The following is a 54,766-nucleotide window of genomic DNA, read 5'->3' as shown; positions in this document are numbered from 1 at the left end:
CGTGAGCTGCGTCTCGCCGTAATCTAGAGCCGTTATGGACAAGCGCACAGGTCTCCCGGTCGTCGGGATGGTGGGCGGCGGCCAGCTCGCCCGGATGACACATCAGGCCGCGATTTCGCTGGGACAGTCGCTCCGGGTCCTCGCGATCGACGAGAACGACGCCGCCGGCCTGGTCGCCGGGCAGGTCCAGATCGGTCACCACACCGACCTCGACGCGCTGCGCGAGTTCGCCAAGACCGTCGACGTGGTCACCTTCGACCACGAGCACGTCCCGTGGGAGCACCTGTTCGCGCTGGTCAACGAGGGCTTCACGGTGCGGCCGGGGCCGGACGCGCTGGCGTTCGCGCAGAACAAGCTGGTGATGCGCGACCACCTGTCGGCCACCGGCTTCCCGTGCCCGCCGTACGCCGAGGTGTCCGAAGTGGAGGACCTCCTCAAGTTCGGCGCCGAGCACGGCTGGCCGGTCGTGCTGAAGGCGGCCACCGGCGGCTACGACGGCCGTGGCGTGTGGATGGTCGAGTCCGACGCCGAGGCGCGCACGCTGGTGCCCGAGCTGCTCGCCGCGGGCACCGAGCTGCTGGTCGAGCAGCGCGTCGCCATGAAGCGGGAGTTGTCCGCGCTGGTCGCCCGCTCGCCGTTCGGGCAGGGCGCGGCCTGGCCGGTCGTGGAGACGGTGCAGGACAACGGCATCAACACCGAGGTGCTGGCGCCCGCGCCGGGCCTGACCTCGCGGCAGGTGCACGAGGCGCAGGAGCTGGCGCTGCGGCTGGCGAACGAGCTGAACGTGGTCGGCATCCTGGCGGTCGAGCTGTTCGAGACCGACGGCGGCCTGTTGATCAACGAGCTGGCGATGCGGCCGCACAACTCCGGCCACTGGACGATGGACGGCTCGGCCACCTCGCAGTTCGAGCAGCACGTGCGCGCGGTCCTGGACTACCCACTGGGCGTGACCGACCTGATCGCGCCGACGGTGATGGCCAACGTCCTCGGCGCGCCGGAAACGCCGCGGATGGCGCCCGACGAGCGGCTGCACCACCTGTTCGCGCGCTTCCCGGACGCGCGCGTGCACCTCTACGGCAAGGGCGAGCGGCCCGGCCGCAAGCTCGGGCACGTCAACTTCGTCGGCGGCGACCTGGACAACCTGCGGACCCGCGCCAAGCTGGCCGCGCACTGGCTGTCGCACGCCGAATGGCCCGACGGCTACGACATCCACTGAGAGGAAGACGCGTGACCGACGTCGGCGTGATCATGGGCAGCGACTCCGACTGGCCCGTGCTCGAAGCGGCCGGGACGGCGCTGGACGAGTTCGGCGTGTCCTACGAGGTCGGCGTGTACTCCGCGCACCGGACCCCGCAGCGGATGCTCGACTACGCGCGCAGCGCGGCGGACCGCGGCATCAAGGTGATCATCGCCGGCGCCGGGGGAGCCGCGCACCTGCCCGGCATGGTCGCCTCGGCGACAGTGCTGCCGGTGATCGGCGTGCCGGTCCCGCTGAAGTACCTGGACGGCATGGACTCGCTGCTGTCGATCGTGCAGATGCCGGCCGGCGTGCCGGTGGCGACGGTCTCGATCGGCGGCGCCCGCAACGCCGGGCTGCTGGCCGTGCGGATCCTGGCCGCGCAGGACCCGGCGCTGCGGGAGAAGATGGCCGCCTTCCAGGCCGACCTCGAACAGCTGGTCCTCGACAAGGACGCCAAGCTCCAGGAGAAGCTCCCCTCGCAGAAATGAAATTTGCGGGACGCTGCGGGTGGCGGAACCTCAGAAGCCCCCTCGCTGTGGGATCGCCTCCTCATGAACGCCGGTTCACCACGTCGGCGCTGTCCTCGCGAGGGGGCTCCTGAGAACCCGCGGCGGTGCCGGCTGCGTGGGTGGTGAAAGCGGTGCTGCCGTGGAGTAGTTGGTCCTAGCTCGCGTTGTACTGCTTCGCGATGAAGGCCGCCGCCTGGTCGACGCTGCCGTCCCGGGCGTAGCTCAGGTGGCCGTAGCCCGGTCCGGTGCCCGTGCCGCCGCAGACGTTGTCGCCGCGGTTGCAGAACTCCAGTGACTTCGGGCCGTAGGTCGGGCTGGCCGTCTTGATCGTCTGCCCGTACAGGCCGAGCGGGTTGCCGAACGCGATCACCGCGACCACTCGCGGCGCCAGCTCGGTGGGGATGGTCTGCCCGGTGCCGAGGTAGGTCCGGATGCCGATCGCGATGTCGGTGACGCTCGCGCCCTGCGAGTAGCCGCCGATCGCGAACTTGGTGTCCGGGCACGCGGCCGCGGTGGACTTGATGTGGTTGCTCATGTCGGTGGCGCCGGGGCCGGCGCTGGTCTGGTCGTAGCTCGCGGCGTAGTCGACCGCGTAGGACGACACTGACGCCGAGGACAGCGCCGACTTCACGTCGGACACCAGCGGCGTGCCGGTGATGCCGAGGCCGGGCGCCTCGCCGCTGCCGCGGGCGAAGACGATCTCCAGGTCGGAGCACGCGGCCGCGCTGGTGGCGGCGGACGCGGTGCCGACCGTCGCGGTGCCGGCCAGCCCGACGACGGCGCAGGCGAGCAGGGTCAGTTTGCGAAGTCTGTTGTGGACCATTCACCGAGTGTCCCGCCATCGTGTTGGCAGGGCATCGGTGAAATCACCAGTGTCGGTGAACTCCCGGTCGGTCCGGTTTCCGGCGGGTACCCGGCGATCATGGAGTTCTCGCGCCGCACGCTGGGCATGTTCGCCGCATCCGCCGGGTTCGTCCGGGTCGAGCCGCCCGCGGCGCGAGCACCCGTCGGGCTGGTGCTGTCGCACGAGCAGTTTCCGACAGCCCGGCTGCTGGACTTCGCGCGGCAGGCGGAGGCGGCGGGCTTCGCGTTCGTCTGGGCCAGCGACCACCTGCAGCCGTGGCAGGACAACCAGGGGCACTCGATGTTCCCGTGGCTCACGCTCGCCCTGGTCGGCGAGCGCACGCGGCGGGTCACGTTCGGCTCCGGCGTGACCTGCCCGAGCTACCGGCACCACCCCACCGAGGTCGCGCAAGCGTTTGCCTCCCTCGAACTGCTGGCGCCGGGACGGACGTTCCTCGGGCTCGGCACCGGCGAGGCGGTCAACGAGCAGGCGGGCACCGGCCAGTACGGCCGCTACGCCGAGCGGCACGACCGGCTGGTCGAGGCGATCACGCTGATCCGGCGGTTGTGGACGGGGGAGCGGGTCACCTTCCGCGGCCGGTTCTTCTCGACCGACCAGCTCAAGCTGTACGACCTGCCGTCGAAACCGCCGCCGGTGTACGTGGCCGCGCAGGGCCCGAAGAGCGCGCGGCTGGCCGGCCAGTACGGCGACGGCTGGATCACCCAGGCCGGGGCCTCCCTCGACCCGGCGCTGCGGGACGCGTTCGCGGCCGGCGCGCGGGCGGCGGGGAAGAACCCGGACACGATGCCGAAGTGGGCGGAGCTGTTCGCGGTGGTCGGCGACCAGCGTGAGATCGACCTGGCCGCGCAGCGGTGGCGGTTCACGGTCAACCCGGCCGACCTGCCCAATCCGGAGGCGATCCAGGAGGCCGCCCAGGCGACGCCGCTGGCGGAGGTGGCAGGCCGCTGGGCGGTGGGCACCGATCCGGCGGTGCACGTCGCCGCGGTGCGGAAGCTGCTCGACGCGGGCGTGACGCCGTTCCTGCACTTCCCGCAGGAGGACCCGGGCGTGGCGATCGAGTTCTACCGCGCCCGGGTCCTGCCGGTGCTCTAGAGCTGCTGCCGCAGCTCGCGCTTGAGGATCTTGCCCGCCGCCGACACCGGGATCTCGTCGACGAACCGCAGCTCCCGGATCCGCTTGTAGGGCAGGACGTTGTCGTTGACCGCGGACAGGATCTCCGCCTCGGTCACGTTCTCCGCCGCCCGCACGACGAAGGCCACCGGCAGCTCGCCGACGTCGTCCTGCTTGCGCCCGACGACGGCCGCCGCCGCGACGCCGGGGTGCGCGATGAGCAGCTCCTCCAGCTCGCGCGGGTACACGTTGTACCCCTTGTACAGCAGCATGTCCTTCTTGCGGTCCACAATGGACAGGTAGCCGTCCTTGTCCAGCACGCCGATGTCGCCGGTGTGCAGCCAGCCGTCCACCAGCACGGCGGCGGTCTCGTCGGGCCGGTTGTGGTAGCCCGCCATCACCTGCGGCCCGCGGATGCACACCTCGCCCTGCTCGCCCTCGGGCACCGGGTCCTCGCCGCCCTCCAGCGGCACGATCTTGACCTCGGTGTCGAACACCGGCACGCCCACCGATCCCTGCTTGCGCAGGCCGGACCGGAACGCCGGGTTGATCGTGGCGCCCATGGTGACCTCGGTGAGGCCGTAGCCCTCGCTGATCACCGCGTCCGGGAACCGCGCGGCCAGCGCCTTCAGCATCTCGTGCGGCAGCGGCGCGGCGCCGGAGCTGATGCCCCGCACGCTCGACAGGTCGCGCGTGGCCAGGTCCGGGCTGGCCAGCAGGGCCGCGAACAGGGCGGGCGCGCCGCCGATCGAGGTGACCCGCAGGCGTTCGGCGTCGGCGAGGTAGGCGACCGGGTCGAAGCGGTCGTGCAGCGTGGTGGACCCGCCGCTCATCACCGGGACGTTGAGCCCGCCGATCGTGCCCATCGCGTGGAACCACGGCGTGAGGTTGATGCCCGAGCCGGTGCCCAGCCGGGTCGGCCACTCGTCCGGGCTGCCGATCTGGTCGAGGGTGAGGTCGCCGTCGTCGTCCAGCGCCGGCAGCGAGCCGGTGCCCCAGCAGGCGTACTGCAGTGTGTTGACCACGACGTTGCGGTGCGGCAGCCGCACGCCCTTCGACCGGCCGGTCGTGCCGCCGGTGTAGGAGAGGTGCGCGAGGTGGGTCCGGGTGTCGATGTCCAGCTCGGGGCGGGTGTCCGGCTGGTCGGCGAGGAACGCCTGGAACTCCACCTGGTCGTCGGCGAGGTCGTCCGGCGCGACGACCACGACCAGCTCGACGGCGGTCTGCGCGCGCACCGCGGTGAGGACCGGAGCGACCTTGCCGAGCGTGACCACGGCGACGGCGCCGGAGTCGGCGAGCTGGTGGGCGAGGTCCGCGGGCGGCAGCAGCGGGTTCGCCGGGGTGAAGGTCGCGCCGGCGAGCAGGATCCCGTAGTAGGCGATCGGGTAGGGGAGGCAGTTGGGCAGGTGGATGGCGACGGTCGCGCCCGGCCCGATGCCCCGGGACCGGAGCGCGTTGGCGAACCGGCACGCGGCGCCGTAGGTCTGGGCGTAGGTGAGGGAGCGGTCGTGGTGGGTGAACGCGGTTCGGTCGCCGTAGCGCTTCGCGGCGCCGGCCAGGATGGACCCGGCGGGGACGTCGGGGTACTCCAGCGATCTCGGGAAGTGGGGCGGCCATGACCCAGCAGCAGTGATCGGCATCACCCCACCATAGGGCGAAGGTGCGGCCCAGAACACAATTCCGGCTGGTGAACGACTACTAACATGGACGGCGGACTTCTTACCCGTGCGAGGAAAGGTGACGAAGGTGTCGGAGACCCCGGGCCTCTACCAGCTGGCCGAGGAGCACGAGGAGCTGCGTGCTGCCGTGCGTGCGCTGGCGGAGAAGGAGATCGCACCTTACGCCGCCGAGGTGGACGAACAGGAGCGGTACCCGGTCGAGGCTCTGCGGGCGCTGAACGCCTCGGGCTTCAACGCGGTGCACATCCCCGACGAGTACGAGGGGCAGGGTGCGGACGCGATCGCGGCGTGCATCGTGATCGAGGAGGTCGCGCGGGTCGATGCGTCGGCGTCGCTGATCCCGGCGGTGAACAAGCTGGGGACGCAGCCGATCATCCTGTCGGCGTCGGATGAGCTGAAGAAGCTGGTGCTGCCGGAGATCGCGGCCGGCGCGACGGCGTCGTACGGGTTGTCGGAGCGGGAGGCCGGTTCGGACACCGCGTCGATGCGCACGCGGGCACGGCTGGACGGTGACCACTGGGTGCTGAACGGGACGAAGGCGTGGATCACCAACGCCGGCGAGTCGACGTGGTACACGGTGATGGCGGTGACCGACCCGGACGCGCCGAAGAAGTCGAACGGGATTTCGGCGTTCGTGGTGCACAAGGACGACCCGGGCTTCTCGGTCGGCCCCAAGGAGAAGAAGCTTGGCATCAAGGGTTCGCCGACGCGGGAGATCTACTTCGAGAACTGCACGATCCCGGCGGACCGGATTATCGGCGAGCCGGGCACCGGGCTGAAGACGGCGCTGCGCACGCTGGACCACACGCGCCCGACGATCGGGGCGCAGGCGCTGGGCATCGCGCAGGGCGCTCTGGACGCGGCGGTTGCGTACGTGAAGGAGCGCAAGCAGTTCGGTAAGGCGATCGGTGAGTTCCAGGGCGTGCAGTTCATGCTGGCGGACATGGGCACGAAGATCGAGGCCGCCCGGCACCTCGTGTACGCCTCCGCGGCAGCCACCGAACGCGGCGACGCGCGTGCTGGATTCATGGCCTCGGCGGCGAAGTCCTACGCCTCGGACGTGGCGATGTCGGTGACGACGGACGCGGTGCAGCTCTTCGGCGGCGCCGGCTACACCCGCGACTTCCCGGTGGAACGCATGATGCGCGACGCGAAGATCACGCAGATCTACGAGGGCACGAACCAGATCCAGCGCATGGTGATGGCGCGGGCTCTGTTGAAGGGCTGATTCCCGGGGTTTTTGGCGCGGCGTCCGGGCGTTGGCTCGGGCGCCGCGTTTTTTTTGTGGCCTTTTCGTGGTGCTAGGAGCGCCTCGGCCGGCTTGTCCGCCATGTGCGCCTGCTCACGCGTTCATGTCCAGAATGTGGGTTTTTCACAAGTTGCTCACCTGCTTCCGGTACCGTCGACCCCACTAGTTGAAACTTCAACCAGAATGGGGAGCTGCGATGTACGACCGGGTCAAGGACGTGGCGTTGTTGATCGGCCGGGTGGCGGTGGGTGTGGTCTTCCTCGCGCACGGCCTGCAGAAGTGGGACACCGGCCTGGACGGGGTCACGAACATGATGAGCGGCATCGGCGTGCCGCTGCCCACCCTGTCCGCGCTCTTCCTCATCGTCGTCGAGACCGTCGGCGCGGTCGCGTTCATCCTCGGCGCCGCGCTGCCCGTGCTGGGGGTGCTGTTCGCCGTGGACATGGTCGGCGCGATCTTCTGGGTGCACCTCGACGCGGGCCTGACCGGCCAGGGCGGCTACGAACTCGTGCTCGTCCTCGGCGCGGCCGCCCTCGCGCTCGGGTTCAACGGCGGGCGCCTCTCGCTCGACCACCTGCTCGTCGGGCGGCGCCGGGCCCGCAAGGCCGAACTGCAGACCGCCTAAGCGAGCAGGTCGACCGTCGTCCGCTCGGCGGCCCTGCGGTCGTCCAGCTTCGACGCGTCCGAATTGGAGATCTGCACTAGGTGGGCGCCCGCTGACAACGGGGTCAGCAGGCCGCCCAGCACACCCTCCGGCACGCTCCACTCCACAGTGGACAGCACGCGCGCGCCGGAACCCAGTGCGCCTGCCCGGGAACGCGCCTCCGCCAGCACCTCGTCCACAGTGGACCCGGCGAGCGCCGGGGTGTCACCGGCGATCGGGATCATCGGGCTGAAGTCGTCGCCGTACGCGCGCGCCTCGTTGAGGTAGTCCAGCGCGCCCGGCACCGGCGCGGTCAGCCCGCGGCCCATCGGGTCCAGCGCCACCACCGCCGTCGACTCGGCCCCCGCGCCCGAACCGCCCGGCGCCACGAACGCCACCCGCGCCCCGGCCGGCGACGCGACCACCTCCGCGCCGCACCACCACGCGCCCAGCAGCACGCCCGCCGTCTGCCAGTGCGCGGGCAGCACCACGGCCACCGGGTCGCCCGGCTCCACGTCGAACTCCTCGACCAGCCAGTTCGCCGTCTTCGCCGCCCAGTTCGCGGTGGTCGCCACCGACAGTTCGACCCGGGTGCCCGCCGCGTCGTCGTAGTGGGTGATCAGCGGCTTCCCCGGCTGCGCGAGCAGGGGGCGGAACAACGCGTCGGTCAGGCTCACGCCGCCGATTCTGCCTCCCGGACCGCCCCCGATCACGGCCGGGTGGTCGCGCGAGGTGAAGCGTCCGGTGACGGCGTGGTCGGGTGCGTGACGGCCGGGGGCGGCACTGTGCTCGGCGTGACGGCCCGCACCACCGGGTCCGCGGGCCGGACCGGTTCGCCGGGTCCGGTGCCGTAGGCCGCGACCACCACGCCCACCACGATCGCGGCGCTGCCCACGGCGCTCGCCACGATCGCCGCCGCGCGTCTGCGGGCGCGGATCCGCGACCCCCGGCTGATCACGTCGCCGGCGTCGAAGATCACCGGCGGTCCGTCACCGACCTCGCGGAACAGGGCCCGGATGTCGTCGTCGCGCATGTTCACCTCCCCTCCATGGGAAACGCCGGCAGGTGCTGCCGGAGGGTGGCCAGCCCACGGGCGGCCTGGCTCTTCACCGTGCCCGCGGAGCAGCGCAGCGTCCGGGCGGTCTCGTCGACCGAGAGGTCGTTGAAGTAGCGCAGGACCAGCACCGCGCGCTGCCTCGGCGGGACCGCCGCAAGCGCGTCGGCCAGGACGACGCTCTGCTCCACGTCGGGCTCGGGCGACAGCGGTTCCGGCGGGGCGTCCGTCAGGTGCTCACGCCGGAACCGGACGCGCCGGTTCTCCGCGAGGAAGGTGCGCACCACGACGCGCCGGGCGTAGGCGTCCAGCGCGTCGTGGTGGGACAGCCGCGGCCAGGCGAGGTACAGCTTGAGCAGCGCGGCCTGCGCCAGGTCCTCCGCCCGGTGCCAGTCGTGGCACAGCAGGTAGGCGGTGGTGCGCAGGGCGCGGGCGCTGCGGGCGAAGTACGCGCTGAACTCGCCGTCCCACGGTGCGGACGAGCGGCTCACCTACGGCGCGGCCGTCGGGACCACCGTGGGGGCCGGCTTGGTCGTGTGCCGCGGCGGGCCGCCCGGGTTCGTGGGCTGCTTGGCCACCGGCGCCGGCTGGGTGGTGGGCTGCTCGGCCACCGGCGCCGGCTGGGCGGTGGGCTGCTCGGTCACCGGGGCCGGCCTCGTCGTGGGCGGGACGGGCGCGGCGGTGGGCCGCTCGGTCCCCGGAGCGGCCGTCGGCAGGTCCCCTGGCGTGGTCAGCGCCGGCGGCGCCGGTTCCGGCGTGCCCGGCTTGGTCGTGAGCTGCGTGGTCCCGGCGGCAGGCGACGGACTGGCCGGAACGGGCTGCGGCGTGTCGGCGGTGGCCGCGGCCACCGCCAGTGAACCACCCAGCAGTGCCGCGCCTGCGGCGATGGCGCCGGCCACCACGGTTCGGATGCGCATGAGTCTCCTCGGCAGGCGACGCCACCCCGGTGGCGGCGTCTCTGCCCTCACTCATGCGGTCTGCGGTCCGTTCGGTTGCACCGATCCGGTGATCAGTTCACACACGTCACGCCGGCGGGCACCGCCTGCACCGCGGCCGCGCCCGATGACGCCCCGCCGCCCGATCCGGCGCTCCGCCCGGCCAGGCCCGCGAAGAACTGCCGCACCGCGACCGGGTCGACCTCCACGATGCTCTGCTCGCCGTCGGGGCTGCGGCCGTCGATCCTGACCACCGGGATGGTCGTGAACGTGACGTCCCCGGAGGCCAGGCCCTTGGCCTTGTCCGCGAACTGCAGCAGGTCGAAATCCGGGTCGAGCACCAGCGACCGGTGCAGCGCGTCGGTCAGCTCGCCGAGCGTGCCGGGGTTCGCCAGCACCCCGGCCGACAGCACCTTGTGCAGCGCCGAGGACAGGAACGCCTGCTGCCGCACGATCCGGTCCAGGTCCCCGCGCGGCAGGTTCTTCCGCTGCCGCACGAACGACAACGCCTCGCCGCCGGACACGGTCTGCACCCCGGCCCGGAAGTCGGCGCCGGAGTCCTTGTCCTCGGTGGCGTGGTTCAGGCACACCTCGACGCCGCCGAGGGCCTCGGTGATCAGGTAGAACCCGAGCAGGTTGACCTCCGCGTAGTGGTCGACCCGCACCTGGGTGAAGTCCTGCACGGCCTGCACCAGCGCCTGCCGCCCGGCCTGGTCGGAGTCGCGCTCGACCCCGGCCGCGTCGCGCCTGCCCGAGCGCCGCAGTTCGTCGGCCTTCGCCTGCTTCGCGACGCCGTACACCGAGTTGATCTTGCCCTGGCCGCCGCGCGGCACGTCTATCCAGGTGTCCCGCGGGATCGACACCGCGTACGGCTTCGCGCCGTTCTTCGGGAGCCGCACGATGATGACCGTGTCGGTGTTGACGCCGCTGGTCTGCTCGGTGCGCAGCGTCTTGAGCACCTGCAGCGGCAGCGCGTTGCCCTGCATGTCCGTCCGGGCGTCCGCGCCGACCAGCAGGATGTCGTCCGCGCCGTCGTCCGCGGGCGGCGCCGGCTTGTCGTCCGGCAGGTCGAGGGCGTCCGTGGTGTGCACGTTGCCCTGCACCTCGTGGTAGGTCGCCCACGCGTACCCGGTCGCTGCCAGCGCGAACACCGACACGAGCGCGATCAGCGTCTTCCCGGTGGCCCGGAACGGGTGGCGACGGCGGCGCGGGGCCTGCTCGGCTCGCGGCTCGTCGGCCGGGGCCGTCGACCGCGGGAACGGCGTCGGTTTCGGCTCGTCGTCGTCCATCCCCGTGGTCTCCCCCCTCATCAGCCCCTGGGGACCAGGTTAAGGCACCGGGACGTCAGTTCACACAGGGCACGTCGCCCGCCGTGATGGGCGGCGGCGCGGGGGAGGACGAGGTCAGGGCCGGTGAGCTGGGCGGCGGCGCCGCGGACGAGCTCGCCCGGCGGCTCGAGGTGGGCGGCTTGCTGGACGCCGACGACGTGGGCGCGACCGAGGAGGACGTCCGCTCGCTGCCGTCGGACGTGAGCTGGTCGACGAACGCGTGCACGGCCTGCGGGTCGACCCGCACGACGTCCGCGCCGCCGATGACCGCGTTGCCGACCACCGGGATGGTGCGGAACTCGATGTTGCCGCCGTTGAGCCCGCGCATCTGGGCCGCGAACTCCGGCAGGTCCCAGTTGTCCGACAGCACGACGGACTTCTTCACGGCCGTGATCACGTCGGAGAGCTTGCCGGGGTTGGCCAGCACGTCGCGGGAGAGCATCTTGCGGGCCAGCCCGGACAGGAAAGCCTGCTGCCGCCCGATGCGGTCCAGGTCGCCGCCCGGCAGGTCGTAGCGCTGCCGCACGAACGCCAGCGCCTGCACGCCTTCCACGGTCTGCCGCCCGGCGGGCAGGTCGACGCCGGACTTGCGCTCCCGCACGGGCGCCTTCAGGCACACCTCGACGCCGCCGAGGGCCTTCGTCACCTCGTAGAAGCTCGCGAGGTTCACCTCGGCGTAGCGGTCGATCATGCCCGGCTTGCCGATGAACGTCTCCAGCGTGGCGATCAGGTTCTTGCGGCCGGCGACCTTGGCCTGCTCGTCGGCTGACTTCAGGTCGGCGCCCTGCTGCTGGAGCTCCTTGAACCGATCGTTGTAGGCGTAGACGAACGCGCCGTTGAGCTTGTGCTTGCCGAACCCGCCCGCCAGCTCGACCCACGAGTCGCGCGGGAACGAGATCGCCACCGCGCGGCGCCCGTCCTGCGGGATGTGCACGAGGATCATGGTGTCGGTCTGCTTCTCGCCGTCGGACTCGCCGGCGTGCAGCATGTCCAGCACCTCGCGCGGCAGCGGGTTGCCCTGCGCGTCGGTGCGGCTGTCCATGCCGACCAGCAGGATGTCCACCGCGCCGTCGAGCGGGACCGCGTGCAGCTCCTCGTCGTCGAAGACCTGGGTGGTGGACAGGCCCGAGTTCGGGTCGCCGATGAACTGCCAGCCGTACCAGGTGACGGTGAGCACCGCGACCGACACGAGCGCGACCACGAGTTTGCCGCCCCGGCGCGCGACGATCGCGATACGGTTGCGCCGCCGTCTGGGAGACGGGATGGGCCGCGCGGGCCACGTGACCTCGTCCGCGGCGTCCAGGCGGGTGGTAAGCCCGTCGGTCACACTCGCTCCCTCCCAGCCCCCGACCCGAGTGAATGCGTCCAGATTACTGTTCGGGTGAGTGAAGCGGTCGTGGGCTGGTCCGTGACGATCTTGAGGAGGAGAAGGCGATGCGGGTCCTGGTGACCGGGGGCGCGGGTTTCATCGGCTCGCACTACGTCCGGCAGGTGCTCTCCGGCGCGTACCCGGCGCTGGCCGACGCCGAGGTGGTGGTGCTCGACAAGCTCACCTACGCGGGCAACGAAGCGAACCTCGCGCCGGTGGCGGACTCGCCGCGGCTGCGGTTCGTGCGCGGCGACATCACCGACGCGCAGGTGGTCGCCGACGTCATGCAAGACGTCGGGCTGGTCGTCCACTTCGCCGCCGAGTCGCATGTGGACCGCTCCATCCTCGGCTCCGCCGACTTCGTGCTGACCAACGTGCTGGGCACGCAGACCCTGTTGCAGGCCGCGCTGGACGCCGGGGTGGACAAGTTCGTGCACGTCTCGACGGACGAGGTGTACGGCTCGATCGAGAGCGGATCGTGGTCGGAAGACCACGTGCTGGAGCCGAATTCGCCGTACTCGGCGTCGAAGGCGTCCTCCGATCTGATCGCGCGGTCCTACTTCCGGACGCACGGGCTTCCCGTGTGCGTGACCCGGTGTTCGAACAACTACGGGCCGTACCAGTTCCCGGAGAAGGTCATCCCGCTTTTCGTTACCAACTTGTTGGACGGCCACACGGTCCCGCTGTACGGCGACGGGCTGAACGTCCGTGACTGGTTGCACGTGGACGATCACTGCGCGGGCATCCAGCTGGTGGCCGATGGCGGCCGTCCGGGGGAGATCTACAACATCGGCGGTGGCACCGAGTTGACCAACCGTGAGCTGACCGAGCGACTGCTGGCCGCGGTCGGGGTCGGCTGGGAGCGGGTCGAGCAGGTCGCCGACCGCAAGGGCCACGACCGGCGGTACTCCGTGGACATCACCAAGATCAGCAGCGAGCTCGGATACGCGCCGAAGGTTTCCTTCGACGCGGGTCTGGCGGATACGGTGCGCTGGTACGCCGACAATCGGGCGTGGTGGGAGCCGTTGAAGCGGCGCGCCGCGCTGGTGGGGAAGTGACGATGCTCAGTGTGCTGGTGCCCGGCGGAACGGGGCAGCTCGGCAGCGCCCTGTCCGCGCTCGCCTCGTCCGACGTGCGCGTGGTCGCGCCGTCCTCGGCCGACCTGGACGTGACGAGCGCCGGTTCGGTGATCGCCGCGGTGAACGCGCTCGCCGCCGAGGCGGCGGAAGCCGGGCGCAGCCCGCTGGTGATCAACGCGGCGGCCTACACGGCGGTCGACGCCGCGGAGACCGACGAGTCGCGGGCGTTCCGGATCAACGCGGACGGCGCCCGGGTGCTCGCCGCGGCCTGCTCGTCCCGGCGGGTACCGCTGATCCACGTGTCCACCGATTACGTCTTCCCCGGCGACTCGTCCCGGCCCTACGAGCCGGAGGACCCGCTGGGCCCGCGCAGCGCGTACGGCCGGACCAAGGCGGCCGGTGAGGACGCCGTGCTCGGTTCGGGGGCGCGGGCCTGGGTGGTGCGCACCGCGTGGGTGTACGGCGCGGGCGGGGCGAACTTCGTGGAAACCATGCGCCGCCTGGAAGGTGAGCGCGACACCGTGTCCGTTGTGGACGATCAGCGTGGGTCGCCGACCTCGTCCGCCGATCTGGCCGCGGGCTTGCTGGACCTGGGCCGGGCGGTGGTGAGCGGGCGTGCGCCCCAGCGGCGGGTGCTGCACTGCACGAACTCCGGGGAGACCACCTGGTACGGCTTCGCGCGGGCGGTCTTCGAGGAACTCGGCGCCGATCCGGAGCGGGTGAAGCCCTGCACGACGGCGGAATTCCCCCGGCCCGCGCCGCGGCCGCCGTACTCCGTGCTGTCCAACGAGGCGTGGCGGCAGGCGGGGCTCACGCCGCTGCGCCCGTGGCGCGAGGCGCTGCACGACTACCTCGCCGGGAAGTAGCCGGCCTCAGCGCGGACGCAGACCGTCGACGATCACCGCGACGATCTTGTGCGCCCGCGCGTCCCACTCCGCCTCCGGCACCCGCGACAGGGCGCCCAGCAGGAGGATGACGTCCGCGGCGTCGACCTCCGCACGCACCTCGCCTGCGGCCTTGCCGCGGTCGAGCACCGTGCCGAGCGCGTCGTCGAGCCGGTGGTGCTGGTCCGCGTAGAGGTCCTGCCACGCCGACGCCTCGATCGCCGCCATGACGCCGCGCTTGACCCGCGCGTACTCGATCAGCCGCTGCATCCAGAGCGTCAGCGCTTCGAGCGGGGCGTGCTCGGCCAGCAGCGGCGCCACGGCGTCCACGAGCTGGGTGAGTTCGTGCCGGTACACCTCGGCCAGCAGGTGCTCGCGGGTCGGGAAGTGCCGGTAGAGGGTGCCCTGGCCGACGCCGGCGGCCTTGGCGACCGCGTGCAGTTTCAGCTCGCCGCTCTCGGAACCGCTCAGTTCGGCCCGCGCGGCCTGGACGATGCGGTCGCGGTTGGCGACCGCGTCCGACCTGCGCTCACGGCTTCCCACGGGACTACCTCCTCAAGCGGACAACTGTCCGGTACAGTTAAACGGACAGTTGTCAGCTTAGTGGGAGTTGTGCGATGAGCGGAGTGGACGGCAAGGTCGTCGCCATCACCGGTGCCAGCAGCGGTATCGGAGCGGCGACGGCCATCGAATTGGCGGACCGCGGGGCGGCGGTCGTGCTGGGAGCGCGGCGGGGCGAGCGGCTCGCATCGCTGGTGGAGCGGATCCGGGACGCCGGCGGTCGGGCGGAGATGCTGGAGGTCGACGTCACCAGGCGGGGCGACCTCGCGGAGCTGGTGGGGCTGGCGGTGGACCGGTTCGGGCGGCTCGACGTGCTGGTGAGCAACGCCGGGATCGCCAGCTTGGCCCCGGTGGCCGACCTGGAGGTGGACGCCTGGGACGCGATGATCGACGTCAACGTGCGGGGCGTCCTGTACGGGATCGCCGCCGCGATGCCGGTCTTCCGAAGCCAGGGGCGGGGGCACTTCGTCACCACGGTGTCCACGTCGGGGCTGAAGATCGTGCCGACACAGGCGGTGTACGCGGGCACCAAGAACGCGGTGCGCACGGTGCTGGAGGCGTTGCGGCAGGAGTCGACCGACGGAGTGGTGCGGACGACCGCGATTTCACCGGGGTACGTGCGGACGGAGCTCGTCGACAACGTCGCCGATCCGGACCAGCGGGAGGCTGCGCGGCAGGCCATGGCCGAGCTGGGGATCGACCCGGAGGCCGTGGCGCGGGCGGTCGCGTTCGCGATCGAGCAGCCGGAGGACGTGGAGATCGGGGAGTTGGTGATTCGGCCTTCACGGCAGGGGTGATGGTTGGGCCGGATGGCGCCTTTAAAGATCAAGGGATGTCCTCGCCGGACGGGCAGGCTCCGGGATGACCAGGGGTTGGGTGCCTCGTCTTGCCTTGGCGAGGTGGTCGCTGGGTGGTCATCCCGTCGCCTTCCGGTTTGTGCATATCACCTTGAGCCAGGGCCGCAAGGTTGGCATGGTCGGCCTGCGGGTGGCGGCCTGGGTTGCGGCCCTGGCTCAAGGTGATCGTTGCGTGTCAGGCGACGGGATGACCACCCAGCTCGGGGTGTGTTCGGCGCTCTGCGCTAGCGCTGGGTGGCTTGGCGGTAGGCCGCCAGCGTGGTCTCCGCCGTGCGGCGCCAGGTGAAGCTCGCCGCGTGGGCGCGTCGCTCCACGGACCTCGACGCCAGCGGGGCCTCCGCCACGGCCTCGCGCAGCGCGGTGATCAGGGCGTCCACCTCGCCGTACGGTGCGAACCGCGCGAAGCCGCCCGAGATCTCCCTCAGCGCGGGAATGTCCGAGCACACCACGGGCACGTCCGAGGCCAGCGCCTCCAGCACGGGCAGGCCGAACCCCTCGTCCCGGGACGGGAGCACCAGCGCGGCCGCCCCGGCCATCACGTTGTGCAGGTCCCGTTCGGACAGGTAGCCGAGGCGGCGGCTGCGGGGCGTGCCGGGCGCGGGACCCGGGCCGGAAAACACCAGCGGCGGCAGGTCTTCGGCCGCGGCGTGGGCCTTCAACAACCAGTCCATGCCCTTGCGCGGGCCGGCCGCGCCGACGAACAACAGGTACCGCTCCGGCAGCCCGAGGCGTTCGCGCATCGGCTCGTCCGGCGGGCGGCCGGTGAACCACGCCGCGTCCACCCCGAGCGGCGTCACCACGACCTTGTCGCGGTCCACGTCGAGCCGGGTCGCCACCGCGTCCGCCACCGCGGCCGTCGGCGTGCAGATCACGTCGGCGCGGGCGGCGCCACGGCGCACCAGCTCCGGCAGTTCGCGGTCGCTGGGCGGCAACTCGCCGGGCGCGTCCAGGAACGCCAGATCATGAATGGTCAGGACGCCCGCGGCCCGCACCGCGCCGGGCAGCACGAAGTTCGTCCCGTGCACCACGTCCGCGCGGCCGGCGAACAGCTCGATCGGCGGGAACGTCGACCGCAGCCACGCCTTGCGCAGCATCCGCGCGGCGACCGGCATGCCCCGCGCCCGCGCGCCGTGCGGCAGCACGTAACGCAACCGCCGCCAGCCACGCAAGGTGAACGCCACCGCACGCATGTCCACATCGGACATCGAAGCGAGCTCTTCGGCCAGTGACGCCGTGTAGCGCCCGATGCCGGTCCGGTCACCCAGCAACGGGGTGCCGTCCAGCAGGACCCGGAGCGCTCGCTCAGCCACGACGGCGGGCTACCTTCCGCACCCGGCCCGCGACCCGCCGCGCCAGCTCCTTCGGGCCGCCGTCGGCGAGGTACTCCTTCACCAGAGCCAGATCCCGCCGCACCGCCTCCGCACCACGCGGCGGTACCTCCGCGGTCAGCGGAGCCGAGCCGATCAGCCGGTCCGCCGCCGGGCGCGGGTCGCGGCAGAACTCCACCAGCGGAGCCAGCGCCGTCGGCCACGCGAACCGCTGCGCCACGACCTCGATCCGCGCGCGGCACTCGGCGGCGAAGTCCTCGTCGTACAGCACCCGCTCCAGCGCGTCGGCCAGCGCGTCCACGTCCTCGGCGGGCACCACGACACCGAGCTTCTCGTCGCGGACCAGGTCGGCGAACGCGTCGCCGTCCGTGGTCACGATCGGCAGCCCCGCCCACAGGTAGTCCAGCACGCGGGTGCGGAACGCGAACGTGGTCTCCACGTGCTCGTAGTGCGTCGTCACGCCGCAGTTCGCGTCGAGCAGCCAGTTCTGCCGCTCGCCGAAGGGCACCCACTGCTCGTTGAAGTAGACGTGCTTGTCGGTCAGCCCGAGCCGGTCGGCCAGGTGGATCGTGCGCGCGCCGATGTCCATCTCGGCGACCTCGGGGTTCGGGTGCTTCATCCCGAGGAACACCAGCTTCACGTCCGGCCGCCGTTGCCGCAGCCGGTCGATGGCGTGCACCAGCGTCAGCGGGTCGAACCAGCTGTAGACGCCACCCGCCCACAGGACGACCCGGTCGGCGCCGTCGATGTCCAGCGTCGCCCGCAGGCCGGGACCGGTGCGCACCGGCGGCTCCGGCGACAGGCCGAACGGGACGACCGACAGCAGCGACTGCGTGGTCGGGTCCGCGTCGTACAGCCGCGGCGACAGGCGGCCCAGCGCGGCCAGGTGCCCCAGCCAGAACAGCCGCTGCCGCTCCGACGCGCACAGGAAGAAGTCACCGCGCAGCAGCTGCGCGTCCAGCACCCGCGTCACCCCGGCCAGATCGGCGGCACGACGGTCGTCCGGCGCGCTCTTGCCCTGCTCCAGCAGCTCCAGGTGCATCGGGTCGTACAGGTCGCAGACCACGATCTTGCTGGAGTCCTGCGCCTTCAGCGCGGGCGCCATTTCCAGCACGTGACCCTGGAGGATCACGATGTCCGCCCACTCGACCGGCTCGGTCAGGTCCCGCTTCTTCGCCGCGCTCACCGGGAACGGCGCGGGCGGCGGCGCGGCCAGCGGGTTGACCGTGACCAGGCGCACGTCGTGCTCGGCGGAGAGCACGGTGGCGATGTTCCACGCGCGGATCGCCGGGCCCGCCATGCGGTCGGTGATCGCGTCGCCGGTGATCACCAGGACCTTGCGGCGCTGCCCGAACACGGCCTCGATGCCGAAGACGTCGGCCAGGATGTCGTGCGCGTCCAGGTAACGCGGCAGGGGATAGGCCGGCTCCATCGCCTTGCGCATGAGCGGGATCAGGTCCGCGTCGGTGCGCACGCGCGCGGCCTGCTCGGCGGCGCGCGACTCGGCCAGCGACGGCAGCAGCTCGACGAACTGGTCGATGGCCAGCACCCCGGCGAGCGTGGTGCGCGGGATCGCCACCGGCGCGGTCTCGACCGGGCCGGCCTTGGCGAGGTCCAGCTGCGTGGGGTCCAGCTCGCCCCGGGCGGTGGCGCGGCGCACGGCCAGCGCCAGCGCGGCGGGCAGCACCTTCGCGAGCGTCTCGTCGGAGAGGTTCTTGTAGAGGGCCGCGAGAGCGTTGCGCTCCAACAAGAACGTCTCCCGGCCGGTGTCCGGGGCGTCCACTTCGGACATTGTGCCGTGGTGGCGGTGGTAGGCCACCGACTCCGGCACGTACCGCACGCGCCAGCCGCGCAGGTTGAGCCGCCAGCCCAGGTCGACGTCCTCGTAGAACATGAAGAAGCGCTCGTCGAACCCGCCGAGCGCATGGAACACCTCGGCGCGCACGAACATCGCCGAGCCGGTGGCGAACAACACGTCCTTGGCGACGTCGTGCTCGCCGGGCGCGACGTCGGCCAGCGGACCGCCGGCGTGCCGCTTGTAGCCCATGCCGAACCAGGTCAGGCCGGCGTCCACGAAGTCCACGCCGGTGCCGTCCCAGTCCAGGACCTTGCTGGCCACGGCGGCGACCGTCGGCTCGGCGCGCAGCACGTCGACCGCCGCCTTCGCCCACGCGGCGTCCGGGCGGGCGTCGTTGTTGAGGAACGCGAGCACGCTGCCGCGGGCGTGCCGGGCGCCGAGGTTGCAGCCGCCCGCGAAGCCGGCGTTGGCGCCGGACTCGATCACCCGCGCGTCGCCGGCCGCGGCCTTGATGCGCGCGACGTCGTCACCGCCCGAGGCGTTGTCGACGACCAGCACCTCGAGCTCCGGGTAGTCGAGGTCCTCGCGCAGGGCGCGCAGGCAGGCGATCGTGTGCTCCGCGCCCCGGTAGTTCACCAAGATCACCGAGACCAGCGGCAGTGGTGTGTCCCCCTGGACCAACGCCCGACCTCCGTACTCGCCGTATGTCCGGAGAGACTATCGGGAGGTCCAGGCCGCCCAGACCGCGCCTCGGGAGACGGTCGAGCGGCGCGTGATCGACTTCCGCGCGGCCAGCGCGCCGGGCAGCCGGAGGACCACTTCGCCGAGCACGCGGCACCGCAGGCCCAGGCGGAAATTGGGCGCTTCGGGCACGTTCCGCTTGATCGGCAGCAGGGCGGTGATCGCGGCGAACCGGGCCAGTTCGCGCGCGGCGATTCCGGCGGGGGCGCACCGCAGGAGGGTGAGCAGGCGGTTGCGTTCGTTCCACCGGTGGAAGCTCTCGGAGCCCGGGTTCGTGCTGGCGCCGTGCCGGTGCGTGACACGGGCCGTGGTGACCGTCACGATGTCGTGCCCGGCGAGCCGCAGCCGCCACGCGGTGTCGGTGTCCTCGTAGTAGCAGAAGAAGCTCGCCGGCACCCCGCCCACTTCGCGGAGCGTGCGGGTGCGGATCAGCGCGGCGCCGCCGCAGAAGCCGAAGGGCGGGGTCTCCGTGGTGTCGTAGCCGTGGCCGTCCGGGGTGAGGTTCACGCCGAGGGACTGGACCTGTCCGTCGGCGTGTTCCAGGCGCGACCCGGCGGCCGCGGCGTCGCCGACGTGGTCCTCCAGCTCGGCGAGCCACTCGGGAGCGGGGGCGGCGTCGTCGTTGAGCCACACGGTGAACTCGGTGTCCACTTCGGACAGGGTGTGTGCCGTGGCGCCCGCGTAGCCGACGTTGCGGGGCAGGCGGACGACCTCCGGCGCGGACGGGTGCGTGGCCAGCAGGCGGGCGGTGCCGTCGTCGGAGGCGTTGTCGATCACCAGCAGCCGGTGCGGGCGCGTCTGGGCGGCGAGGGCGTCCAGGCAGGCGGTGACGTGCGCGGCGCCGCGCCAGGTGACCACCACGACGGTGCTGCGGATCGGCACACCGGGAGAATACGGGCCGTGCCGGAACTCGTGGTCATCGCCGAGCAGTTGCTCGCGCCCGTGCCGGGCGGGACGGGCCGCTACACCGCGGAGCTGCTGCGCGCGCTGGCCGAGACCGCGCCGCCCGGGTGGACGGTGTCGGCCGTCACCGCGCGGCACGCGGAAGGGTTGCCGGGCGTGCGGATGCTGCCGTTGCCGCCGCGGGGGCTGGTCGCGGCGTGGCAGGCCGGGCTGCCGTACTGGCCGGGTGGGGACGCGGTGCACGCGCCGACGCCGCTGGCCCCGGCGCGGGTGCCGCGCGGCCGGACGTTGTCGGTGACCGTGCACGACACCGTCCCGTGGACGCACTCGGAAACGCTGACGCCGCGCGGGGTGCGCTGGCACCGCGTCGTGATCGCGCGGGCCGCCCGGCGTGCTTCGGGGCTCGTCGTGCCGACGCGGGCGGTGGCGGACGACCTGCGCGCGCGGGTGCCGGTCGAGGTGCCGGTGACCGTGGCCGGGCACGGCGCGGCGGACGTGTTCACCCGCGACGACCTGCCCGAAGTGGACGTGCCGGATCGGTACGTGCTGGCGATCGGGACCATCGAGCCGCGCAAGGGGATCGACGTCCTGGTCGAGGCGGTGGCGCGGCTCGGCGTGCCGCTGCTGCTCGCGGGGCAGCCGGGCTGGGGTGGTCTGGACCCGGTCGCGATGGCCGGGAACCGGGCGGACGTGCGGGTTCTGGGGCGGTTGAACGACGTTTCGCTCGCCGCGGTGCTGCGGCGCGCGTCCGTGCTGGCGGCGCCGAGCGTCGCGGAGGGGTTCGGGTTGCCGGTGCTGGAGGCGATGGCCGCCGGGGTGCCGGTGGTGCACTCGGACGCTCCGGCGCTGGTCGAGGTCGCCGGGGGAGCGGGAGTGGAGTTCCCGCGCGGGGACGCGGCGGCGCTGGCAGCGGCGTTGCAGGAGGTGTTGTCCAGTCCGGAACTCGCGGCTGACCTGGTCGCTCGCGGACGGGCGCGGGCGGAGTCGTTCTCCTGGGCGGGCGCGGCGCGAGCTGTGTGGGCGGTTCACGACCGCACCACTTCGTGAGTTCCTGACCACCGCGATCCCGATCAGCCGTACCCTGCACGAGTGGGAAGAGGCGAACCCAGCGTCCTGATCGATGCCACGGCCGTGCCGGCGGACCGGGGCGGGGTCGGGCGCTACGTGGACTCGCTGGTCGCGGCGCTGGACGAGGGCGGCGCGCCGATCACCGTGGTCTGCCAGCCGCGTGACTTCCGGCTCTTCGACCGGCTCGCGCCGCGCTCGCGGGTCGTCCCGGCGGTCCAGTCCACCGCGACGCGCACCGCGCGGCTGATCTGGGAGCAGACGACGTTGCCGTCGCTGGCGCGGCGGCTCGGGGTGGACGTGGTGCACTCGCCGCACTACACGATGCCCCTGGCGGGGCCGTCGGCGTCGGTGGTGACGTTGCACGACGCGACGTTCTTCACCGACGCGGTGCTGCACTCGTCGGTGAAGGCGCGGTTCTTCCGCGGGTGGACGCGGACGGCGTTGCAGCGGGCGACGTTGTGCGTGGTGCCGTCGAAGGCGACCGCGTCGGAGCTGGCGCGGGTGGCCCGTCCGCGGCGGCAGCCGGAGATCATCGAGCACGGGGTCGATGTGGAGCGCTTCCACCCGCCGACGCCGGACGAGGTGCGGGCCGCGCGGGCGGCGATCGGCCTGGAGCGGATGCCGTACGTGGCGTTCCTGGGGGCGCTGGAGCCGCGGAAGAACGTGCCCGCGTTGATCCGGGGTTTCGTGAAGGCGGTGGAGAACCGGCCCGACCCGCCCGCGCTCGTGCTGGCCGGCCAGCCGGGCTGGGACACGCAGGTGGAGAAGGCGCTGGCGGCGGCGCCGTTGCGGCTGCGGGTGATCCGGGCCGGGTACCTGCCGTTCGACTCGCTGGCGGGTTTCCTCGGCGGGGCGGAGCTGGTGGCCTACCCGAGCCTCGGTGAGGGCTTCGGACTGCCGGTCCTGGAGGCGATGGCCTGTGGGGCCTGCGTGCTCACCACCCGGCGCCTGTCGCTACCCGAGGTAGGCGGCGACGCGGTCGCGTACTGCGGCGTCGGCCCCGGCGACGTGGCGGTGGCGCTGGGCGAACTGCTGGACGACCCCGCCCGCCGGGCGTCCCTCGCATCGGCTGCCCAGAGGCGCGCGAAGGAGTTCTCGTGGGCCACGAGCGCGGACAAGCACCGCGAGGCGTACGCGAAGGCGTGGCACCTGCACAAGCGGGAGCAGTAGCCGTTGGACGGTGTTCGGCCGGATGGGGTATAGTCATTGACGCGAGGCCCCCGTAGGGCCGAGAAGTGAGCCCGTGGTGCGTCCGGACGGTCGTGTCACGGGCTTTGCGCTGTTCAGAGCTCGATGACCTGGTGCACGACGGGCATCACCCGGCGGCGCCAGTCGCTGCCCGCGCCGTAGCACCAGGCGACCGCGTCCGGGATCCACAGCAGGGGCGCGGCAGCCGAGTCGAGGTGCTCGTAGCTGACTCCCGTGTCCGAGGGTCTGCCGCCCAGCGCCCGGTAGATCGTCGTCTGGTCGTGGCGGTCCTGCTCCTCGCGGCTGTCGATCACCACCCGGTGCGCCCGCATCGAAACCAGGTCCCGCACGGCCTCGAAGAGGCAGCGCTGCCGGTCCTGTTCCTCGGTCTTGCGCGTCCTTGCCGTCACGTACACCGAAGTGGCAGCGCTCAGCCCGCCGATCCGGTCGGCGAGCAGGCGGCGGCGCGGCGGCTTCTCCTTCTTGAAGTGCAGCTCCCGTTGACCTGGCAGCAGGAGCGCGGTCAGCTGCTTGCGCGTCTCCGCGAGGCGGGCTGGGTCCAGGACCGCGACGCACAGGTAGTAGCGGCTGTCGCGGACGGACTCGTCGATGAAGGCGTGGACCGGCATCCGGCAATTCTCGCGACCGGTAGCCGCACGACTGCGCGCGGTAGCGGACTGCCGCGGCAGCCAACCGAGGGGTGCCTGCCTCGTCGCGCTCCGTAGTGGGGGCACAATGGCCCGCGTGACCGAGCCGAGCCGTTACGGCGACGGGGTCGCCGTGGTTGTCGTGACGTACTTCCCCGGTGAGGACCTCGACCGCTTCCTCGACAGCCTCGAAAAGGCGACCAGCCGCGACGTCCACGTGGTCGTCGCCGACAACGACTCGACCGACGACGCCCTCGACCGGGCCGAGAAGCGCAAGAACACCCACGTCCTGCGCATCGGTGAGAACCTCGGCTACGGCGGCGGCGCCAACCGCGGCGTGGCGACCCTCGACGACAGCTACGGCTGGATTGTCATCGCCAACCCGGACCTCGAGTGGGAGCCCGGCTCGCTGGACACGCTCGTCGAGGCCGGGCAGCGCTGGCCCCGCGGCGGCGCCTTCGGCCCGCTCATCCGCGACCCCGACGGCACCGTCTACCCCTCCGCCCGCCTGCTGCCCTCGCTCGGCCGCGGCGTCGGCCACGCCGTCTTCGGCAAGATCTGGCCGGCCAACCCGTGGACCCGCGCCTACCGCCAGGAACACGCCGCCCCTGCCGAACGCACTTCCGGCTGGCTGTCCGGCTCGTGCCAGCTGATCCGCCGCGAGGCCTGGGACTCGGTCGGCGGCTTCGACACCCGTTACTTCATGTACTTCGAGGACGTCGACCTCGGCGACCGCATCGGCCGCGCCGGCTGGCACAACGTGTACGTGCCCTCCGCGGCGGTCACGCACATCGGTGGCAAGGCCACGTCCCGCGCGCCGAAGAAGATGCTGGCCGCCCACCACGACAGCGCTTACCGCTACCTCGCCGACCGCCACCGCGGCCTGGCCTGGAAGCCGGTGCTCGCCGCGGTGAAGCTCGGTCTCAAGCTGCGCCTGAAGTTCGAGACGCGCGGCAAGTAGTCACAGGCCTTCCAGCCGCCGCGCGAAATCGGAGTTCCCGGTCTGCGTCTTGGTCGTCGGCACCAGGCCGTCAACCTCTTCCTCGGGCTGCACCGGCGTCATGTTCACGTGGGTGTCCGGTTTCGACGCGGCGAGGCTGCCCTGCACCGACTCGATCACCGACGACGGCACCACGGCCGTCGTGTCCGGGTCGTCGTTGTCGATCTCGTTGACCACGTTCCGCGGGATCTGCTGGGTGGTCGAAGCGTCCATCGGCGAGGTCGCGGCGTCCGGCGTCACGACGAACGCGCCACGGGACTGTGCCCTGGCCAGCAGAGCATCCGCTCGATCGCGGGGGTCCATCCCCTAGGCCTCCCGACTCGACGTGGGCCCTCTCCGAACGGGGCCCTCCGTGTGCTGTCTAGGGTAGGCCCTCCGGGCCGTCGCCGTCATTGTTTCCCGCGGCTTGTCGCCCACCGGAGCGTGATAACGGGAAGGATTTTCGAGGTGACATCGGAGCTTGATGTCGATGCCGTGGTGCTCGTCGGCGGTAAGGGAACCCGCCTGCGGCCGTTGACCCTGTCCGCCCCGAAACCGATGCTGCCCACGGCGGGCGTGCCGTTCCTGACCCACCTGCTGTCCCGCATCCGCGCCGCGGGGATCCGGCACGTGGTGCTCGGCACGTCCTATCGCGCCGAGGTGTTCGAGGAGCACTTCGGCGACGGCGCGTCGCTGGGGCTGGAACTGGAGTACGTCGTCGAGGACGAGCCGCTGGACACCGGCGGCGCCATCCGCAACGTGGCGGACCACCTGCGCGCCGACCACGCCGTGATCTTCAACGGCGACATCCTGTCCGGCGCGGACCTGCGCGCGCTGGTCCAGACCCATCTGGACACCAGCGCCGACGTGACGCTCCACCTGCAGCGCGTCGAGGACCCGAGCCGCTTCGGCTCGGTGCCCACCGACGCCGACGGCCGCGTCACCGCCTTCCTGGAGAAGACCCCGAACCCGCCGACCGACCAGATCAACGCGGGCTGCTACGTGTTCCGTCGCCCGGTGCTGGAGTCGATCCCGGCGGGCCGCCGCGTGTCGGTCGAGCGCGAGACCTTCCCCGGTCTGCTGGAGGGCGGCGCGCACCTGCACGGGTTCGTCGACGCCTCCTACTGGCTCGACGTCGGCACGCCCGAGGCGTTCGTGCGCGGCAGCGCGGACCTGGTGCGCGGGCTCGCCCCCACCTCGGCGCTGCCCGGCCCGGCCGGCGAGGCCCTGGTCCTGGACGGCGCGGAGGTCGCCGCGGACGCGACCGTCACCGGCGGCTCGACGGTCGGCGCGGGGGCGCACGTCGCGTCCGGCGCGCGGATCAGCGGGTCGGTGCTGTTCGACCGGGTGTCCGTGGCGGAGAATGCGGTCGTGGAGAACTCCGTGCTGGGTGTGGGCGCGCGTGTCGGCAAGGGCGCGGTGCTCAAGGGCGTCGTCCTCGGTGACGGCGCGGTCGTCGGCGCCGGCTGCGAGCTGCTCGACGGTGCCCGCGTGTGGCCGGACGTGACCCTGCCCGACGGTTCGATCCGGTTCTCCAGCGACGCGTGATGCGTTACCGCCCGCCCTTCACCCTCGACCTCGACGCGGTCCTCCGGCCGTTGCGCCGGGGCAAGGGCGATCCCTGCCTGCGGGCGGACGACTACGGCCGGACGTGGCTGACCGGCAACACCGCCGACGGCCCGGGAACGCTGGCGCTGCGGCGGTTGCCGGACGGCGAGATCGAGGCCGCCGCGTGGGGCCCGGGGGCGGACCGGCTGCTCGACGGCGTGCCCGCGCTGGTCGGCGCCGAGGACGACGACAGCGGGTTCGTCTCGCACCACGACCGCATCGCCGAGGTGCGGCGCCGCATGCCCGGGCTGCGCCTCGGCTCGACCGGCCGGGTGTGGGACGTGCTGGTGCCCGCCGTGCTGGAGCAGAAGGTCACCGGGTTCGAGGCGCGCCGGTCGTGGCGGGAGCTGTGCCGGTGGTTCGGCGAACCGGCGCCCGGCCCGGCCCCGGCGGGGATGCGGGTGCCGCCGACGCCGGCGGCCGTGCTGTCCATTCCGGACTGGACGTGGCACCGCGCCGGGGTGGACCACAGCAGGCGGAAGGCGCTGATCTTCGCGGCGCAGGTGGCGCACCGGCTGGAGAAGGCGGTGGAGCTGCGGGGCGCCGAGGGGCGGGCGTGGCTGCGGAAGGTGCCGGGCATCGGGGTGTGGACCGCGTCGGAGATCGCGCAGCGCGCCTGGGGCGACCCGGACGCGGTCAGCTTCGGCGACTTCCACATCCCGGCCGTGGTCGGGTACGCGCTGCTGGGCGAGCCCCTGGACGACGAGGGCATGGCGGAGGTGCTGGCGCCCTACGCGCCGCAGCGGCAGCGCGCGGTGCGGTACCTGGAGGCGGGTGGGTTCTCGCGGCCGCGTTTTGGGCCGAGGTTTTCGCCGCGGGATTATCGCGCGATGTGAGGCGCGGGGTGGGCGCTGTTTGGTGCTTTGCCGCGCGGCGATCGCGGCGGTCGGTGCGTTAGCTGGGGGCGGGTGGTTTTTCGCGGCCGCGTTTTGGGCCGGGCTTCTCGCCGAGGGATTACCGCGCGACGTGACCGGCGCCCCCAGCGCGGAACTCGCGCACTCCAGCGTCGGACTCCCGGGTTTGGGCGAGTTCCACATTGCCGCGCGCGAGCCGCGGCGTGAGGCTGCGTCAGCGGGCGAGCGCGGCGCGGACGATCTTCAGCGCCTCTTCCCCCGACAACCCCAAAGCCCGCGTCACCGCCGCATACGTCTCGGCCGCCTCGCGAGCGCGCGAAAGCGACTCGTCGCCTGAGGAGGCCACGAACGAACCCGCCCGGCCGCGCGTTTCGATCAGGCCGGCCTCCTCCAGCTCGCGGTAGGCGCGGGCGATCGTGTTCGGCGCGATGCCCAGCTCCTCCGCCAGCCCGCGCACCGTCGGCAGCTTCGTGCCCACCGCGAGCGCGCCGGAGTTGATCTGCCGCGCGAGCCCGGACCGCACCTGCTCGTACGGCGGCACCGCGGACGCCGGGTCGACCGAGACGATCATTCGCACGCCGCCGCGATCAGCTCGGTCAGGTCCTCCGAACCGGGCGGCAACGCGGTCAGCGGCCACCACCGCAGGTCGTCCGACTCCTCACTGCGCACCGGGGACGCACCCTCCGGCGCCACGACCACGAACCGCACGTCGAAGTGCCGCGTCGGCACCCCCAGCGAGCACGTGATCGGGTGCACGTCCAGGTGCACCGGCTCCGCCGAGATCGTCAGCCCGCTCATCCCGGACTCCTCCGACGCCTCCCGCAACGCGGCCGCCGCCAGCGAGGTGTCCGAATCCTCGCAGTGCCCGCCCAGCTGCAACCACCGCCCGACCCGCGGGTGCAGCGTCAGCAGCACGTGCGACCGCGAAGCGTCCAGCACCACGGCCGACGCGGTGATGTGCCCGGCCGCGCACGACCGGCGGCACGCGTCCTCGCGCGCGGCGAGGAAACCCAGGAACGCGTGCCGCAGCGCCTCCTGCCCGGCCGTCCCCGGCTGCCACTTCTCCAGCGTCTCGACCACGTCGGTGTGCAGGTTCACAGCTCGACCAGCCCGTCCAGCGCAGGCGAGCGCGGCGCCGCGGGTCCACTCGCGGGGTGCCCGATCGCCACCGCGCCCAGCGGCTGCCACGACGGCTCCAGCCCGAGCACCTCACGCACCACGTCGGCCGCGAAGATCGTCGACCCGATCCAGCACGAGCCGAGGTCCTCCGCAGCCAGCGCCACCAGCAGCCCCTGCACCGCGGCCCCGCCGGCGACGGTGAACATCGTGCGCTCGCAGGCGTTGCGCCGCTCGTCCGGATACGTGTGCGCGCCGTCCGGCACCAGGAACGGGATCACCACCTCCGGCGCCTCGAACAGGATGTCGCCGCGGGACACCCGCTTCGCGATCTGCTCCTCGGTGAACGCGTCGCGGGACAGGTCCGCCCGCCACGCCTCGCGCATCGCCTCCAGCAGCTTCGTCCGCAACCCGCGGTCGCGCAGCCACACGAACCGCACCGGCCGCGTGTGGTGCGGCGCGGGCGCGGTCAGCCCGGCCCCGATCGCGCGGCGCAGCGCGTCCGGGTCGACCGGCTCGTCGGTGAACGACCGCACCGACCGGCGCACCAGCACCGCCTCGCGGCGACCCTGCGCGATCGCCTCACGCGTGCCGAGGGAGAACATGTCCTCCTCCGACGGCCGCACCAGCTTCCGCGCGTCCGACCCGTCGTCGGCGATCTCCAGCCCGCGCACGACCGCGACCGGCGTCGCGGTCAGCTTGCCCTTCACCAGGTCCGCGGCCGCGGCGATCTCGTCGGCCACCGCGATCTCGGTGACCTGCAGCTCGTTGCCCTGCCCGTCGACCTCGCCCTCGTAGGAGTGCAGCACGCGCAACCCGCTGGCGCCGATGGCGTTGTCGGTCTGGCCGACCCGCCACGCCCGGCCCATCGTGTCGGTGATGACCACCGCGACCTCGACACCCAGCCGCTCGCGCAATCCGTTGCGCAGGGCCAACGCCGCCGCGTCCGGGTCGGCGGGCAGCAGCGCGATCTCGTCACCGTTCACATTGGACGCGTCCACGCCCGAGGCGGCCTGCACGATCCCGATCCGGTTCTGCGTGATGAGGGTCCGGTTGAACCGGGCCAGCACCCGCACCGACTCCTGCTCGACCAGCTCGCGCCGGGCCGCGTCCCGTGCCTCCGGGTCGCTGGGGACGCGCACCAGCCGTCCCTCGATCTTCGACACGACCTTGCTGGTGACCACGACGACGTCGCCGGAGCGCAGCCACGGCGCGGCGGTCGCGATCGCGCCGGTCAGGTCGTCGCCCGGCCGGAACTCCGGCAGGCCCTGGACCGGCAGGATCTCCAGTCGTGCGGCGGAGTGGTCACTCAACTTCGGCTCCCGCGAGTTCGAGCGCGGCGCGCGCCATGGCCGCGGTCGCGTCCACATCGGACATCAGCAGCGGCACCGCCCGCACCGCGACGCCCGGCACGTGCACGGTTTCGCCCTCGGCCACCAGCCACCCGTCGAGCAGCCCGTCCTCCGACGTCTGCCGCGACCCGTAGTGGATGCCGACCGCCTCGGCCGACGTCTCCACCCCGATCGCGCTCAGGCACGCGTCGGCCATGCCGCGCACGGGTTTGCCGCTGATGATCGGCGACACGCCGACCACCCCGGCCTCGGTCTTGCGCAGCGCCTCCGTCACGCCCGGCACGGCGAGCACGGTGCCCACCGAGACGACCGGGTTGGACGGTGCGAACAGGACCGCGTCGGCCTCCCCGATCGCGTCCAGCACGCCCGGCGCCGGCTTGGCCTCCTCGACACCGACCGGCACGATCGAATGCGCCTGCGGCTCCGCCCGGTAGCGCACCCACCACTCCTGGAAGTGGATCGCCTTGCGGCTGCCCGGCTCGTCCGGGTCGTCGATGACGACGTGCGTCTCGACCCGGTCGTCGGTCATCGGCAGCAGCCGCACGCCGGGCTGCCACCGGTCGCACAGCGCCTCGGTGACCGCCGACAGCGGGTAGCCCGCGCGCAGCATGCGGGTGCGGATCAGGTGGGTGGCGATGTCCTTGTCGCCGAGGCCGAACCAGGTCGGCTCGGCGCCGTAGGCCGCCAGCTCCTCCTTGACCACCCAGGTCTCGCCCTGGTGCCCCCACCCGCGTTCGGTGTCGATGCCACCGCCGAGCGTGTACATGCAAGTGTCCAGGTCCGGCGCGATCCGCAGGCCGTGCATCCACACGTCGTCGCCGGTGTTCACCACCGCGGTGATCTCGTGCGTCGAGTCCCCAGGGCCGATCGGGGGCAGACCCAGCGCGGCTTTCACTCCGAGCAGGAAGCGGGCGCCGCCCACCCCGCCGACAACTACGACAACCTTCACAGCGAGCGATCCTCGCACGCCCGGGGTCCCGGAACCCAGTACCGGTACCTGTGGTGCTCGGTGAACCCGAGCCGGTCGTAGAACGCCAGCGCCCCGGCGTTGTCCACGGCGACCTGGAGCACGGCGCGCGCCGCCCCGCGTTCGGCCGCCCATGGCCCGCAGGCGGCCATCAACGCCGAGGCCAGGCCGCGACGGCGGTACTCGGGGCGGACGGCGAGCCGGGCGATGTGGAGCACGTCGTCGACCACCGCCGCACGCACTGCACCGGCTGTGACTCCCATCACTTCGGCGACCGCGTAGCCGATTTCGCCGGTGGTCAGCACGTGCCGCTCGGCGTCCGTCGGCTCTTCTCGTCCGACGGTCAGCTCCCACCAGCCCGCGGTCGGCGCGGCGAGGACGAGCACCTCGTCGGCGCCCGTGCCGAGCGGGCCGGTGAGGACGGACACCAGGTGCCCGGCCGCGTGACGGGTGTTCGGCACCCAGCCCGCGGCCGCGATCGCGCGCTCGTTCGCGCTGCCGACGACCGTGTGGGCGACCGGCGGAATGCCGTGGGCGTGGGCGAAGTCACAAACGGCCGTCAGCGCGCTCTCGACCGGCACTCCCGGGTCGCCGACGGCCAGTGCGCTGTTGGCGCGTCCGGTGAACCCGCCCGCGGCGCGAAGCCGCCAGTCACCGATCTTGTCCACGGTCACCGCGGGCCAGGCGTCGGCGCAGCGGAGCTCGAGCGTCTCGGAGGAGTCCACGTCCCCATTGTGCTCGCGGATCCCCGGATTAAGGGTGGCCTTACTTTGGAAGGTCCGCGCATCGGCGCGTAATGTCCAGGATCGGTAGTGGATCCTTGGACCTAGCTGGAGATCGCAGTGACGTACGTGATTGCCGAGCCCTGCGTCGACGTGCTCGACAAGGCGTGCATCGACGAATGCCCCGTCGACTGCATTTACGAAGGCGACCGCATGCTCTACATCCACCCGGACGAGTGCGTGGACTGCGGTGCCTGCGAGCCGGTGTGCCCGGTCGAGGCCATCTACTACGAGGACGACGTCCCGGACGAGTGGGCCGAGTACACCAAGGCCAACGTCGACTTCTTCGACAGCCTCGGCTCGCCCGGCGGCGCCTCGAAGGTCGGCAAGACCAGCAACGATCCGCAGTGGATCAAGGACCTGCCCCCGCAGGGCGAATGAACCGCGGCGGTACCGGCCTGCCCGACTTCCCGTGGGACTCGCTCGCCGAGCCCACGGCGCGGGCGAAGTCCCACCCCGGCGGCCTCGTCGACCTCTCGGTCGGCACCCCGGTCGACCCGGTGCCCGAGTCGATCCGCGCCGCGCTGGCGTCGGTGTCGGAGATCCCCGGGTACCCGACCACCCACGGCACGCCTGAGCTGCGCGCGGCGGCGGTCGAGGCGCTGAGCCGGCGGCACGGGGTCACCGGCGTCGATCCGGCGGCGGTGCTGCCCACGATCGGGTCCAAGGAGCTGGTCGCCTGGCTGCCGCGGCTGCTGGGCGCCGAGCCCGGCGACACCGTGGTGATCCCCGAGCTGGCCTACCCGACCTACGAGGTCGGCGCGCTGCTGGCCGGCGGCGGGATCGTGCGTGCCGACGACCCCCGTGGCCTGGCCGAGCCGCCCGCGATGGTGTGGCTGAACTCGCCGTCCAACCCGACCGGACGCGTGCTGGGCGCCGAGGCGCTGCGCGAGATCGTCGAGTGGGCGCGCGAGCGGGACGTGATCGTGGTCTCCGACGAGTGCTACCTCGCGCTGGGCTGGGACGCCGATCCGGTGTCGATCCTGCACCCGTCGGTGTGCGGCGGCCGCCACGACAACCTGCTGGCCGTGCACTCGCTGTCGAAGTCCGCGAACCTGGCCAGCTACCGCGCCGGGTTCGTCGCCGGTGACCCGGAGCTGGTCGCCGGGCTGCTGGCGGTGCGCAAGCACGCCGGCATGATCGTGCCGCGCCCGGTCCAGGAGGCGATGACGGTCGCCCTGGCCGACGACAGCGCCCTGTCGCTGCAGCGCGATCGCTACGCCCGCCGTCGGGTGGTGCTGCAGAAGGCGTTGCAGGACAACGGTTTCCGCATCGATCACTCGGAGGCCGGGCTATACCTGTGGGCCACTCGCGGTGAGGACTCCTGGGAGACCCTGCGGTGGCTGTCCGAGCGCGGGATCCTCGTCGCGCCGGGCACGTTCTACGGCCCCGCGGGCGGCGAGCACGTGCGGGTGGCGCTCACCGCGACCGACGAGCGCGTCGAAGCCGCCGCCGAGCGCCTCGGTCAGTAGCCGAGCAACGCCTGCCGTTCCTGCTCGATGACGTCCGGGAAATCGGGCAGGTCGTAGTTCGACAGGATGACGGCCACCCAGTCGGTGTCGAGGTAGATCGACCAGTTCGTGTTGCCCCCGGCGATACCGCCGCCGTGGTTGACGATCCGTTGTCCCTCGACCAAGCCGACCAGCGGGCCGTACGCCTGGAAAGTCTCGCCGCGTGGCGCGCCACCCCGCATCGGCGGACTGCTGATCTTGCCACCCGTGTACAGGTCCCGGTAGGCGTGGCCGAGCAGTCTTCCGTCTCGCAGCGCGAGCGCGAAGCGCACCAGGTCGGGAGCGGTCGAGAAGGCCCCGCCACCGCCGGATCCGACGAAGGCGCGTGCGGCGTTGCTACCGAACCCGCCGTTGACGGTGGAGCCGGCGGAGAGGTCGCGCACGCCATCCACCCGCGAGCCGTCCTGCAGGTAGACGTACGGGTGGGCGATGCGCACGTTCGCCAGCCAGTCCGCCCGTGTGCAGTAGGCGGAGTCGCGCATCCCGGCCGGCTCGAAGATGTGCTGCCGGACGTAGTCCTGGAACGGCTGCCCGGACACGGTCGCGACGATCTCGCCGAGGATTTCGTAGCCCTCGCTGCTGTACGCCTTGTCGCTGCCGGGGACGAACCGCAGCGACAGCTCACGGGTGCTCCGGGCCAGGTACTCGGTGCGTTCCTCGACGCTGGTGAAGATCCTGCCTTCGCTGGTCGCGGAGGTCAGCCCGCCGGTGTGGGTGAGCAGGTGGTGCACGGACACCCTGGTCGCCACCTCGGCGGGGAAACCGTCCAAGTGGTCGCCGATCTTGTTGTGGAACCGCAGCTTGCCCTGCTCGGCGAGCTGGACGACGGCCAGCCCGGTGAACGGCTTGGCGCCCGATGCCAGGTTGAAGATCGTGTCGTCCCGGTTGGGGACGCCGTGCTCCTGGTCCGCCATCCCGTACGAGCGGACCAGCACCGGCCGGCCCCCGCGGGCCACGAGCACGGTGCCGGAGAACCGGTCCTCGGCTGCGCGCTGTGCCAGGTAGCGGTCGTAGGCGCCGCCCGGCCGCAGTGCCGCGGGCACGGCCGTGGAGCTGCCGGCGGCCGCGGCCGGAGGCGCGGCCAGCAGGCCGGTGGCCAGCGGGACGGCGCTGAGCGCGGCCCGCCGGGAAAACGTCGTCATCTGCGTCTCCCGTCGTGATCGTTCGGGAGAGAGTGAACCGGGGCGCCCGTTTTCCCAGTGTTTCCGCTCAGTAGTCGCGGCCGGTGAGGCCCCGGTAGACGAACCGGGTGAGGGCTTCGAGCGCCTCTTCTTCAGGCAGGTCCAGCAGGCCGTCGTGCCACTGCCGCGCGAAGGTCTCGGCCGCCGTGGTCATCATCGTGACGCTCGCGAGCGGAGTGCCGGGCAGGCGGTGGCCCGCCTTGGTCACGTAGTCCACGTGGTCGGTCAGTTCCTCGTTCTGCGCGCGGGTGAACTCCGCGAGCTTGCGGGCGAAGTCCGCGTTGACCATCGCCGCCTGCTGCAGCGCGCGCATTGTCGGCGCGTGCTCGCGGTAGAAGCGCCAGTACGCCTCGACGTGGAAGCGGACCGCCGCGGGGTCGGCGAAGTCCGGGCTGTGACCGGCCTGGTCGGCGCTCTCGTCGCCGGCCACCTCCAGGTCCGCCAGCAGTGATTCGAGCAGCTCTTCCTTGCTGGCGAAGTGGTTGTAGAACGATCCGGCCGCCCGGCCGGCCTCCGCCGTGATGTCGGTGATCTTCGTGTTCAGGTAGCCGCGCGTGGCGAACAGCCGCTGCGCCGCGGCCTTCAGCGCGGCCTCGGTCTCCGCCGCCTTCTCCTTGCGCTTCACGGCACCTCCTTGACGGGAGCACGCTAGCAAGTCCATTATGAATCTAGGTTCAGTGAATGGAGATTCAGAAAATGGACATTGTGATCGCGGGCGCGGGCCCGGCGGGGCTCACCCTGGCCATCGACCTCGCCCGGCGCGGCGTCGGCGTGCGGATCGTCGACAAAGCGACCGAGTTCTTCCGCGGCTCCCGTGGCGACGGGCTGCAGCCGCGCACCCTGGAGGTGTTCGACGATCTCGGGGTCATCGACGCCGTGCTGACCGCGGGCCGGGAGATGCCGGCCTTCCGGGTGCACCTGGACGGCGAGTACGTCATGGAGCGCCGGATGGGCGAGCGGCGCGAGCCGACGCCCGACGTGCCCTACCCGAACGGCTGGGTGCTTGGGCAGTCGCAGACGGAGGGCATCCTGCGCGACCGGCTGGCGGAGTTCGGGGTGCGGGTCGAGCTGGGTGCGGAGTTGACCGGCTTCACGCAGGACGGCGCCGGGGTCACGGCGGAGCTGTCGACCGGTGAGACGGTGCGCGCGGACTACCTGGTCGGCGCGGACGGCGGGCGCAGTTTCGTGCGGAAGGCGCTGGGGATCGAGTTCGAGGGCGTCACCGACGAGTCGGTGAAGATGCTGCTCGGCGACGTCGAGGCCGATCTGGACCCGGAGTTCGGCTACTGGTTCGCGCGTGCGGCGGACCCGGGCAGCGGGGTCATGATGAGCCCGCTGCCCGGGATCGGCCTGTTCCAGTTCGGCGCGCCGCTGGGGGAGGCCGACGCGGAACCGACCGCGGAGACCCTCCAGTCCATGTTGGATGGTCTGAACGCGGGGGTGCGCCTGGGGGAGCTGGCGTGGTCGACGGTGTGGCGGCCGAACGTGCGCCTGGCGAAGCGGTTCCGGGAGGGCCGGGTGTTCCTGATCGGCGACGCGGCGCACGTCCACCCGCCGACCGGTGGGCAGGGGCTGAACACGGGCGTGCAGGACGCCTACAACCTGGGCTGGAAGCTGGCCGACGGCTCACCGGAGCTGCTGGACAGCTACGAGACCGAGCGGCGGGCGGTGGCCGAGCGGGTGCTGGGGGTCTCCTCGGAGCTGCTGCGCAGGCACCTGGAAGGCGATGAGCGGGCCCACGAACGCGGTGCGGAGACCCAGCAGCTCGACATCAGCTACCGGGTGACGGACGAGCCGGGCCTCGCGGTGGGGGACCGCGCGCCGGACGCGCCGGTCCTGGACGCCGGCGGCGCGAAGGTCCGCCTGTTCGACCTGTTCCGCGGCCCGCACGCCACGAGGCTGATTTTCGACGCCGACGCACCGGAGGAGCCACACACCTACGTGGTGCTGCGCCCGGGGGTGAAGGCGGCGGGGCGGTACGTCGTGGATGCGGAGGGCTTCGCGTTCTCGGCCTACGACGCGAAGGAGGTGGTCGTGCGGCCGGACGGCTATGTGGGCGCGCTGACCCGCTAGCCGCGGGCGCGCGGTGGGCAGGGCGCGCTGGCCTCGGGCCGGTGGGGGAGCGGTGACTGTCGCGCTGGGCAGGGCGCGATGGTCTCGGGCCGGTGGGGGCGCGGGCGTTGCGGCGGGTGGTGATGGCCGCCGGTCGGCGGGGGCGGGCGTTGCGGCGGGTGGCGAGAGTGCGCTCTTTTCGGGCTGTGCCCGCCCGGGCAGTGCGCGATCCGCGGCGGCCCGCTGACCTCGCGGCTGCCCCGGTCCGGCAGGTCCGCCGGGCGGCGGGTGGCGAGAGGGCGCTCGTCTCCGCGGGCGGCGCTGCGGGCCTCGCGCGAGGGTCTCGCCTTGGCGGCGGACCGCGGGCCTTGCGGCTGCCCGTCCGGGCAGTGCACGAGCCGCGGGGCCCTCCCGTTGCGAGCGGCGCGGCTGGGCATCGTGCGAGCGATCTGGTTCCGCGGCAATGCCCGTCCGGAGTGAGCTAGCCGCAGACCTTCGCCGCCGCGGTGTGCACGTCCGCCAGCACCGCCCCCCAAGCGGCCCGCGCCGCCGCGCGGCGCCTCAGTTCGCGCTCCGCGATGCGGCCCGCGACGAAACCGACGGCCGGCTCGTCCGTCGCGGCGACCAGCGCCCGCATCCGCTCGGCGGCCACCACCGCGTCCTGGTGGTCGCCCAGCACGTCCTGCAGCCGCTTCGTCGCCTTGATCAGCTCGCGCACCCGCGTGACCTGCTTCTTCCGCGCCGCCGACTTCGCCGTCTCCGCCGCGTACCGCAGGCGCTTCCCGTGGATCCGCAGCTCGTGCAGCTCGTCGTCCGGCGGGTCGGCCGGTAGCGCGGCCACCGCCTTCGTCAGCTTCCGGTACGGCTTCCGCACCACGGCGGCGACGTCGACCGGTCCAGGCTGAGCACCGGGGGTGAGCTGCAGCTCCGTCAGCACCAGCCGCGCCGTCGACCGCAACAGCGCGGCATACCGGGCGCTGCCGAGGCACCGGTTCAGGCGGCGCTTCGCCTTCGACCGCTCCGCCACGAAGATCCGCACCAGCCGCGTGCCCGCCTGCTGGTCGGACTCGTCGAACGACGCGACCGTGGCCCGCAGGTGGTCGATCAGCACGTCGTGGTCACGCACCTCGCCGAGCCCGGCGCCCAGCCACTTCAGCTCGGCCCGCACGTCGTCGCCCGCCGGCCCCAGCAGCTTCAACGCGCTGCGGAGCCGGCGAACGGCGACCCGCATCTGGTGCAGGTCCTCGGGATCGGCCCCGGACCGCGTGCCCGGCTCGTACTTGAGCATCGCGCGCAGCTGACCGTCGATCCGCGCCCGCAGCAGGGCCTCGGGGGTGTCCCGCGGCCCCGCGACCAGCGGTTCGCCGGGCAGACCCAGGTCACCGGCGGTCACGACACGGGATGGCAACGTAGCGGTGCTCACCGGATGAATGATAGGTGAACGAAAATCGCACCCAGGTCAGTTCGCGTGCAGCATCTCGTTCAGCTCGATACCCGCACCGGTCCGCGGAACGGCCTCGACCGCGCCGGTCTCGGAGTTGCGGCGGAACAACGCGCCGGAGATGCCGGACAGCTCACGCGCCTTGACGGTCTTGCCCTCGACCACGACCTTCGTCCCGGCCGTGACGTAGAGCCCGGCCTCGACCACCGAGTCGTCGCCGAGGGAGATGCCGACCCCGCCGTTGGCGCCGATCAGGCAGCGCTCACCCAGCGAGATGACCTCCTTGCCGCCGCCGGACAGTGTGCCCATGATCGACGCGCCGCCGCCGACGTCGGTGCCGTCGCCGACGACCACACCGGCCGAGATGCGGCCCTCGACCATCGACGCGCCGAGCGTGCCCGCGTTGAAGTTGACGAAGCCCTCGTGCATGACGGTGGTGCCGTTGGCCAGGTGCGCGCCGAGGCGCACGCGGTCGGCGTCGCCGATCCGCACCCCGGTGGGCATCACGTAGTCGACCATGCGCGGGAACTTGTCGACGCTGTAGACGGTGACCGGGCCGCGCGCCCGCAGCCGCAGCCGGGTCTGCTCGAAGCCCTCGACCGGGCACGGGCCGTGGTTGGTCCACACGACGTTGGCCAGCAGGCCGAAGATGCCGTCCAGGTTCTGCCCGTGCGGCTGCACCAGGCGGTGCGACAGCAGGTGCAGGCGCAGGTAGATGTCGTGCGCGTCGGCCGGGGCCTGCGCGAGCGTGCCGATGGTGGTGCGGACGGCGACCACCTCGACGCCACGGGCCTCGTCCGGGCCGAGCAGCGCGGCGGCGGCCTCGCCGAGGACCTCGGCGGCCTGCTCGCGGGTCAGCCGCTCGGTTCCGCTGGTGCCGGGCTCACCCAGCTTGGGCTGCGGGAACCAGGTGTCCAGCACGGTCCCGTCGGTGGTGACGGTGGCCAGGCCGACGCCGTGCGCACCGGTGGTCTCGGGGTTGGGGCTCTGCTCGCTCACGGCCCCAACCGTAACTCAGCCGGTCATGAGCTGGGTGTCCACCAGTTGCTTGACCGACCGGAGGCTGTCGGCGATCGCGGTGAGCGCCGTGGTGCACGCGCCGCCCGGCTCGGCGACGGCGTCGCAGTGGCCGCCGCGGTAGTCGCCGATGGCCTTTTCCAGGCCGTTCGCCGCCGCGACCACGTCCGGGTGCTTGGGACCGGCCTGCTCCCGCACCAGGCCGGGGGTGCTGCCCAGCTCGGTGACGTACTTGCCGCAGCCGCGCGGGGTCTGCCCGGCCGGGTCGCGGAAGCAGGTGTCCGCGGTGAGGGCGTTGAGCTTGACCGACAGGGCGTACGGCGTTTCCGCCTGGCCCCCGCCGCCCTTCGGGGTCGGGCCCGCCTCGTTCGAACAGCCGGCCAGCACGAGTGCCAGCGCACCGAGCGTGATCAGGGCCTTCCACGTGCGCATCCGCCCACCGTACGACACCCCCTAGAGTCGGGACATGACGACTCTCGACCTGCACGCCGACCCCGTCGACCTGACCGCCGCGCTGGTGGACGTCCAGAGCGTGTCCGGGCAGGAGGCGGCGCTGGCCGACGCGGTGCAGGCCGCGTTGCTCGCGCAGGCCGGGCACCTGGAGGTGGTGCGCAACGGCGACGCCGTGCTGGCCAGGACGAACCTCGGCAGGCCCGCCCGCGTGGTGCTGGCCGGGCACCTGGACACGGTGCCGGTCAACGAGAACCTGCCGGTGCGCCGCGAGGGTTCCGGCGACGACGAGGTGCTGCACGGGCTCGGCACGGTCGACATGAAGGGCGGCGACGCGGTGTTCCTGCACCTCGCCGCCACCGTCACCGAACCGCGCCACGACGTGACGTTCGTCTTCTACGACAACGAGGAGGTCGAGGCCGTGCGCAACGGTCTCGGCCGGATCGAGCGGGAGATGCCGGAGTGGCTCGCGGGTGACCTGGCGATCGTCGGGGAGCCGTCGAACGCGGTCATCGAGGCAGGCTGCCAGGGCACGATGCGGGTCGAACTGCGCCAGACCGGCAAGCGCGCGCACACCGCGCGGGCCTGGATGGGCGTCAACGCGATCCACGCGCTCGGCGAGCCGCTGCGGCGGCTGGAGGCCTACGAGGCGCGGGTGGTCGACATCGACGGCCTGACCTACCGCGAGGGTCTGCAGGCCGTGCGGATCTCCGGCGGCGTCGCGGGCAACGTCGTGCCGGACGAGGCCGTGCTCGCCGTGAACTTCCGGTTCGCCCCGGACCGCAGCCCGGAACAGGCCGAAAAGCACCTGCGCGAGGTGTTCGACGGCTACGAACTGTCCGTTGTGGACCTCTCGCCGGGCGCGCTGCCCGGGCTGACCGCCCCGGCGACGGCCGAGCTGGTCCAGGCCGCCGGCGGCGCGGTGGCGGCGAAGCTGGGGTGGACGGACGTCGCCCGGTTCGCCGCGCTCGGCATGGCCGCGGTGAACTTCGGTCCCGGGAACCCGACCCTCGCGCACACCCGCGAGGAGCACGTCGCGGCGCGGGAGATCCGGCAGGTCACGCGCGTGCTGCGGGACTTCCTGGGCCAGTAAGCTCGGCGGCGTGACAGGGCCAGAAGTGGACGGAACGTCCGAGTATCCCGAGCACCCGCGGGAGAAGCAGCGGGGGCCGGTCGTGCTGCGCCGCGAGCGCCGCATCGAGCCGACCACCACCGACCAGCGCCTGCTCGACTCGCGCGGGCCCAGCGACTGGGTGCACACCGACCCGTGGCGGGTCATGCGCATCCAGGCCGAGTTCGTCGAGGGCTTCGGCGCGCTGGCCGAGGTGCCGCGCGCGGTCACCGTGTTCGGTTCGGCCCGCACGCCGCGCGACCACCCCGAGTACGAGCTGGGCCGCAAGATCGGCGCGGGCCTGGCGAACGCCGGGTTCGCGGTCATCACCGGTGGCGGGCCGGGCGCGATGGAGGCGGTCAACCGCGGCGCCTCCGAGGCGGGCGGGCTGTCCATCGGGCTGGGCATCGAGCTGCCGTTCGAGCAGGGCCTGAACCCGTGGGTCGATCTCGGGGTGAACTTCCGGTATTTCTTCACCCGCAAGACGATGTTCATCAAGTACGCGCAGGCGTTCATCTGCCTGCCCGGTGGGTTCGGCACACTGGACGAGCTGTTCGAGGCGCTCACCCTGGTCCAGACCAAGAAGGTGACGAAGTTCCCGGTGGTCCTGTTCGGACGGTCCTACTGGGGCGGGCTCTACGACTGGGTCCGGGACTCGGTGCACGCCCAGGGCAAGATCAGTGACAAGGACTTGGCGCTGCTGCACCTCACCGACGACGTCGACGAGGCGGTGGCGATGGTCGAGGAGGCCTACAAGGCCTGGGAGGACACCCACTAAGTGAAGCGAATCTGTGTGTTCTGCGGTTCTTCCGGCGGCGGCGACCCGGTGTACGTGGACGCCGCCACGGCGCTCGGCAAGCTGCTCGCCGAACGCGGCATCGGCCTGGTCTACGGCGGCGCGAGCGTCGGCCTGATGGGCGCGGTGGCTGACGGCGCCCTCGCGGCGGGCGGCGAGGTGATCGGCGTGATCCCGGAGCACCTCAAGCGGGTGGAGATCGCCCACGCGGGCCTGTCGGAGCTCGTGGTGACCGCCGACATGCACGAACGCAAGGCGAAGATGGCCGAGTACGCCGACGCGTTCCTGGCCCTGCCCGGCGGCGCCGGGACGTTGGAGGAGCTGGCCGAGGTCTGGACCTGGGCGCAGCTGGGCCTGCACGAAAAGCCGATCGGCCTGGTCGACGTGCGCGGGTACTACCGCCCGTTCCAGGAGTTCATCGACCACATGGTCACCGAGAAGTTCCTGCGCCCGGAACACCGGGACCTGGTCTTCGTCGACGAGGACCCCGCCGCGCTGCTGGACGCCTTCGCGAAGTACGAGGCTCCCGACATCGCCAAGTGGCAGTGACGCACCCCGGTCGCACATCGTCGAGAATGTGCGACCGGGGTGGGGGTCGCTAGGCGGCCTCCCCAGGCCGCTTGTGGTACTTGTCCACGTACTCCTGCCCCGACAACTCGGCGATCGCGTACATCACCTCATCGGTCACGGCCCGCCGGATCGCCGGCGACGCGTCCAGCCCGTCGTAGCGCGAGAAGTCCAAGGGCTCCCCGAACTCGACGGTGACCTTCGCGAACCGCGGGAACAGCTTGCCGTTGGGCAGCAGCTTCTCCGTCCCGGTCATGGCCACCGGCACGACCTTCGCCCCGGTCGCCAGGGCCAGCGAGCCGACTCCGGTGTGCCCGCGGTGCAGGCGGCCGTCGAGCGAGCGCGTGCCCTCCGGGTAGATGCCGAACACGCCGCCCTCGTCGAGGACCTTGCGGCCGGACTCCAGCGCCGCCAGCCCGGCCTTCGCGTTGCCGCGCTCCACCGGCACGAACCCCACCGCGTCCAGGAACGCGGCCATCAGCCGGCCCTTCAGGCCCTTGCCGGTGAAGTACTCCGCCTTGCCGAGGAACCGCACCCGCCGCGGGCTGACCAGCGCCAGCAGCGTCGTGTCCACGGCCGCGCGGTGGTTGGGCGCGAGGATCACCGGGCCGTACGCGGGAACCCTGTCGACGCCGCGCACCTCCGGCCGGTAGATCAGCTTGACCACCGGTACGGCCAGGAGACGGATCAGCTGGTAAAGCACGGGTTCCTCCAGTTCGTCGTCAATCCCAGCATGGCACGATCGGCGGTCATGGACACCGGCTGGTTCGCCCTGCGCACGTGGCAGGAGCCCGATTTCGACCCCGCTGACCTGGTACGGGCGAAAGCGGGCCGCACCGTGTCGGTGGTGCTGCCCGCGCTCGACGAGGAGAAGACGGTCGGCGAGGTGGTCGCGTCGGTGCGGCCGCTGGTCGGCACCCTCGTCGACGAGCTGGTGGTCGTCGACTCCGGTTCCACCGACGCGACGATCGAGGTCGCGGCGGAGGCGGGCGCGCGGGTCGTGCGCCGCGAGGACGTGCTGCCGCACCTCGAACCGCTGCCCGGCAAGGGCGAGGTGCTGTGGCGGTCACTGGCGGCGACCACCGGTGACCTCGTCGTGTTCCTCGACTCCGACCTCGTCGACCCCGACCCCGGGTTCGTGCCCGCGCTGCTCGGCCCGCTGCTGCTGGCCGAGGGCGTGCACTTGGTCAAGGGGTTCTACCGGCGGCCGCTGCGGGTCGAGTCCGCCGAGGCCGGGCACGGCGGCGGGCGGGTGACCGAGCTGCTCGCGCGCCCGGTGCTGTCCGCGCTGCGGCCCGCGTTGTCGGCGGTGGTCCAGCCGCTCGGCGGCGAGTACGCGGCCACGCGCGAGTTCCTCGAGTCGGTGCCGTTCGCGGCCGGGTACGGGGTGGAGATCGGGTTGCTGCTCGACGCCGAGGCCCGCTACGGCATGGCCGGGCTCGCGCAGGTCAACCTGGGTGTCCGGAAGCACCGGAACCGGTCGCTGCTGCAGCTGGGCGTCATGGCGCGGCAGATCCTCGGCACGGCGCTGGCTCGCTGCGGGGTCGACGCGGGCGGCTCGGGGACGCTGACGCAGTTCGTGGCCGAGGCCGGGGCGTGGGTGCCGCGGGAGTCGGACGTCCTGGTCGCCGACCGGCCGCCGATGCGCGAGGTGCGCTCGGGGGACGAACCCCGCCCGGGTGTGTCACGATTCTGACGTGACGACCGCCCTGATCTACCTCGTGATCATGCTGCTCGTGGCGGCTGTGGTGTTCCTGCTGGCCGCCGTCGTGTTCGGTCGCGGCGAGGAGCTGGCCCCGCTGCCGCCGGGCAGCTCGCCGACGCGCCTGCCGGTGCGGGACATCACCGGCGAGGACGTGCAGAAGGTGCGCTTCCAGCTCGTGCTGCGCGGGTACAAGATGTCCGAAGTGGACTGGGTGGTGCGGCGGCTGGGCGCCGAGATCGACGAGCTCCGCGCCAGGGTGGCCGAGCTCGAGGCGGAACGGCAGACCTCGGGATGATCGACCTGGTCCTGTCCGTGGACGTGCACGCGAGCGCGGGCACGACGTGGCTCGCGCTGACCGACTGGGAGCGGCAGCACGAGTGGATGCTCGGCACGCACGTCGAAGTCGTCGAGGGCGACGGCCGCAGCGTCGGGTCGAAGCTGAGCGCGTTCACCGGGGTGCGCGGGGTCGGCGTCACCGACCCGATGGTGATCACCAGCTGGGAGCCGCCGGTGCGGTGCACGGTCCGGCACCTGGGCAGCGTCGTCAAGGGCACCGGCGCCTTCCACGTGCACGCGAAGGGCGCGCACTCCTCGACGTTCGTGTGGTCGGAGAGCCTGGTGCCGCCGCTCGGGCCCGCGGGGCAGCTGGGCTGGCCGGTGGTGAAGCCCGCGTTCGTGATCGGGCTGCGGTACTCGTTGAAACGGTTCGCGAAGTTCGCGGAGAGCTATTCGGTGGGGCAGGTATGACGGAGTCGATCGGCGCCGACGGGGTGTCGCGGTGCCCGTGGGGGAACTCGGCCCCGGACTACGCCGAGTACCACGACACGGAGTGGGGCGTGCCGCTGCGCGGGCAGGACGCCCTGTACGAGCGGCTGTGCCTGGAGGCGTTCCAGTCCGGGCTGTCGTGGATCACGATCCTGCGCAAGCGGGAGGGCTTCCGGAACGCGTTCGCCGGTTTCGTGCCGGAGAAGGTGGCCGAGTTCGGTGACGACGACGTCGAGCGCCTGATGGCGGACGCGTCGATCGTGCGGAACCGGGCGAAGATCCTGGCGGCGATCACGAACGCCCGCGCGATCACCATGCTGGACCAGCCGCTGGACGACCTGCTGTGGTCGTTCGCGCCGACGGGGGAGCGGCCCCGCCCGCGCACGATGGCGGACGTCCCGGCCATCACGCCCGAGTCGACGGCGATGGCGAAGGCGCTGAAGAAGCGCGGGTTCGCATTCGTCGGCCCGACGACGTGCTACGCGCTGATGCAGGCCACCGGCATGGTCGACGACCACCTGGTGACCTGCTTCCGCGCGTCCTGACCTACTTGCCCTGGAAGTCCGGCTTGCGCTTGGCGACGAACGCCTCCACCGCCTCGCGGTGGTCGGCCGTAGAGCCGAGCACCGTCTGCGCCGCGTCCTCGGCGGCCAGCGCGTCCTCCAGCGAGCCCTCCGCGGCCACGGTCAGCACCTGCTTGATCTTCGCGTAGCTGACCGTCGGCCCGGCGGCGAGCTTCGCGGCGAGCGCCTGCGCCCGGCCGGCCAGCTCCTCGTCCGGCACGACCTCGGTGACCAGGCCCAGCGACAGCGCCTCCTCGGCGCCGACCGTGCGCGCGAGCAGCATCAGCTCGGCCGCCCGGCCGTAGCCGACCAGCCGCTGCAGCGTCCACGACGCGCCCGAGTCCGGGCCGAGCCCGACGTTGGCGAACGCCATCAGGAAGTTCGCCGACGACGCGGCGATGCGCAGGTCCGCGGCGTAGGCGAAAGCCGCTCCCGCGCCGGCGGCGGGCCCGTTCACCGCGGCGATCACCGGCTTCGGCATCTCCACGATGGCCCGGACGATCGGGTTGTAGTGGTCCTGCACGGTCCGCAGCGGCGCCGGGTCGCCCGCCTGCAGCAGCCCGACGTGCTCCTTGAGGTCCTGGCCCGCGCAGAACGCCTTGCCCGCGCCGGTCAGCACGACCGCACGCACCGCGGGGTCCGCCGAAGCCTCGCGCAACGCGGCCAGCAGGCGCTCCTTCAGCTCGACGGTGAGCGAGTTGTAGGCCTTGGGGCGGTTCAACGTCACGGTGCGCACGCCGTCGGCGTCGGCGGTGAGCAGCACGTCCTCGGTGGTCACCGGAGGGCCTCCTGAAATCTCGGGTGAGGGGCGATACCAGCACCTAAGCAAACACGAAAAGATCGGTCCGCGTTCGCGCGCCCATCCTGATGAGGGAGAATGGGGCCTGACCCGGTTGGCTTGAAGAGCGCGACCCGGGCGCGCCGGTTGATACGGAGGGAGCACGCTATGGCGGCCATGAAGCCCCGGACCGGAGATGGTCCCCTCGAGGTGACTAAGGAGGGGCGGGGCCTCGTGATGCGCGTTCCGCTCGAGGGCGGTGGGCGACTTGTCGTCGAGCTGTCGGCCGAAGAGGCCAAGGACCTGGGGGTTGCCCTGCAGGAGGCCACCAGCTGACCCGCTCCCGTTCCGTCGTCAACGGCTGACGTCACGCGCGGCCGCAGTCCCTTGAGTTCCAGGAGGTCGCCAGATGGCGCGGTTCCCCCTGCCGTCCGTTCCCACCCGGCTGATCGACGTCGAGGTCGCCGACGGCCGCCGTCGAGGCGCCGACCTGGCCGTCCTGGTCCCCGCTGGTGCGGACGCGCCGGTCGCCGGAGTCGAGCACACCGGCAAGGCCGGTGAGGTCCGCCGGCTCCCCGGCGGGGACGTGCGCTGGCTGGTGGGGATCGGCGAGGGCGGGCCCGCGCACTGGCGCGCCGCGGGCGCGGCCCTCGCCAGGGAGGCCGCGGACGTCAAGGCGGTGCAGGTCGAACTGGGTGCCGACGTCACCGGCGAGCAGGTCGCGGAGCTGACCCTGGGGGCGCTGCTCGGCGGGTACCGGTTCAAGGTCAGCGGCGACGCGGAGCAGCCCGCGCTGCGCACGCTGCGCCTGGTCACGGCCGACACTGGTCACCAGCGGGTCGTCGAGCGCGCGCGGGTGCTGGCCGGCGCGTCGGCGCTGGCCAGGGACCTGGCGAACACGCCGTCCAACGTCAAGAACCCGGAGTGGCTGGCCGACACCGCCGCGCGACTGGCCGGCGAGGTGCCAGGCCTGAGCGCCACGATCCGGGACGAGCAGTGGCTGGCCGCGCAGGGCTTCGGCGGGGTGCTCGCGGTCGGCGGGGGCTCGGCGAGCCCGCCGCGGCTGATCGAGCTGACGTACCGGCCGCGTGGCGCGGTCCGTCACCTGCTGCTGGTCGGCAAGGGCATCACGTTCGACACCGGTGGCCTGTCGATCAAACCGGCCGACGGGATGCACCTGATGCGCACCGACATGGCCGGCGGTGGCGCCGTCATCGCGGCCACGCTGGCGATCGCCTCGCTGCGGCTGCCGGTGCGGGTCACGGCGCTGGTCCCGGCGGCGGAGAACCACGTGTCCGGCTCGTCGTACCGGCCGGGCGACGTGGTGCGGCACTACGGCGGGCGGACCACCGAGGTGTCCAACACCGACGCCGAGGGTCGCATGGTCATGGCGGACGCGCTGGCCTACGGGATCCGGCGGTTCAGCCCGGACGCGGTGGTGGACGTGGCGACCCTGACCGGCGCGATGAAGGTCGCGCTGGGCCTGCGGACCGGCGGGCTGTTCGCCACGGACGACAAGCTGGCCGACGAGATCCGCGAGGCGGGCGCGAGCGTCGGGGAGGCGTGGTGGCGGATGCCGCTGCTGGACGCCCACGCCGACGCGGTGCGCGGCGAGCTCGCCGACGTGAAGCAGGCGCCCGGCGGGCCGGGCGGCATCACGGCGGCGCTGTTCCTGCGCGAGTTCACCGAGGGCCTGCCGTGGGCGCACCTGGACATCGCGGGCCCGGCCAGGGCCGAAAAGCCCTACGCGGAGGTCGTCCCGGGTGCGACGGGTTTCGCGGCGCGGACGCTGGTGGCGTTCGCGGAGGCGTTCGGCTCGGATCAGGCGTAGTTCCGGGCGCGACGGTGTGGCTGCCCTGCGGGGACAGTGGCTCCACCACCCCGGCGGGTGGCGCGGGTCTGAAGCGCGGCGGCACTACTCCCGGCCCCGGTACCGGCCAGGCGTAGTTCCGGGCGTTCCACCATCGGGGGCCGAGCCGTGTCCGGCGTCAGGCGTAGCGCGTGCCGGTCGTGCGCACGTAGTCGCGGAAGGCGGCCACCGCTGGGGTCGGTTCCTCGCCTGCTCGCCAGGTCAGCCCGATCGTGCGGCTGACCCGCGGCGACAGTGGCACCTCCACCACCCCGGCCGGCGGCGCGGGCCCGAACCGCGGCAGCAGCGCCACCCCCAGCCCCGCGGCGACCAGGCCCCGCGCGGTGTCCGACTCCTGGCTCTCGAACGCGATCTTCGGCTCGAACCCGGCCGCCGCGCACAGATCGTCGATGATCTGCCGCAGCCCATAGCCGTGTTCGAGCGTCACGAACGGCTCCTCGGCCAGCTCCTCGACCCGGATGCGGCGCCGCCGGGCCAGCGGGTGCGCCTCCGGCACCGACAGCAGCAGGTCCTGCTCCGACAACGCGAAGCTGTCCAGCGCCGCGGTGTCCGGCAGCGGAGCCACCAGCGCCAGGTCCAGCTCACCGTCCGCGAGCCGGTCCAGCACGTGCTGCCGCGAGCCCTGGACCAGCGAAAACCGCACGCCGGGGTGGTCGGCGCGGAAGTCGCGCAGCAGCGAGGGGACCAGCCACCGGCCCAGCAGGTGCAGGAACCCGAGCACGACGTGCCCGCTGTCCGGCGAGATCTCCTCCCGCGTCTGCCGCACCCCCGTCTCGACTGCAGCGAGCGCGCGGGCCGCCGTCGCCGCGAGGATTTCGCCCGCTCGCGTGAGCCGGACGCCGCGCCCGTCCGGCCGGGTCAGCGGCGCGCCGACGACCTCGGACAACCCGGCCAGGCGGCGGCTCACCGTCGGCTGCGGGATGCCCAGCCGCTCCGCCGCGCGGGTGATGTTGCGCGTTTCACGCAGGGCCGCCAGCAGGGCCAGGCTGGGCGCGAGCTTCGCAGCCAGCCGCTGGTCAGACGCTTCCGCCGGGCTTTCATACGTCACGGTATGAATTGTGCCAGTTCCACGCATTGGAAGTATTTTTTAGCGCGGCTTACTTTCAAGGCGTGTCAGTCGATGTGCTCGCCCCGGCCCGCCCGGCAACGCGCCGGGTGAAGCTCGCGGTCGCCGCTGCCGGGATTTCGTCGTTCGCCCTGCTCTACGCGCCGCAGCCGGTCCTGCCGCAGCTCGCCGCGCAGTACCAGCTCGACCCCGGTTCGGCGTCGCTGGCGGTGTCGGTGGCGACCGGGGCGCTGGCGATCGCGGTGCTGCCGATCGCGGCGTTGTCGGAGATCGTCGGGCGGCGGCCGATCATCGTCGCGTCGGTGATGTTGTCGGTCGTGCTCGGCCTGCTGATGCCGTTCGCGCCCTCGTACCCGGTGCTGCTCGCGTTGCGGGCATTGCAGGGGATCGCGATCGCCGGGTTCCCCGGGGTGGCCTCGGCGTACCTGGTCGAGCAGCTCGGCAAGACCGGGGTGGCCGCGGCGGTCGGGGCGATGATCGCGGGCAACACGGTGGGCGGCATGGTCGGCAGGCTGTCGGCCGGGTTCAGCGCGGAGGCCCTCGGCTGGCACGGCGCGCTGGCCGTGGTCGCGGGGGTGGCGCTGGTGTGCAGCGCGATCACGGTGTTGTCGTTGCCTGCGGGCGCGCGGCCGAGCGGTTCGGGGTTGCGGTTGCGGGACGTGCTGACCGGCGTCGGGACCGCGTTGCGGCGGCCGGTGCTGCTGGCCCAGTACGGGGTGGCGCTGCTCGCGATGGGCGCCTTCGTGGCGATGTACAACGCGGCGGGGTTCCGGCTGACCGGGGAGCTCGGGTTGTCGCCGGCGGTCGCTTCGCTGGTGTTCCTGGCCTACGCGGTGGGCTCGGTGTCGTCGTCGAACGCGGGCAGGCTGGTCGCCCGGTTCGGCCGGCCGCGCGCGGTGCTCGGTGGGCTGGCCGTGATGGCGACCGGGATCCTGCTCACCCTGCCCGACTCGCTGCCGCTGGTGGTGCTCGGTTTCGTGGTGCTCACCGGCGGTTTCTTCGCCGCGCACGCGGTCGCCAACGGCTGGGCCGCGGCGGAGGCCCCGGAGGGGGCGCGGGGGCAGGCGTCCGGGATGTACACGCTGGCCTACTACCTGGGCAGCAGCGTCGGCGGCACGGCCGGGAGCGTGATCTTCGGGCGGTTCGGCTGGAGCTGGCTGGTCGGGGCCGCGGTGGTGTGGCTGGCACTGGCGGGCGCCGCTGTGGTCGGGCTGCGGGTGCGTACCGCGCGGGTGGCTGCGGTCTAGGGCGGCCAGCGCAGCGCGCGTGGGCGGCGGGGCCCGGCGGACAGTGGGTCGTGGTTGGGGCCGCGTTGCTGTGGCTGGCACTGGCCGCCGCTGCGGTGACCGGCCTCCGGGCGCACATGGCGCGGCGGGTGGCCTCGGCCTAAGAGCCGGGCGCCGCAAGGATCAGCCTTCGCGCAGCCGCTGCCCGCCGGGCGGCGATCCCGGCCTGATCGCAGCCCTCAGCCCTCCAGCAGGAAGTACTCGTTCCCGAATGGGTCGGTGAACCACGTCGCCTTCGTGCCCCATGGCATGGCTTGCGGTTGCCCCGCGAAGCGCACACCCCGGGCGGACATCTCGGCCTGCGTGGCGGCCACGTCGGGCGTCATCACCGTGATCCCGGTGCCGCCCGGGACCAGCTCCCGCGCGTAGACCTCCGGCTGCCCCAGCACGATCGACGTCACCGCGCCCGGCGGCGCCACGCTCAGGAACCGGTGCACCGGCCCGAACCGCAGGTCCTCCCGCTTCTCCCACCCCAGCGTGCCCACGTAGAAGCGCAGCGCCTCTTCCTGGTCGCCGACCAGGATCGTGGCCGAGTGCAGGTGCGTGATCACCCTCCGGACGCTACGGCGGCGCTCTCACCGGTGTCTTCTCCGTTCTTGCGCATCGGCCGAGGCGAGCGCCGGCAGGGCGATCAGCACCGGCGGCGACCAGTCCTGCCCCAGGTCCAGGTGCACGTCCCGCTGGTGCACCGGCGCCTCCGCCGACACCCGCACCGCCCGGGGACACGCGCCGGCCACGGTGCGGCCCGGGAGTAGCTGCGCCGTCGCGCCGCCGCCGCTGGGCAGCGCCGACGACATCACCCAGTACGTGCCCGCCGGGACCCCGGTGAGCAGGAAGTCACCGGGTTCGGCGAGCAGGGTGCCGCTGACCGGGAACCCGCGCGCGGCGCGCTTGGGGAACAGCCCGACGTACACGGCCGGGTCCGGCCCCAGCGCCACCTGCGCGGCCGGGCTCAGCCGGACCGTGCCCATCACCGTGCCGCCGCCCGCGCCCGGGGACGACATCGGCCGCGGCGGCGAGTCGGCGAGCACGTCCGGCAGCCGCCGGAACTCGACCGGCGTGGTGCCCACCGCGGCGGTGAACCGGGAGGTGAACGTGCCGACCGCGGAGAACCCCACCGCGTTGCAGATGTCGATGATCCGCTCGTCGGTCTGCAGGAGCAGCTGTTTGGTCCGCTCGAACCGGCGCGCGGTCAGGTACTGGCACGGCGGCATGCCCAGCTCCCGCGTGAACGTGCGGGCCAGGTGGAACGGGCTGTAGCCGACGTGGTCGGCGACGTCCCCCAGCCCCAACGGCTCCTCGGCGTGCGTGGTGATGAACCGCGCGGCGCTCAGGACTGCCTCGCGCATGACGACCCCCTCGTCGATCCGGACATTTCCCGCGTGAGGAGATCCTGCACCAGGGGTACGACGATTTCGAGGGGCGTCACACCGCGCCAGCGGCCCGCGACACAGCGCTGACCAGCGATGATCACTGCACCGCGGCGACCAGCAACCCCCCGCCGACCGGCAGCAGCGCCGGCACCAGCCGCTCGTCCTCGCGGATGGCCCGCGCCAGCTCGCGCGCCGCGAGCACCCCGGGCTCCCGCCGCTCGCCGCGGGCCGCGTCGGTCACGCCGTGGAACGCGATCACCCCGCCGGGCCGCAGCAGCTGGACGCCGTGCTCGTAGTAACGCGGGTACTCGGCACGCGCCGCGTCGACGAACACCAGGTCGTAGCCGCCGCTGGTGAGGCGCGGCAGCACGTCCAGCGCCCGGCCCATGATCAGCCGCGTGCGGCCGGGCGGGTACCCGGCCTCGCGGAAGGTGCGGCGCGCGGCCTGGTGGTGCTCCGGCTCGATGTCGATCGAGGTGAGGACCCCGTCCGGGGCCATTCCGCGCAGCAGGTAGAGCCCGCTGACCCCGATGCCGGTGCCGATCTCGACCACCGCGCGCGCCCGCAGGCTCGTCGCCAGGAAGCACAGCGCCGCGCCGGTGGCCGGTCCGAGCGCCGCGCAGCCCAGTTCCGCCGAGCGCGCCCGCGCGGCGAGCAGCGCGGCGTCCGCCGGGTGGTCGGGCAGGTAGCCCTCGGCGTGGTCGCCGCCACTCGCCGCGAGCGTCTCGGAGGTCACGCGGCAAAGGTTAGCGCTGGTCGTCGCCAAACCCGTGGAAGACGTGCACACTTCTCTCAGGCGGCTCTCAGTCTCGTCTCACTACCCACATAAGGAGAGGGGCCAAGCTGGGTCTCAACGGGCGCCAGGGGGTTCCCGGGAACACAGTGCGGATGGCCCGCGTTGGACAGATCAGTTGGGAGAACAGCCTGATGGAGGTGCCGTCCCCCACGATGCAGAACAGCCTGGAGAACGAGCAGGTCGAGGGCCGCCCGGTCACCGTCGACGAGTCCGCGTGGACTCCGCCGTCGTGGGACGAGGTCGTCCGCGAGCACGGCGACCGCGTCTACCGGCTGGCGTACCGGTTGACCGGCAACACCCACGACGCCGAGGACCTCACCCAGGAGACGTTCATCCGGGTGTTCCGCTCGCTGGCCTCCTACAAGCCGGGCACTTTCGAGGGCTGGCTGCACCGCATCACCACGAACCTGTTCCTGGACATGGCGCGCCGCCGCTCGCGGGTGCGCATGGAGGGGCTGCCCGAGGACACCGACAGAATCGTCGGTGACGACCCGAGCCCCGAGCAGGTGTACAGCGACACGCACCTGGACCCGGACCTGCAGGCCGCGCTCGACGAGCTGCCGCCGGAGTTCCGCGCCGCCGTGGTGCTGTGCGACGTCGAAGGACTTTCCTACGAGGAGATCGGTGCGACGCTCGGCGTGAAGCTGGGCACCGTGCGCAGCCGGATCCACCGCGGCCGGCAGGCGTTGCGTGCCTCGCTCGAACGGCGCCGGGCGGCCAAGGAGGAATCCGTGGGGGTTTCCGCATGAGCGAACTGCGAGGCTGGGGCCTGCCCGAGTCTCACCTGCTTCCCGACGCCGTCGTCGCCTTCGTGGACGGCGAGATGAGCCTGGGCGCCCACGAGCGTGCCGCGTCGCACGTCGCCCGGTGCCCGATCTGCGCCGCCGAGGTGACGTCGCAGCGCCAGGTGCGTGCGGCGGTCCGGCGCGCGGAAGCACCCTCGATGCCGGCCAGCCTGCTGGCGAGCCTGCGCAACATCCCGCAGGACACCGACCTGCCGACCAGTCCCGACAACCTCGCCGTCACCGAGGACGGCCAGCTGGTCGCCATCCAGCGGCCCGACCGCGTCGCCGGTCTCCGGTCGTCCCCTTTTGGTTCGTCGGCGCCGCTCGGGTCGAGCGCGCCCCTCGGTAGTGGTTCCGCCGTTCTGGGCGGTCAGCGTCACCCCTCGGTGCGGCGCCGTGTCGCGCAGGGCGCCGGGGTGGCCGTGTCCGGCCTGGTCCTGAGCGCGCTCGCGCTGGTCGTGACCTCGTCGACCGGCGATCCCACGCAGGCCAACCCGGAGCCGGGCCAGGCGCCCGCGCCCGGTGTGCTGCGTGCGCAGCTCGGTGGCGAGCCGAGCGTGCCCGCCACCACCACGACGACCACGACTCCCGCCCCCGTGGCCAGTCGCTGACGCGCCCTTCACCGTCCGCGGGGGAGAATCGGTGGCGTAGGGTCGCGCCGACAGCACGACGAGCCATCCACCCGGGGAACGATGAGTCAGCCGAATCCACCACAGGACAGCGCAGGCGCGGAACCGCGGCTGGCGCCCCGCCCGCTGGACCGGCCGCCGGTGGATCCCGCGGAAGCCGGCGCGTTCGGCCGCCCGCACGGCGTGGACGGTGCCTTCGACAAGCTCTACACCCCCGGCACACGCAACGGCGACAAGATCGTCGCTGCGCCGCCCGCGCCGGAGTCGCTGGCCGAGGCCTTCGGCCGCCCGCCCGGCGCGGAGGACGTGCGGCTGCAGCGCCCCGCCGGGGACAACGGCAGGCAGCCGGGCGGTGATCCGGAGCCGCCGCTGTGGTCCCGCATGACCGACCCGTGGCGTGACCCGGGTTCGGCCGCGGTGCTGTCCCGCCCGGCGCTCGATCCCGACGACGAGGACGACGAGGACGCCGACCGTCCGCGCAGCGCCCAGCTGTCGTTGCCCGAGCTGTTGTTCGGCCGCCGCGTGAAGCCGGTCGCGCTGGGTCTGCTCGGGGTGGTGTGCCTGCTCATCGGCGCCGTCGGCGGCCTGATCGGCTGGTGGCTCGGCGGTGCGGGCGACTCGCTGACCGGGTCGGCGACGATCTCCGAGGCCGAGGCGGGCAAGGAACGCGCGCCCGGTTCGATCGCCGACATCGCGCAGCGGGTGGCGCCCGCAGTCATTTCGATCGAGGTGAAGTCCGGTCAGTCCGGCAGCGTCGGCTCCGGCGTGATGATCGACCCGCAGGGTTACGCGATCACTAACAACCACGTCATCTCGCTGGCCACCAGCGATCCGCAGGCGAAGATCACCGCGGTGTTCACGGACGGCACCCGCACCGAGGCGCGGGTGGTCGGGACGGATCCGAAGACGGACCTGGCCGTGATCAAGGTGGCGGTGTCGAACCCGACGGTGCTGCAGATCGGCGACCCGGCCGGCCTCGAACCGGGTGATTCGGTGATCGCCGTGGGGTCGCCGCTGGGCCTGGAGAACACCGTGACCTCGGGCATCGTGAGCGCGCTGCACCGGCCGGTGACGGCGGCCGGTGAGAACGGCGAGCCGCCGGTCACGTACGACGCGATTCAGACCGACGCGCCCATCAACCGTGGCAACTCGGGCGGCGCGCTGGTCGACTCGACGGGCGCATTGGTGGGCATCAACTCGTCGATCCGCACGGACGGCGGGGCGGACGGTTCGGGCGGCAGCATCGGCATCGGATTCGCCATCCCGGCCGACGACGCGATCAAGATCGCGCGGACGCTCATCAGCAGTGGCCAGGTCAAGCACGCCGACATCGGGGTGAACGCGGCGTCGGTTGCGGCGGAGACGTCGGAGGGCGCGCAGGTGCTGAACGTCGCCGACGGCGGTCCGGCCGCGCGGGCGGGCATCGCGGAGGGCGACGTCATCACCAAGCTCGGCGACCGCTTGGTCCGCAACGCGGCGGAGCTGACGGTGGCGGTGCGGCAGCACGAGATCGGCGAGACGGTGCCCGTGCAGCTGGTCCGGCAGGGGCGGACGCTGATGGTCGACGTGACGCTCGGCTCGGACTGACCGCCGGATGGACGAGACGTGAACTCCGCGCGCGGGATCCGAACAGGCCGGTCGGCGGGGTAATCTGAGGTAGCTGGAGCCGTGTGAGGCGGAGGTTCGCGAATGTTCGAAAGCGTTGGCTGGGGCGAGATCCTCGTCCTGATCGTCGCGGGCCTGTTCATCCTCGGCCCGGAGCGCCTGCCCGAGGCGGCGGCCTGGCTGGGCCGGAGCGTGCGGAAGGTGCGCGATTTCGCGACCGGCGCCCGGCAGCAGCTCAAGGACGAGATGGGCTCGGACTTCGAGCAGTTCCAGAAGCCGCTGGAGGACCTGCGGCAGCTGCGCAATTTCGACCCGCGCCGGGCGGTCACCCAGCACCTCTTCGACGGTGACCCGGACCCGCTCGGGATCAACGGCCTGTCCGGCGGCAGCGTGAAACCGAACGGCTACCCCGCCACGACGACCACCCCGGCCGCGAAGCCGGACCCAGAACCACTCAAACCAGGCGAAAAGCCGCCCACAGACCCAGACGCCACCTGAGAAGAGGGCCACCCCAGGAGGGGTGGCCCATTTTTTCTGGCACAACCGCGAAACCGGCAACGCAACGGCACTGGCCACCCCGGCAGGGGCGGCCCTTCTCACTTCGAATCCGCAAGCCGGCAACGCAAGAAGACCGACTACCCCAACCAGACCTCCCCCGCCCCCGATCCACAGCCGATCTTTAGTCGCCGACCAGGCTTGTCAAGGCACGCTTTCCCGCCTTGACAA

The 54,766-nt window shown here is 72.5% G+C and carries 61 protein-coding genes (1 of these 61 cut by a window edge); 31 read left to right on the top strand and 30 right to left on the bottom strand.

What is annotated here, in order from left to right; genetic code table 11:
• The 3 genes in view from ABZ215_RS12200 to purE are tightly spaced (at most 32 nt apart) and all read left to right on the top strand, a layout consistent with a single transcriptional unit that may run on beyond the window.
• Positions 1-27 carry the 3' portion of a glycosyltransferase 87 family protein gene (locus tag ABZ215_RS12200; RefSeq protein ID WP_237338777.1) on the top strand. It extends 1,116 nt beyond the left edge of the window, so only the last 27 of its 1,143 coding nucleotides appear in the window; its start codon lies off the left edge, out of view; its stop codon occupies positions 25-27.
• Positions 28-34: 7 nt separating this feature from the next.
• The gene (locus ABZ215_RS12195) at positions 35-1,216 is read left to right on the top strand and encodes a 5-(carboxyamino)imidazole ribonucleotide synthase (protein WP_354949509.1); all 1,182 of its coding nucleotides are present in this window, start codon (positions 35-37) and stop codon (positions 1,214-1,216) included.
• Between the two features lie 32 nt (positions 1,217-1,248).
• Positions 1,249-1,728, top strand: coding sequence for a 5-(carboxyamino)imidazole ribonucleotide mutase (gene purE, locus ABZ215_RS12190; RefSeq protein WP_039791803.1), 480 nt, complete (start codon positions 1,249-1,251; stop codon positions 1,726-1,728).
• Positions 1,729-1,903: 175 nt separating this feature from the next.
• Here the strand turns inward: purE and ABZ215_RS12185 are convergent, their stop codons facing one another.
• A complete protein-coding gene (locus tag ABZ215_RS12185; protein ID WP_354949508.1) occupies positions 1,904-2,572 on the bottom strand; it encodes a cutinase family protein in 669 nt (222 codons plus the stop codon).
• A gap of 99 nt (positions 2,573-2,671) precedes the next feature.
• On the opposite strand from ABZ215_RS12185, the gene ABZ215_RS12180 reads away from it, so the two are divergent.
• A complete protein-coding gene (locus ABZ215_RS12180; protein ID WP_354714157.1) occupies positions 2,672-3,706 on the top strand; it encodes a F420-dependent hydroxymycolic acid dehydrogenase in 1,035 nt (344 codons plus the stop codon).
• Here ABZ215_RS12180 and ABZ215_RS12175 read toward each other — a convergent pair.
• The gene (locus tag ABZ215_RS12175; protein ID WP_354949507.1) at positions 3,703-5,364 is read right to left on the bottom strand and encodes an AMP-binding protein; all 1,662 of its coding nucleotides are present in this window, start codon (positions 5,362-5,364) and stop codon (positions 3,703-3,705) included. The genes ABZ215_RS12180 and ABZ215_RS12175 overlap by 4 nt on opposite strands.
• Before the next feature lie 97 nt (positions 5,365-5,461).
• On the opposite strand from ABZ215_RS12175, the gene ABZ215_RS12170 reads away from it, so the two are divergent.
• Positions 5,462-6,631: an acyl-CoA dehydrogenase family protein gene (locus ABZ215_RS12170; RefSeq protein WP_354949506.1), complete on the top strand. Its 1,170-nt coding sequence runs from the start codon at positions 5,462-5,464 to the stop codon at positions 6,629-6,631.
• Between the two features lie 217 nt (positions 6,632-6,848).
• Positions 6,849-7,277 carry a DoxX family protein gene (locus tag ABZ215_RS12165; protein WP_354949505.1) on the top strand — a complete coding sequence of 143 codons (429 nt, stop codon included), beginning with the start codon at positions 6,849-6,851 and terminating at the stop codon, positions 7,275-7,277.
• Here the strand turns inward: ABZ215_RS12165 and ABZ215_RS12160 are convergent.
• The 6 genes from ABZ215_RS12160 to ABZ215_RS12135 all read right to left on the bottom strand — a co-directional run bounded on the left by ABZ215_RS12160 (position 7,274) and on the right by ABZ215_RS12135 (position 11,939).
• Positions 7,274-7,972, bottom strand: a complete 699-nt coding sequence (locus ABZ215_RS12160) for a TIGR03089 family protein (RefSeq protein WP_354949504.1) — start codon at positions 7,970-7,972, stop codon at positions 7,274-7,276. The two genes, ABZ215_RS12165 and ABZ215_RS12160, sit on opposite strands and share 4 nt — an antisense overlap.
• 32 nt (positions 7,973-8,004) lie before the next feature.
• A complete protein-coding gene (locus ABZ215_RS12155; RefSeq protein ID WP_354949503.1) occupies positions 8,005-8,328 on the bottom strand; it encodes a hypothetical protein in 324 nt (107 codons plus the stop codon).
• A 2-nt stretch (positions 8,329-8,330) separates the two neighbouring features.
• Positions 8,331-8,840: a SigE family RNA polymerase sigma factor gene (locus ABZ215_RS12150; RefSeq protein WP_354949502.1), complete on the bottom strand. Its 510-nt coding sequence runs from the start codon at positions 8,838-8,840 to the stop codon at positions 8,331-8,333.
• Complete coding sequence (locus tag ABZ215_RS12145; protein ID WP_354949501.1) at positions 8,841-9,266, bottom strand: hypothetical protein; 426 nt, start codon at positions 9,264-9,266, stop codon at positions 8,841-8,843. It lies immediately after the preceding gene.
• Positions 9,267-9,358: 92 nt separating this feature from the next.
• Positions 9,359-10,573: an LCP family protein gene (locus tag ABZ215_RS12140; RefSeq protein WP_020420985.1), complete on the bottom strand. Its 1,215-nt coding sequence runs from the start codon at positions 10,571-10,573 to the stop codon at positions 9,359-9,361.
• A 55-nt stretch (positions 10,574-10,628) separates the two neighbouring features.
• Positions 10,629-11,939: an LCP family protein gene (locus ABZ215_RS12135; protein WP_354714168.1), complete on the bottom strand. Its 1,311-nt coding sequence runs from the start codon at positions 11,937-11,939 to the stop codon at positions 10,629-10,631.
• Between the two features lie 107 nt (positions 11,940-12,046).
• Here ABZ215_RS12135 and rfbB point away from each other — a divergent pair, with 107 nt between their 5' ends.
• Together rfbB and rfbD are read left to right on the top strand one after the other, a co-directional pair.
• Positions 12,047-13,039: a dTDP-glucose 4,6-dehydratase gene (gene rfbB, locus ABZ215_RS12130; RefSeq protein ID WP_354949500.1), complete on the top strand. Its 993-nt coding sequence runs from the start codon at positions 12,047-12,049 to the stop codon at positions 13,037-13,039.
• 2 nt (positions 13,040-13,041) lie between these two features.
• Positions 13,042-13,926 (top strand): dTDP-4-dehydrorhamnose reductase, encoded by an 885-nt coding sequence (gene rfbD, locus ABZ215_RS12125; RefSeq protein WP_354949533.1) that lies wholly within the window; start codon positions 13,042-13,044, stop codon positions 13,924-13,926.
• Positions 13,927-13,932: 6 nt separating this feature from the next.
• Here rfbD and ABZ215_RS12120 read toward each other — a convergent pair whose 3' ends face one another.
• Positions 13,933-14,487 carry a TetR/AcrR family transcriptional regulator gene (locus tag ABZ215_RS12120; RefSeq protein ID WP_020420981.1) on the bottom strand — a complete coding sequence of 185 codons (555 nt, stop codon included), beginning with the start codon at positions 14,485-14,487 and terminating at the stop codon, positions 13,933-13,935.
• Between the two features lie 74 nt (positions 14,488-14,561).
• On the opposite strand from ABZ215_RS12120, the gene ABZ215_RS12115 reads away from it, so the two are divergent.
• A complete protein-coding gene (locus ABZ215_RS12115; RefSeq protein WP_354949499.1) occupies positions 14,562-15,302 on the top strand; it encodes an SDR family oxidoreductase in 741 nt (246 codons plus the stop codon).
• 284 nt (positions 15,303-15,586) lie between these two features.
• On the opposite strand, the gene ABZ215_RS12110 is transcribed toward ABZ215_RS12115, so the two are convergent.
• Genes ABZ215_RS12110 through ABZ215_RS12100 form a run of 3 tightly spaced genes read right to left on the bottom strand, consistent with a single transcriptional unit; the run spans position 15,587 to position 20,111 of the window.
• Complete coding sequence (locus tag ABZ215_RS12110) at positions 15,587-16,672, bottom strand: glycosyltransferase family 1 protein (RefSeq protein WP_237339678.1); 1,086 nt, start codon at positions 16,670-16,672, stop codon at positions 15,587-15,589.
• Positions 16,665-19,169, bottom strand: a complete 2,505-nt coding sequence (locus ABZ215_RS12105; protein WP_354949498.1) for a glycosyltransferase — start codon at positions 19,167-19,169, stop codon at positions 16,665-16,667. The genes ABZ215_RS12110 and ABZ215_RS12105 overlap by 8 nt, the downstream gene beginning before the upstream one ends.
• 36 nt (positions 19,170-19,205) lie before the next feature.
• Positions 19,206-20,111 carry a glycosyltransferase family 2 protein gene (locus tag ABZ215_RS12100; RefSeq protein WP_354949497.1) on the bottom strand — a complete coding sequence of 302 codons (906 nt, stop codon included), beginning with the start codon at positions 20,109-20,111 and terminating at the stop codon, positions 19,206-19,208.
• An 18-nt stretch (positions 20,112-20,129) separates the two neighbouring features.
• Here ABZ215_RS12100 and ABZ215_RS12095 point away from each other — a divergent pair, with 18 nt between their 5' ends.
• Positions 20,130-21,179 carry a glycosyltransferase family 1 protein gene (locus ABZ215_RS12095; RefSeq protein ID WP_354949496.1) on the top strand — a complete coding sequence of 350 codons (1,050 nt, stop codon included), beginning with the start codon at positions 20,130-20,132 and terminating at the stop codon, positions 21,177-21,179.
• Between the two features lie 42 nt (positions 21,180-21,221).
• On the top strand, positions 21,222-22,370 hold the full coding sequence (locus ABZ215_RS12090; RefSeq protein ID WP_039791797.1) for a glycosyltransferase family 1 protein: 1,149 nt from the start codon (positions 21,222-21,224) through the stop codon (positions 22,368-22,370).
• 113 nt (positions 22,371-22,483) lie between these two features.
• Here ABZ215_RS12090 and ABZ215_RS12085 read toward each other — a convergent pair whose 3' ends face one another.
• Positions 22,484-23,017 (bottom strand): hypothetical protein, encoded by a 534-nt coding sequence (locus ABZ215_RS12085; protein WP_354949495.1) that lies wholly within the window; start codon positions 23,015-23,017, stop codon positions 22,484-22,486.
• 106 nt (positions 23,018-23,123) lie between these two features.
• Here ABZ215_RS12085 and ABZ215_RS12080 point away from each other — a divergent pair, with 106 nt between their 5' ends.
• A complete protein-coding gene (locus tag ABZ215_RS12080) occupies positions 23,124-23,996 on the top strand; it encodes a glycosyltransferase family 2 protein (RefSeq protein ID WP_354949494.1) in 873 nt (290 codons plus the stop codon).
• Here the strand turns inward: ABZ215_RS12080 and ABZ215_RS12075 are convergent, their stop codons facing one another.
• Complete coding sequence (locus tag ABZ215_RS12075) at positions 23,997-24,275, bottom strand: hypothetical protein (RefSeq protein WP_020420972.1); 279 nt, start codon at positions 24,273-24,275, stop codon at positions 23,997-23,999.
• A gap of 207 nt (positions 24,276-24,482) precedes the next feature.
• Here ABZ215_RS12075 and ABZ215_RS12070 point away from each other — a divergent pair, with 207 nt between their 5' ends.
• Together ABZ215_RS12070 and ABZ215_RS12065 are read left to right on the top strand one after the other, a co-directional pair.
• Positions 24,483-25,562, top strand: a complete 1,080-nt coding sequence (locus ABZ215_RS12070; RefSeq protein ID WP_027936288.1) for an NDP-sugar synthase — start codon at positions 24,483-24,485, stop codon at positions 25,560-25,562.
• On the top strand, positions 25,562-26,458 hold the full coding sequence (locus ABZ215_RS12065) for a DNA-3-methyladenine glycosylase 2 family protein (RefSeq protein ID WP_354712621.1): 897 nt from the start codon (positions 25,562-25,564) through the stop codon (positions 26,456-26,458). The genes ABZ215_RS12070 and ABZ215_RS12065 overlap by 1 nt, the downstream gene beginning before the upstream one ends.
• A 232-nt stretch (positions 26,459-26,690) precedes the next feature.
• On the opposite strand, the gene ABZ215_RS12060 is transcribed toward ABZ215_RS12065, so the two are convergent.
• Genes ABZ215_RS12060 through ABZ215_RS12040 form a run of 5 tightly spaced genes read right to left on the bottom strand, consistent with a single transcriptional unit; the run spans position 26,691 to position 30,636 of the window.
• The gene (locus tag ABZ215_RS12060) at positions 26,691-27,047 is read right to left on the bottom strand and encodes a GntR family transcriptional regulator (protein ID WP_354949532.1); all 357 of its coding nucleotides are present in this window, start codon (positions 27,045-27,047) and stop codon (positions 26,691-26,693) included.
• Positions 27,044-27,574: an NUDIX hydrolase gene (locus ABZ215_RS12055; protein ID WP_354949493.1), complete on the bottom strand. Its 531-nt coding sequence runs from the start codon at positions 27,572-27,574 to the stop codon at positions 27,044-27,046. The genes ABZ215_RS12060 and ABZ215_RS12055 overlap by 4 nt, the downstream gene beginning before the upstream one ends.
• The gene (locus ABZ215_RS12050) at positions 27,571-28,905 is read right to left on the bottom strand and encodes a coenzyme F420-0:L-glutamate ligase (protein WP_354949492.1); all 1,335 of its coding nucleotides are present in this window, start codon (positions 28,903-28,905) and stop codon (positions 27,571-27,573) included. The genes ABZ215_RS12055 and ABZ215_RS12050 overlap by 4 nt, the downstream gene beginning before the upstream one ends.
• Positions 28,898-29,893, bottom strand: a complete 996-nt coding sequence (gene cofD, locus ABZ215_RS12045; protein ID WP_027936287.1) for a 2-phospho-L-lactate transferase — start codon at positions 29,891-29,893, stop codon at positions 28,898-28,900. Before cofD ends, ABZ215_RS12050 begins: the two co-directional genes overlap by 8 nt.
• Positions 29,890-30,636, bottom strand: a complete 747-nt coding sequence (locus tag ABZ215_RS12040) for a GNAT family N-acetyltransferase (RefSeq protein ID WP_354949491.1) — start codon at positions 30,634-30,636, stop codon at positions 29,890-29,892. The genes cofD and ABZ215_RS12040 overlap by 4 nt, the downstream gene beginning before the upstream one ends.
• Positions 30,637-30,753: 117 nt before the next feature.
• On the opposite strand from ABZ215_RS12040, the gene fdxA reads away from it, so the two are divergent.
• The gene (fdxA, locus tag ABZ215_RS12035) at positions 30,754-31,074 is read left to right on the top strand and encodes a ferredoxin (protein ID WP_020420964.1); all 321 of its coding nucleotides are present in this window, start codon (positions 30,754-30,756) and stop codon (positions 31,072-31,074) included.
• Complete coding sequence (gene dapC / locus ABZ215_RS12030) at positions 31,071-32,165, top strand: succinyldiaminopimelate transaminase (RefSeq protein ID WP_354949490.1); 1,095 nt, start codon at positions 31,071-31,073, stop codon at positions 32,163-32,165. The genes fdxA and dapC overlap by 4 nt, the downstream gene beginning before the upstream one ends.
• Here the strand turns inward: dapC and ABZ215_RS12025 are convergent.
• Both ABZ215_RS12025 and ABZ215_RS12020 read right to left on the bottom strand, forming a co-directional pair.
• Positions 32,159-33,346: a serine hydrolase domain-containing protein gene (locus ABZ215_RS12025; protein WP_354949489.1), complete on the bottom strand. Its 1,188-nt coding sequence runs from the start codon at positions 33,344-33,346 to the stop codon at positions 32,159-32,161. The genes dapC and ABZ215_RS12025 overlap by 7 nt on opposite strands.
• Before the next feature lie 67 nt (positions 33,347-33,413).
• Positions 33,414-34,010 (bottom strand): TetR/AcrR family transcriptional regulator, encoded by a 597-nt coding sequence (locus ABZ215_RS12020; protein ID WP_354949488.1) that lies wholly within the window; start codon positions 34,008-34,010, stop codon positions 33,414-33,416.
• A gap of 71 nt (positions 34,011-34,081) precedes the next feature.
• On the opposite strand from ABZ215_RS12020, the gene ABZ215_RS12015 reads away from it, so the two are divergent.
• Positions 34,082-35,458 carry an FAD-dependent monooxygenase gene (locus tag ABZ215_RS12015; protein ID WP_354949531.1) on the top strand — a complete coding sequence of 459 codons (1,377 nt, stop codon included), beginning with the start codon at positions 34,082-34,084 and terminating at the stop codon, positions 35,456-35,458.
• A 460-nt stretch (positions 35,459-35,918) separates the two neighbouring features.
• On the opposite strand, the gene ABZ215_RS12010 is transcribed toward ABZ215_RS12015, so the two are convergent.
• From ABZ215_RS12010 to ABZ215_RS12000, 3 genes are all read right to left on the bottom strand, one after another.
• Positions 35,919-36,830, bottom strand: coding sequence for a CHAD domain-containing protein (locus ABZ215_RS12010; RefSeq protein WP_354949530.1), 912 nt, complete (start codon positions 36,828-36,830; stop codon positions 35,919-35,921).
• Between the two features lie 66 nt (positions 36,831-36,896).
• Entirely contained in the window at positions 36,897-37,877 is a 981-nt protein-coding gene (gene dapD / locus ABZ215_RS12005; protein WP_020420958.1) for a 2,3,4,5-tetrahydropyridine-2,6-dicarboxylate N-succinyltransferase, read from the bottom strand.
• Between the two features lie 15 nt (positions 37,878-37,892).
• Positions 37,893-38,327: a hypothetical protein gene (locus tag ABZ215_RS12000; RefSeq protein ID WP_020420957.1), complete on the bottom strand. Its 435-nt coding sequence runs from the start codon at positions 38,325-38,327 to the stop codon at positions 37,893-37,895.
• Between the two features lie 34 nt (positions 38,328-38,361).
• Here ABZ215_RS12000 and dapE point away from each other — a divergent pair, with 34 nt between their 5' ends.
• From dapE to ABZ215_RS11985, 3 genes are read left to right on the top strand one after another with little or no spacing between them, the layout of a single operon-like run.
• On the top strand, positions 38,362-39,438 hold the full coding sequence (gene dapE, locus ABZ215_RS11995) for a succinyl-diaminopimelate desuccinylase (protein ID WP_020420956.1): 1,077 nt from the start codon (positions 38,362-38,364) through the stop codon (positions 39,436-39,438).
• Between the two features lie 25 nt (positions 39,439-39,463).
• Positions 39,464-40,234, top strand: coding sequence for a TIGR00730 family Rossman fold protein (locus ABZ215_RS11990; protein ID WP_017986898.1), 771 nt, complete (start codon positions 39,464-39,466; stop codon positions 40,232-40,234).
• On the top strand, positions 40,235-40,801 hold the full coding sequence (locus ABZ215_RS11985) for a TIGR00730 family Rossman fold protein (protein ID WP_020420955.1): 567 nt from the start codon (positions 40,235-40,237) through the stop codon (positions 40,799-40,801).
• A gap of 49 nt (positions 40,802-40,850) precedes the next feature.
• Here ABZ215_RS11985 and ABZ215_RS11980 read toward each other — a convergent pair whose 3' ends face one another.
• Positions 40,851-41,522, bottom strand: coding sequence for a lysophospholipid acyltransferase family protein (locus tag ABZ215_RS11980; protein ID WP_237339689.1), 672 nt, complete (start codon positions 41,520-41,522; stop codon positions 40,851-40,853).
• Between the two features lie 48 nt (positions 41,523-41,570).
• On the opposite strand from ABZ215_RS11980, the gene ABZ215_RS11975 reads away from it, so the two are divergent.
• The 4 genes from ABZ215_RS11975 to ABZ215_RS11960 are packed head-to-tail and all read left to right on the top strand — an operon-like array spanning position 41,571 to position 43,834.
• Entirely contained in the window at positions 41,571-42,515 is a 945-nt protein-coding gene (locus ABZ215_RS11975) for a glucosyl-3-phosphoglycerate synthase (RefSeq protein ID WP_354949529.1), read from the top strand.
• Position 42,516: 1 nt separating this feature from the next.
• Positions 42,517-42,819: a DivIVA domain-containing protein gene (locus ABZ215_RS11970; RefSeq protein ID WP_017986902.1), complete on the top strand. Its 303-nt coding sequence runs from the start codon at positions 42,517-42,519 to the stop codon at positions 42,817-42,819.
• A complete protein-coding gene (locus tag ABZ215_RS11965) occupies positions 42,816-43,271 on the top strand; it encodes an SRPBCC family protein (RefSeq protein ID WP_020420952.1) in 456 nt (151 codons plus the stop codon). Before ABZ215_RS11970 ends, ABZ215_RS11965 begins: the two co-directional genes overlap by 4 nt.
• On the top strand, positions 43,268-43,834 hold the full coding sequence (locus ABZ215_RS11960) for a DNA-3-methyladenine glycosylase I (RefSeq protein WP_020420951.1): 567 nt from the start codon (positions 43,268-43,270) through the stop codon (positions 43,832-43,834). Before ABZ215_RS11965 ends, ABZ215_RS11960 begins: the two co-directional genes overlap by 4 nt.
• Position 43,835: 1 nt before the next feature.
• Here the strand turns inward: ABZ215_RS11960 and ABZ215_RS11955 are convergent, their stop codons facing one another.
• Positions 43,836-44,630 carry an enoyl-CoA hydratase-related protein gene (locus ABZ215_RS11955; protein WP_020420950.1) on the bottom strand — a complete coding sequence of 265 codons (795 nt, stop codon included), beginning with the start codon at positions 44,628-44,630 and terminating at the stop codon, positions 43,836-43,838.
• A 168-nt stretch (positions 44,631-44,798) separates the two neighbouring features.
• On the opposite strand from ABZ215_RS11955, the gene ABZ215_RS11950 reads away from it, so the two are divergent.
• Positions 44,799-44,966: a DUF3117 domain-containing protein gene (locus ABZ215_RS11950; RefSeq protein WP_081617745.1), complete on the top strand. Its 168-nt coding sequence runs from the start codon at positions 44,799-44,801 to the stop codon at positions 44,964-44,966.
• Positions 44,967-45,039: 73 nt separating this feature from the next.
• Positions 45,040-46,461, top strand: coding sequence for a leucyl aminopeptidase family protein (locus ABZ215_RS11945; protein ID WP_354949487.1), 1,422 nt, complete (start codon positions 45,040-45,042; stop codon positions 46,459-46,461).
• 157 nt (positions 46,462-46,618) lie between these two features.
• Here the strand turns inward: ABZ215_RS11945 and ABZ215_RS11940 are convergent, their stop codons facing one another.
• Positions 46,619-47,548 carry a LysR family transcriptional regulator gene (locus ABZ215_RS11940; protein WP_354949486.1) on the bottom strand — a complete coding sequence of 310 codons (930 nt, stop codon included), beginning with the start codon at positions 47,546-47,548 and terminating at the stop codon, positions 46,619-46,621.
• Between the two features lie 107 nt (positions 47,549-47,655).
• Between ABZ215_RS11940 and ABZ215_RS11935 the strand changes: the two genes are divergently transcribed.
• Positions 47,656-48,813 (top strand): MFS transporter, encoded by a 1,158-nt coding sequence (locus ABZ215_RS11935; RefSeq protein ID WP_354949528.1) that lies wholly within the window; start codon positions 47,656-47,658, stop codon positions 48,811-48,813.
• A 218-nt stretch (positions 48,814-49,031) separates the two neighbouring features.
• On the opposite strand, the gene ABZ215_RS11930 is transcribed toward ABZ215_RS11935, so the two are convergent.
• The 3 genes from ABZ215_RS11930 to ABZ215_RS11920 form a co-directional block, all read right to left on the bottom strand.
• Positions 49,032-49,403, bottom strand: coding sequence for a VOC family protein (locus tag ABZ215_RS11930; protein ID WP_354949485.1), 372 nt, complete (start codon positions 49,401-49,403; stop codon positions 49,032-49,034).
• Between the two features lie 24 nt (positions 49,404-49,427).
• Entirely contained in the window at positions 49,428-50,201 is a 774-nt protein-coding gene (locus ABZ215_RS11925; RefSeq protein WP_354949484.1) for an AraC family transcriptional regulator, read from the bottom strand.
• Positions 50,202-50,322: 121 nt separating this feature from the next.
• Positions 50,323-50,961, bottom strand: a complete 639-nt coding sequence (locus ABZ215_RS11920) for an O-methyltransferase (protein WP_020420943.1) — start codon at positions 50,959-50,961, stop codon at positions 50,323-50,325.
• A gap of 212 nt (positions 50,962-51,173) precedes the next feature.
• On the opposite strand from ABZ215_RS11920, the gene sigE reads away from it, so the two are divergent.
• The 4 genes from sigE to tatB all read left to right on the top strand — a co-directional run bounded on the left by sigE (position 51,174) and on the right by tatB (position 54,538).
• On the top strand, positions 51,174-51,770 hold the full coding sequence (gene sigE / locus ABZ215_RS11915; protein ID WP_193354397.1) for an RNA polymerase sigma factor SigE: 597 nt from the start codon (positions 51,174-51,176) through the stop codon (positions 51,768-51,770).
• Complete coding sequence (locus tag ABZ215_RS11910; protein ID WP_020420942.1) at positions 51,767-52,417, top strand: hypothetical protein; 651 nt, start codon at positions 51,767-51,769, stop codon at positions 52,415-52,417. The genes sigE and ABZ215_RS11910 overlap by 4 nt, the downstream gene beginning before the upstream one ends.
• Positions 52,418-52,498: 81 nt before the next feature.
• Positions 52,499-54,022 (top strand): trypsin-like peptidase domain-containing protein, encoded by a 1,524-nt coding sequence (locus tag ABZ215_RS11905; protein WP_354949483.1) that lies wholly within the window; start codon positions 52,499-52,501, stop codon positions 54,020-54,022.
• A gap of 102 nt (positions 54,023-54,124) precedes the next feature.
• The gene (gene tatB / locus ABZ215_RS11900; RefSeq protein ID WP_020420940.1) at positions 54,125-54,538 is read left to right on the top strand and encodes a Sec-independent protein translocase protein TatB; all 414 of its coding nucleotides are present in this window, start codon (positions 54,125-54,127) and stop codon (positions 54,536-54,538) included.
• The last annotated feature ends 228 nt before the right edge of the window (positions 54,539-54,766 follow it).

This window comes from Amycolatopsis sp. NPDC006131, from assembly GCF_040614175.1.
GTDB lineage: Bacteria > Actinomycetota > Actinomycetes > Mycobacteriales > Pseudonocardiaceae > Amycolatopsis_E > Amycolatopsis_E tucumanensis.
This window is presented reverse-complemented; position numbering and strand designations above follow the sequence as displayed.

Coding starts and splice junctions, on each gene's coding strand:
- ABZ215_RS11945 (WP_354949487.1), top strand. CDS start 45,040: ATGGCGCGGTTCCCCCTGCCGTCCGTTCCCACCCGGCTGATCGACGTC.
- ABZ215_RS11905 (WP_354949483.1), top strand. CDS start 52,499: ATGAGTCAGCCGAATCCACCACAGGACAGCGCAGGCGCGGAACCGCGG.
- ABZ215_RS11950 (WP_081617745.1), top strand. CDS start 44,799: ATGGCGGCCATGAAGCCCCGGACCGGAGATGGTCCCCTCGAGGTGACT.
- ABZ215_RS12155 (WP_354949503.1), bottom strand. CDS start 8,328: ATGCGCGACGACGACATCCGGGCCCTGTTCCGCGAGGTCGGTGACGGA.
- ABZ215_RS12065 (WP_354712621.1), top strand. CDS start 25,562: ATGCGTTACCGCCCGCCCTTCACCCTCGACCTCGACGCGGTCCTCCGG.
- ABZ215_RS12025 (WP_354949489.1), bottom strand. CDS start 33,346: ATGACGACGTTTTCCCGGCGGGCCGCGCTCAGCGCCGTCCCGCTGGCC.
- ABZ215_RS12115 (WP_354949499.1), top strand. CDS start 14,562: ATGAGCGGAGTGGACGGCAAGGTCGTCGCCATCACCGGTGCCAGCAGC.
- ABZ215_RS12060 (WP_354949532.1), bottom strand. CDS start 27,047: ATGATCGTCTCGGTCGACCCGGCGTCCGCGGTGCCGCCGTACGAGCAG.
- ABZ215_RS12165 (WP_354949505.1), top strand. CDS start 6,849: ATGTACGACCGGGTCAAGGACGTGGCGTTGTTGATCGGCCGGGTGGCG.
- ABZ215_RS12140 (WP_020420985.1), bottom strand. CDS start 10,573: ATGGACGACGACGAGCCGAAACCGACGCCGTTCCCGCGGTCGACGGCC.
- ABZ215_RS12085 (WP_354949495.1), bottom strand. CDS start 23,017: ATGCCGGTCCACGCCTTCATCGACGAGTCCGTCCGCGACAGCCGCTAC.
- ABZ215_RS12145 (WP_354949501.1), bottom strand. CDS start 9,266: ATGCGCATCCGAACCGTGGTGGCCGGCGCCATCGCCGCAGGCGCGGCA.
- rfbD (WP_354949533.1), top strand. CDS start 13,042: ATGCTCAGTGTGCTGGTGCCCGGCGGAACGGGGCAGCTCGGCAGCGCC.
- rfbB (WP_354949500.1), top strand. CDS start 12,047: ATGCGGGTCCTGGTGACCGGGGGCGCGGGTTTCATCGGCTCGCACTAC.
- purE (WP_039791803.1), top strand. CDS start 1,249: ATGGGCAGCGACTCCGACTGGCCCGTGCTCGAAGCGGCCGGGACGGCG.
- ABZ215_RS12185 (WP_354949508.1), bottom strand. CDS start 2,572: ATGGTCCACAACAGACTTCGCAAACTGACCCTGCTCGCCTGCGCCGTC.
- ABZ215_RS12195 (WP_354949509.1), top strand. CDS start 35: ATGGACAAGCGCACAGGTCTCCCGGTCGTCGGGATGGTGGGCGGCGGC.
- ABZ215_RS12175 (WP_354949507.1), bottom strand. CDS start 5,364: ATGCCGATCACTGCTGCTGGGTCATGGCCGCCCCACTTCCCGAGATCG.
- sigE (WP_193354397.1), top strand. CDS start 51,174: ATGCAGAACAGCCTGGAGAACGAGCAGGTCGAGGGCCGCCCGGTCACC.
- ABZ215_RS12080 (WP_354949494.1), top strand. CDS start 23,124: ATGGCCCGCGTGACCGAGCCGAGCCGTTACGGCGACGGGGTCGCCGTG.
- ABZ215_RS12180 (WP_354714157.1), top strand. CDS start 2,672: ATGGAGTTCTCGCGCCGCACGCTGGGCATGTTCGCCGCATCCGCCGGG.
- ABZ215_RS11910 (WP_020420942.1), top strand. CDS start 51,767: ATGAGCGAACTGCGAGGCTGGGGCCTGCCCGAGTCTCACCTGCTTCCC.
- dapC (WP_354949490.1), top strand. CDS start 31,071: ATGAACCGCGGCGGTACCGGCCTGCCCGACTTCCCGTGGGACTCGCTC.
- tatB (WP_020420940.1), top strand. CDS start 54,125: ATGTTCGAAAGCGTTGGCTGGGGCGAGATCCTCGTCCTGATCGTCGCG.
- ABZ215_RS11960 (WP_020420951.1), top strand. CDS start 43,268: ATGACGGAGTCGATCGGCGCCGACGGGGTGTCGCGGTGCCCGTGGGGG.
- ABZ215_RS11925 (WP_354949484.1), bottom strand. CDS start 50,201: ATGCGCGAGGCAGTCCTGAGCGCCGCGCGGTTCATCACCACGCACGCC.
- ABZ215_RS12015 (WP_354949531.1), top strand. CDS start 34,082: ATGGACATTGTGATCGCGGGCGCGGGCCCGGCGGGGCTCACCCTGGCC.
- dapE (WP_020420956.1), top strand. CDS start 38,362: ATGACGACTCTCGACCTGCACGCCGACCCCGTCGACCTGACCGCCGCG.
- ABZ215_RS12000 (WP_020420957.1), bottom strand. CDS start 38,327: ATGCGCACGTGGAAGGCCCTGATCACGCTCGGTGCGCTGGCACTCGTG.
- ABZ215_RS11975 (WP_354949529.1), top strand. CDS start 41,571: ATGGACACCGGCTGGTTCGCCCTGCGCACGTGGCAGGAGCCCGATTTC.
- ABZ215_RS11965 (WP_020420952.1), top strand. CDS start 42,816: ATGATCGACCTGGTCCTGTCCGTGGACGTGCACGCGAGCGCGGGCACG.